Raw genomic sequence first — 57,671 nt, forward strand, 5'->3', positions numbered from 1 at the left:
TCAGGGCGAGGGCGAGGACCGACGCGGCGAGTATCTGCGTTCTTTTCATGTGATAGCTCCACATTTGGGGGGCGGGCCCGGCCGGCCTTTTCGGCCGGCCGGCCCCGGTTGAACTAAGCGGCGTCCCCGGCTTGTACGCCGGTGGCCACCGGTCCGATCAGGCGCAGCTGACCGCGGTGAAGGCGGGGTCGTGCGACGCGGCGACCTGCTGGCCACCGACCGTCGCGGTACCCGTCACGTTCACCGAGCCGGCGGCGAGCTGCCCGGTACGGGTGTTGAAGGACTGGTACGCCTGCTTGCCCGGAGCAACCGCGGCGAAGGTCTTGACACCGTACGGAGTGGTCAGCGTCACGGACGCCGGCACGGTTCCGTTGTTGACGGCCGTGACCGCCAGGTGCGCCGACGTGCCCACGCAGCGGGCCTGGGCGGTCGCGGCCAGCGAGAGGCCGGGCGTCAGCTTCGGCTGGTGCTGCGCGTTGAACCGGTCGAGCTTCACGGCCGTCGCCGCGTTGATCTCGGCCTGGCTGAGCCACTGGCTCGGCGTCAACTTGAAGGCGTCGAAACCGCGCACGATCTCGTTGCCGTAGATGTGGCCGTTGTACCAGTACGCGGACCAGAAACCGCCGGTGACCAGCGAGGTCGCGCTGACCGGGCCACGGTCGAAGAACGCGATCTCCCTCGGGTTGGCGGAGTCGGTGAAGTCGAACACCGACAGGCCACCCTGGTACCAGGCCTGGACCATGACGTCACGACCGGGGATCGGGATGAGCGACCCGTTGTGGGCGACACAGTTCTCCTGGGTCGTCTGCGGCGGCGCGAGCTTGTAGTAGCTCCGGAAGACGAGCTTGCCGCCGACGATGTCGTAGATCGAGTTCGCACCCCAGGACGGCAGGTCGGTGGTCCGGCAGCGCGCACCGGAGCCGCCGCCCCACTCGTCGGTGAAGATGACCTTCGTACCGTCGTTGTTGAAGGTGGCCGAGTGCCAGTACGCGTAGTTCGGGTCCGAGACCGCGTCGATCCGCGTCGGGTTCGTCGGGTCGGAGATGTCGATCAGGATGCCGTTACCCGCGCAGGCGCCCGCGGCCAGACCGATCTCCGGGTACGCCGTGATGTCGTGGCACTGGTTGGTGACCGGCTGCGGCGACCAGTTCGTGCCCGACGGGTGCTGCGGCGTGGGCGGGGTGTTCTGGAGGCCGTTGATCGCGCCGGACACCGGGTCGGTGAACAGCCGGGGGTTGCTCACGACCGCCGCGTTCTGCGGCGCGGCCAGCGGCACCCGGATGACGTCGATCCGCCACAGCGAGGTGGCCGGGTCGGTCGCCGCCGTGTTGGCGCAGCCCGCGAGCTCCTGACCGGAGCGGACGCCGGCGGTTCCGGAGACGTAGACGTAGACGTTCTCCGGCTCGTTCTCGCTGGTCACCAGCGAGTGGGTGTGCGAGCCGCGGCAGGTCTGCACCGCCGCCACCTGCACCGGGTGGTCGATGTCGCTGATGTCGAAGACCCGGACACCGCGGAAGCGTTCGAGGTTGACCGTTCCACTCGCGCCCTGCGTGCCACAGTCGATCCGGCCGCGGGTCTCCTCCACCGACATGAACAGCAGGTTTCCGTACACCGACAGGTCGCCCTGCCCGCCGGGGCAGACCACCGAGGTCTTCAGGACGGGGTTGCCGCCCGTGGAGATGTCGTAGATGTTGAAACCGTTGTAGTTGCCGGAGAACGCGTAGTTCCCGCTGAACGCCAGGTCGGAGTTGAGGAACGAACCGCTGCCTGGGTTGGTGGGGTTGAAGAAGCCCTCCGGCCTGTCGCGGTGGGCGGTCTGTTCCAGTCCGCTGATGGCCGACTGGGCGTCCAGCCAGCCGGCGCCGAGGCCGACCCGGGGGTCGACGTCGGCCGCTGCCGAGGTCGCGGTCGGCAGGAGTCCCGCCAATAACGCGCCTACGGCGATGATCCCGAGCTTTTGTAGTCTGGCACGTCCCCCACGTGCCGTACGGCTACTTCTCACGGGCCGTTTCCCTTCTTTCGGGCATCCCCTCCCTAGTTGATCATCGCGAGGGGCGACCTGGGATCTTGCCGGTGCCACTTCTGACGCCAGCTGGGGGGAGATCCACTTCGGTGTTACACCGCGAACTGTAATGGAGATGACCTTGATGTTCTATACCATGACATCTCTACGTTTCCGGGTACACATAACCGAGTGATGCGAAACAGGTCCAAGCAATGAGTTCGATGGCCACGTTACGATATATAGGCATATTTTCGCTGGTCACGGGTGTGCTCGCCGGATGTACCACGGAGACGCCCAAGGCGCAGACCGCTCCCGTGGTCGTTCAGCCGGGAGCTCCCGGCAATCCCGGAAAGACGCTCCCCGCCGCCTCGGTGTCAGCGGCCGCCAACCCTCAGTTCACGGCCGCCGACGTCCTTTTCATGCAGGGGATGATCCCGCACCACACCCAGGCGTTGCGGATGACCGAACTCGTCCCCTCCCGCACCAAGAACCGGGACATCACTCTGATCGCCCAGCGGATCCAGGCCTCCCAGGAGGACGAGATCGGGCTGATGCGACGCTGGCTCCAGGACCGCGACCAGACCGTGCCGGACCCGAACCACGATCACGCGGGTCCGGGCGGGGAGCTCATGCCCGGCATGCTGACCGAGGAGCAGTTCGCCGAACTGAAGCAGGCCACCGGCACGGACTTCGACCGGGCCTTCGTGCAGAGCATGATCGCCCATCACCTGGGCGCGCTCCAGATGGTCGAGAAGCTGTTCAACAGCGACGGCGGCCAGGAGACGGAGATCTTCACCTACGCCTCCCACGTCGACGCCGACCAGCGCATCGAGATCGACCGCATGCGGAAACTCCTGGTTCACATGGGCGGCCCCACCCCGAGCGCTGAGTCGTAGGGCTTCAGGGTGATGGCGCCGGCCGTCCCTCTCGCGGCGTTGATCATTGCGCGGGCCATGAGGCCCTTCCACGGGAGACAGGACAGCAGGCGGTAGTTGAGATTGATGAACCAGATCATGAACCTGCTGGTCGGGACCATCCACTTGGCGATGCCCTGGCCCGCCCGCTGGCAGCCGGCGACGTAGTCGCGCATCGCCTCCTCGTAGCCCGCGAAGCCGGCTTGGTGGTCCCCGCCCGCCGCGGCCAGCTCTCCCGCCAGGACGTACGCGCCGACCATGGCCAGCCCGGTGCCCATGCCCGACAGCAGCGAGGGGGAGTGGGCGGCGTCGCCGAGCAGTACGACGCGGCCGCGGGACCAGCTGTCCAGGTGGACCTGGCTGACGGAGTCGAAGTAGAAGTCGGGGTCCTTTCCCATCGCGTCGAGCAGCCGGGGCGTCTCCCAGCCGATCCCGTCGAACACCTCGGCGACGATCTTCTTCTGCCGGCCGGTGTCGTGCCGGTCATAGGGGAACGGCGGCGACCCGAAGAAGAACATCGCCTTCGCCTCGGTGTTGTGCCGGGCGCTGTAGACGCACACGACCTTGCCGGGGACGACGTACGTGAGTCCGGCGTGGTCCAGCCCCAGGTGGTTGTCCATGGTGAAGACGGCACAGTAGAGGCCGAGGTGCTCGATCGCGTCCCGATCGGGGCCGAAGGCCAGGGCGCGTACGTTGGAGTGCAGCCCGTCGGCGCCGACGACCAGGTCGTACCGGCGGGGCGCGGCCCGCTCGAAGGTGACCCACACGCCCTCGTCGTCCTCGGTCAGGGCGGTGATGGAGTCGCCGAAGAGGTATTCGGTGTCGTCCTTGGTGGCGTCGTACAGGATGCGGGCGAGGTCGCCGCGGAAGATCTCCAGGTCGCCGCTCGCCACGGAGGGCATGGTGGCCACCTTCTTACCTGCGGCGTTGACGTACGACATGTCGCCCATGTGGGTCTGTTCGCGCTCGACGTCGGCCAGGATGCCCATGCGGCGGAGCAGGGACAGTTGCACATCGCCGCGGAAGTCGACCGCGTAGCCGCCGTCGCGCAGGGCGGTGGCGCGTTCGACCACGGTGACGGTGAACCCGTGCCGGCGCAGCCAGTAGGCCAGCGCCGGTCCGGCGACGCTGGCCCCCGAGATCAGGATGTTCGTGTTCGTTCGTGTGGTGGTCATGCCACGAGCGTGTCCGCTCACGCTCACCGGCCGCTCACCGCCGCCTCACCGGTCCACGGCCATGTGTTCGGCCAACTCGCGGATGACCGGCTCGGAAACGCCGACCAAGCGAAGGACGCCGGCGAGGGGCAGCCGCGTACCGGCCAGATAGGCGGTCTGGTACGGCGAGTCGCCCAAGGCGGCCCGCGCCGAGTCGGCGAGCTTCGCCGGGCCGGGCCGGGCGTCGCCCCGCAGCACCGTGGCGGCGCCGAGCAGCCGGGCCGCGGCCTCCGCGTCGTTCCCGGCCAGGGCTATCCCGGCGAGGGCGTCGATCGCGCGGGCGCCTTCGGGCAGCGGCCCGGCCAGGGCGGCTTCGACGGCGCGCACGTACCAGACCCGGGCCTCGCCGGGCGCGCCCGAGGCTTCCGCGACCTGGCCGAGGCCCATCAGCGTGTTGAAGCGGCTCCTGGTGCTCTTCAGCCAGCCGGCCTGGAAACGCTCCAGAGCCTGCTCGTACAGGCGGCGCGCCCCGGCCAGGTCACCGCCGAGCCTGGCGATGTCGCCGAGCCCGGTCATCGCGGCCGCGAGGTAGGTGGGACTGCCCGCACGGCGGGCGATCTCGGCCGCCCGCTCGTAGTCCGCGCGCGCCTCGGCCAGGATCGCCGCCGACCTGGCCTGGTGGACCGCCTGATGGACGCGGTAGTCGCCCCGGTTGCACAGCAGGTCCGCGACGTCCTCCAGCGCGCCGAGCCGCTCGGTGGCGGCGATCGCCTCACCGGTCAGCACGATCGCTTCGCCGGGGTCGTCCCGCAGGTACGCCAGGCTCGCCAGCGCGTCCAGCGCCAGCGCCGTCCCCCAGCGGTCGCCGAGCGCCCGAAATGCCCGGGCGGCCGTACCGAACGCCTCCCCGGCGGCCGCGGCGTCACGCGTCATGAGCCGCGAGTAGCCCCACACGACCTGGCCGATCGCCGCCTGCCACGGATCCGCCGCCACCCGGCCGCGCTCGATCGACGACCACATGACCACCGGGTCCCCCCGGGCCGCGGTGTTGATCACGGCCCACAGGAACGCGACGGCCGGATGCCCCGGCGGCTCCGCACGGGCGACGAGCGACTCGGCCGCCGGCCGGCATCGTTCCCACAGCTCCGACTCGCCTCCGGCGGCCGCGATCAGCGCGGCCAGCACATAGCCGGTCTCCATCCCCTCGGGGGGACCGGCGTGGGCCGCCGTCAGCAGCGCGACCGCCCACGGCGTCACCGCGGCACGGGTGCCGCGCAGCCAGACGTACCAGGCCATGGACGCCATCAGCTCGAACCCGGGCCCGATCTCGCCGGACTCGGCCGTCCAGCGCAGGGCGGCGTGCAGGTTCCCGTCCTCCGCCGTGAGCGTGGCCAGCCACCGCAGCTGCTCGCGCCCCCGCAGCCACGGATCGGCGGTCCTGGCCAGCTCCCGGTAGTGGTCCGCGTGCGCCCGCCGTACGGCGTCCGCCTCGCCCGCCGCCACGAGGCGCTCCGCGCAGTAGTCGCGGATCGTCTCCAGCATCCGGTAGCGGCCCCCGGCGACCTCGACGAAGGACTTGTCGGCCAGGGAGTCCAGCACGTCCCCGGCATCGGGGACCCCGCAGACCCATCGCGCCGCCTCGGCGGTGGCACCGCCGTCGAAGACGGTCAGGCGTCTGGCCAGCACCCTTTCGGACGCCGAGAGCAGGTCCCAGCTCCAGGCCACGACCGCGCGCAGCGTCCGGTGCCGCGCGTCGGCGGTACGGCTGCCGCGCGACAGCAGCGCGAAGCGGTCGTCCAGCCCGGCCGCCAGCTCCTCGACGCCGAGGGTACGCAGCCGTGCCGCCGCCAGCTCGATCGCCAGCGGCAGCCCGTCCAGGCCCCCACAGACGCGCCGTACCGCATCGTCCACCACGAAACCGGGCCGTACGGCGGCCGCCCGGTCGGCGAACAGCCGTACGGCCGGAGCCGACGCGAGCGGGCGGACCGGCCACAGATTCTCGCCGGTGATGCCCAGCGGCTCCCGGCTGGTCGCCAGCACCCGCAGCAGGGGGCAGCGTCGCAGCAGCCGCTCCGCCAGCACCGCCACCGCGTCCACCAGATGTTCGCAGTTGTCCAGCACCAGCAGCATCGCCCGCTGGTCCAGGGCCGCCACCAGCCGTGACTCGGGAACGGCCGGCCCGGCGTGAAAGCCGCTGTCCCGCAACCCGAGCGCGCCGAGCACGGCAGTGGGCACCTCCGCCCCGTCGCGCACCCGGGCCAGCTCCACCAGGCACACGTCGGGCACCGGGCCCGCCGCCTCGACGGCCAAGCGGGTCTTGCCCACGCCACCGGCGCCCACGAGGGTAACCAGGCGGGTCCTGGCCAGCAGGTCGGCGACCGCCGCGAGGTCGTCCGCGCGGCCCACGAAGGTGGTGAGCCGGGCGGGGAGCCCGGGCGCGGCCGGCTCGCCGCGCAGCAGCGAACGGTGGATCGCGGCGAGTTCCGGCCCGGGGTCCGCGCCGAGCTCGCCGGCGAGCGACCGGCGGATCTCCTCGAAGACCAGGAGCGCCTCGGCCTGCCTGCCGTCGGCGCGCAGCGCGCGCATGAGCAGAGCCCCGAGTCGTTCCCGCAGCGGATGCGACGCGGTCAACTCCCGCAGCTCGGGCACGACCGCCCGGTGCCCGCCCTGTCGGAGGTCCGCCTCGATCCGGTCCTCCAGCGCGCCGAGCCTGCGCTCTTCGAGCCGCGCCGCCTCGGCCCGCGCGGTCCCGGCGTCGGCGGCGTCGGTCAACGCGGGGCCACGCCACAGGGATAACGCCGCACGCAGCGACTCCGCCGCCCGCGCGGGATCACCCTCCGCCAGAAACCGCCGGCCCTCGTCCGCGAGGCGCTCGAACCGGTACGCGTCGACGTGGTCGGGGTCTGCCGCCAGGCGATAGCCCTCCGGCGCGAACGCGATCTCGGCTTCCGGGCCCAGCGCTCGCCGCAGTCGTGACACCTGCGACTGCAGGGCGTGTGCTGAGCCGTCGGAGAACCGCCCGCCGTACAGGTCGTCGATCAGCCGCTCGGCGGGCACCGTCTCACCGGCCCGTATCGCCAGCAACGCCAGCAGTCCCCGCCGGGCCGGGCCGCCGAGCGCCACCTCGCTCCCGTCGTCACGCCACGCCCGCGTGACCCCCAGGATCCCGAACCGCATGACCCATATCATCCGCAACCCGTACCGGTGTGGCCAAGCGGCGTCATGTGCCCCTGAAGGCCGGTGCCCCTGCGACCGGCCTTCAGGGGATCAGCCGGTGGATCGCAGGAGTCGTCGATCGCCCGTCTTCTGCCTCTCCTTTGTTGCTTTCGCCATGCCGCAATAGGTATCGAGCCGGTCTATATTCGGCGTATATGCGCTGCTCAGGTCCATTTCCGTATATTCAGCCCAGCCTCATGGCGTCGTAGCCGCGATCGACCCCCGTCGAACCGCCTCCTTCACTCAACCGCAACCCAACTGATCCGAAGCCCCACGACATTTCGGGCATACTTGGCCTGCTCCCGAAGTGTGTCCATGAACAGGTTGGCCGAGCCAGAGGCCGCGAATTGTACGGGCGAGAGGCACGGAATTCGCTGCACGGTCCAGACGGTCTGGGGCGATTCCGCGTTCGACTTGCGCCGACGGTAACCGGCGGCGGTTGGGGGAGGGCGTGGATTTTCAGGTACTCGGGCCGCTCCAGGTGCTCCGGGACGGGCAGGTCGTCGCCTTGGGTAGCGCACCCAAGGTCAAACTGGTCCTGGCTCTGCTGCTGTCGCAGGCGGACCGGGTGGTGTCGGCCGACTGGCTGGTCGACGCGGTCTGGGGCGACCGCGCGCCGGCCTCGGCCCGGCAGAACCTCTCCCTGTACGTGCACCGCCTGCGCCGGGCGCTGGGCCCGGAGCGGATCCACCGGTCCGGCGCCGGCTACCGGGTCATGCCCGAGGACAACCTCGATCTCGTACGGTTCCGGAGTCTCCTCGCGGACGGCCGGAACGCGCTGGCGGCGGGCGACATCCCCGGTGCCGGACGGACGCTGCGGCAGTCCCTCGATCTGTGGCGCGGCCCGGCGTACGAGGAGTTCGGGGACTGCCTGCCGCTGGCGGAGGAGTCCGAGCACCTGGAGCGGCTGCGCCTCAGCGCGTACGAGCACTGGGCCGACGCGGAGCTGCAGCTGGGGCGGGCGGCCGAACTCGCCAGTGAACTGACCGGACTGGTGCGTACTCACCCGTTCCGGGAGAAACTCGTCGGGCAGTGCATGCTCGCGCTGTACCGCAGCGGCAGGCAGGCCGAGGCGCTGGAGATGTACCGCGAGGTCACCGCCAGCTTCGTCGACCAGCTGGGCATCGAGCCGGGACTGGACCTGCGGCAGTTACACGAGGCCATCCTGCTGGCCGATCCCAGCCTGCTCGCGCGTCCCGGCGCGGCCCTGGCAGGGTCGGTGAGGGTGGCGCGGGCCGGGAACCCGTACCAGGGGCTGGCCGCTTTCCAGCAGGAGGACGCCGCACTGTTCTTCGGGCGGGACACGGTGCTCAACCGGCTGGCCGACCTGACGGCGCGGCGGTCGGTGATCGCGGTGGTGGGCGCGTCCGGGTCGGGGAAATCGTCGCTGCTCCGCGCGGGCCTGCTCGGCTCGGTCGCGCCGGAGGGAGCGCTGATCACGCCGACCGCGCAGCCGCTCCAGGCGTTCGCCCGGATCGCGGGCCAGCCGGGCGTGATCGTCGTCGACCAGTTCGAAGAGGTGTTCACGCTCTGCTCGGACGAGGCCGAGCGGCAGGAATTCGTCACGGCCCTGATCGAGGCGAGCCGCGAACCCAAGGCCGTCCTGGTGCTCGGGATCCGCGCCGACATGCTCGGCCAGGTCAGCCGGTACGGCGAGCTGGTCGAGGCGATCGCCGGCGAGGGCACGCTGCTGCTCGGCCCGCCGACCGTCTTCGAACTCAGGGAAATGGTGACCCGGCCGGCGGCGGCGGTGGGGCTCGTCGTGGAACCCGAACTGCTGGCCGCCGCGCTGACCGACACCGGCACGGAACCGGGCGCCCTGCCGCTGCTGTCGCACGCGCTGCGCGAGACCTGGCGGCGCAGCGCTGACGGGGAGCTGACGCTGGCCGGCTATCGGGCCATCGGCGGGGTACGCGGGGCGATCGCCCAGTCCGCCGAGCAGCTCTACCACGGCCTCACCGAGCCGGAGCAGCGTGCCGTCCGGCGGATCTTCCTGCGGCTGACCGCGCTCGGCGACGGCGGGGAGGACTCGCGGCGACCGGTCACCCGCGCCGAGCTGGACGGCATCGGCGACCCCGACGTGGTCGAGCGGGTGCTGGACCGGCTGGCCGCCGCGCGGCTGGTCGTCCTGGACACGCGGACCGTGGAGGTGGCGCACGAGGTGCTGATCCGGTCCTGGCCCCGGCTGCACGGCTGGCTGACCGCCGACCGCGCCGACCTGATCGTGCACCACCGGCTCACCCAGGCCGCGCAGCACTGGCTGGCCCTGCAGCGCGACTCCGGCGCGCTCTACCGGGACGCGCCGCTGCAGACCACGCTGAGCTGGGCGGACGAGCACCCCAACGAGCTCAACCGGCTGGAGCGGCAGTTCCTGCTGGCCAGCGAGGCCCGGCAGCGCGCCGAGCGGACCGTCGAGCGCCGCCGGATCCGGCAACTGCGCCGGATGCTCGTCGCGCTGACGGTCCTGGTGCTCCTGGCGGCGGGCGGAACCGTCGTCGCCCTGGACCAGAGCCAGGCGGCGGAGCTGGCCAGGTCGGCCGCGCAGGCCCGGCAGCTCGCGCTGACCGCCCAGTCCATGGTCGGCACCGACCCCGACCTGGCCGGGCTGCTGGCGGTCTCCGCCTACCAGGAGAGCCCCGACCCGCGAACCCTCAGCGCGCTGGTCAGCACGGCCGCCTCCGCGCGATGGCACCAGGTGTTCAAACCCGACGGCCGGCAGGTCTTCGCGATGCGGTTCAGCGTGGACGGACGCCACCTCGTCACCGGGGACGACCAGGGCTACGTGTCGGTGTGGGAGGCGAAGACCGGCAAACTGCTCGCCCAGTACGGCGAGCACCGGCGACTGGAGCCCTCGAAGGTGCCGCCGACCGTGCTGCAGGCCGCGTTCGACGCCGACGGCCGGACGCTGGTCACGCTCGCCGAGGGCATGAGCGCCATCGGCATCCTGATCGTCCGGGACATGCCGAGCGGCACCGTACGCTTCCAGCGCGAGGTCGGACAGCGGATGCGGACCATGGCGCTGTCCCCGGACGGCACCAGGATCGCGGTCGGCGACGTCGAAGGCAGGGTCCGGGTGATCGACCTTCGCGGCGGTCCGGACCTGACCTTCCGCTACGCCGACGGACGAGTCGCCGCGCTGGCCTTCAGCCCGGACGGTACGCACCTGTTCGCCGCCATCCGGCACACCGGCGTCGTCGTCTGGGACCTCGCCACCAAGACCTCCCGGCTGGCGATCGAGGACGACCGGGTCGGTGCCGCCGCCTTCGACGACACCGGCCGCCTTCTGGTGATCGCCAGGCAGCACGACGTCGAGTTCTGGTCGGTGTCGGGAGATCGGGTGCGCAAGGCCAGGACGTTGCCGTACCAGGAGCCCTGGGCCTGGTCGATGTCCGCGGTGACCGCCGGCCGGCTCGCGGTCGCCGACGAGAACGGGCTGATCACGGTCTGGGACACCGAGCGGGGCATGCCGCTGGAGACGTACCAGGATCGCCGCCGCGCCGAGGCGCTCGTCGTGGCGCTCAGCCCGGACGGCCGTACCCTGGCCTCGTCGGGGTTGAACGGGCCCATCGTCGTACGGGATCTGGGTGACGCCTTCGCCGGGCACACCGGGCGGGTCAACGACCTGGACGTCTCACCCGACAGGCGTACCGTCGCGACCGCGAGCGGCGATGGATCGGTCCGGCTCTGGGACACCGGCGGCAGGCTGCTCCGCGTGCTCGACGGGCACGCGGACTCCGTTGAGGCGGTCGCCTTCAGCCCCGACGGGCGGTCACTCGCGGCGGTCACCCGCGACCACGAGGTCACCGTGTGGAACCTGGCCGACGGCGGCGAGGACGCGCTGATCCGCTACGACGCGTCCGGTTCATCTACGGACGTCGCCTTCCGGCCAGACGCGCCGAACGAGGTGGTGACCGCGGCCCTCGGCCGATGGCGGATGGATTTGGGGAAACCGGGCAAGCCGACGGCCGCCGCCTTCGGCAACGAGTACCAGCTCGCCAACTCGCTGGAGTTCAGCCCGGACGGCGCCTTCCTGTACTCCGCCAGCGCCGACGACGTGGTCATCCGCCACGACATGCGCACCGGCGAGGACAGACGCCTGCTGCGAACCGGGCAGGGCGGCCTCACCGACATCGCGGTCAGCTCGGACGGCAGGACGATCGCGACCGCGGGCGGCACCACCGTGCGGCTGTGGGACGCGGCCACGGGCGCCCACCGCGCGACCTTGACCGGCCACACCGCGCCGGTCCTCAGCGTGGCCTTCAGCCCTGACGATCGCACCGTCGCGGCCGGTGGCGAAAGCAGGACCATCATCGTGTGGGACGCCCGGACGACCAGGGAGATCGTCACGCTGACCGGCCACGACACGAGGGTCCAGGCGCTGGCCTTCGTCTCTCCGGACACGCTGATCTCGGGCGCGAACGAGAACCGGGTGCTGACCTGGAGACTCGACGCGGCGACCGCCGTCGGCCGCATCTGCGCGAGCACGCCCCGACGGCTCACCGCCGAGGAGATCGCCCTCTATTCGGCCACGGAGGTCTGTTGAGCTGTGGAGATCGTCGCCGGCTCAGGCCGGCGACGATCCGCCGAACGTACGCGTCAGCTCACGTAGACCAGGTGCCAGACGCGGGAGGGGTGGCTGTCGCAGGTGTACTGGAGCGCCTCGACGTTGTTCGCCTTGCTGACGCCACCGGCGATGGTCACGCACTTGCCGGTCTGGACGTTCCTGATCCAGTAGTTGCCGGTCTTGCCGTCCGGGGTGAAGGTCCACGACCGCGACGGGTGGGTGTCGCAGTTGTACTGCAGGGCCCGGACGTTGTTGGCCTTGCTGACGCCACCGGCGATCGTCAGGCACTTTTTCGTCTGGGCGTTCCGAACGCGCAGCCCGCCGCCGACGCCCTTCTCCATCAGCCAGCGCCTGGAGAGGTGGGTGTCACAGGTGTACTGCACGGCCGGGTGGTTGTTGGCGGTGCTGAGCCCGCCCGCGATGGTGAGGCACTTGCCGGTCTGGACGTTGACGAATATCACCTGCTTGGGGGCGGCGGCCGCCTGCGCCGGAGTGGCGACCGAGGCCAAGCCCAAGGTCAGCGCGGTGACGACGAGCTTGAGGGCGGTGGAACGATCCATTACGAGCTCCTGAGGGCTGGTGGGGATTTCCTTCAGGATCAGGCGCGGAGGTTCTCTCTGCGTTGAGTAGAGTCCTACTCAATTTTGGCACCACCATCGATCACGGCCGCACGAATCAACGGCGACATCGACCTGACCATCCAGCCGGGCGCGAGGGGGCCGTCGACGACGCCCCCGACTGCGCGCCGGGCATATTCACCGTCACGGTGATCTGACAGGCTCACCCTCCGTACGGGCGAGTGATGATCTCCAGGTTGTGGCCGTTGGGGTCGGACCAGTACAGGCCGCGACCGCCGTCGTTGGTGTTGATCTCACCTGGCCGCTGGTGGAAAGGGTCGGCCCAGAAGGTGAGTCCGCGGCCCTTGATCCGGCCCCAGATCTGGTCGAACTCCTCCTCGGTGACCAGGAAGGCATAGTGCTGGGGGTGCACGGCGCCGTCGGTCCCGGCGACGTCGAGGGACACCTCGTTGCCGAGTTCGACGACGAGGAACGGCCCGAAGGCCGTCGCGGCCGGCAGACCGAGAATCTCCACCAGAAACGCGGCGGTCTCCTCGCGGTCACGCGCTGCCACGATCGTGTGGTTCAACCGCACTGACATGCCGATCTCCTTCCCACACGGTCCCGACCGCAGGGGGATACGACAGGGGCCGCGATGTCTTGCCTCCTCATCTCCATGGTAGGAGCGGCCGTCAGGCACGTCGCTGCGGAAGGGCAGGCCCGCGGCCCGCAGCCGGGCGATCTCGGCGTCCAGGTCCTCGACTGTCAGGTGGATTCGGTTGCCGCCCGCGACGGCGGATTCGGCGGGTGTGGCGCGGGCGCCGGAGCTGGCGGGCCCGGACAGCAGCAGCCGCAGCGGCCCGCGTACCACGTCGGCGAAAGCCGGTGCGGCGTTGGTGTTCACGGTGAAGCCGAGGTTGGTGGTGTAGAAGTCGACGCCCGCCTGGACGTCGTCGACGAGGTAGCGGACGCTGGCGTAGCGGTCGGGTGCCGTCATGGGTGTGCGGTGCCGTAGCAAGGCTTCGGCGATCGGTGAGCGGGAGCTGTTGCCCGTACAGGCGAACAGCACCGCCAGGCGGGGCCACCGGCGGCCGGCTGGAGTCAACGGCGGCGCGGGGACACAGCGCAGCAGACTCGGCACGTGGGGATGCTCACCCGGCCGTGCTGGAAAATTCAGCGGGGGCCGAACCGGGCCAGACCGCCACTTCGGCTGACTAGCGCTGGTCGAGGCGCTGCGCTTCCTTGCGCACCTCGGCCTGAACCGACCGCTCGCGCTTCAACCACTCGGGGTCCTCCGCCTTGATGGCGTCGATCTCGGCGGTGGTGAGCGGCCCGGTGATGCCGGCCCTGGCCAGGCCCGAGTTGGAGATGCCCAGCTTCACGGCGACGACCTGCCTGGGGTGCGGCCCGTTGCGCCGCAGATCGGCCAGCCACGCCGGCGGATCGGCCTGCAGCGCGTTCAGCTCATCCCTGGAGACGACGCCCTCCCGGAACTCGGCGGGAGTAGCCGAGAGGAGCACACCCAGCTTCTTGGCCGCGGTCGCGGGCTTCATCGTCTGGGTGGTCTTGAGCTTGGCCATGGTGTCAAGGGTAGGGCGCGAAGCCGTCTTCTCTGACACCGGTACCGTGAGGAGGTGATTGACAGGGAGTTCCGGCTGGCTTACGTGCCCGGGGTGACGCCCGCCAAATGGGTCAACCTCTGGGCCGAGCGTGTGCCCGGCGTGCCACTCACCCTGGTCTCCGTCGCCGCCGCCGAGGTGGTGAAGGTCCTGCACGACGGCTGCGCCGACGCCGGGTTCGTACGGCTGCCCGTGGACCGCGAAGGGCTCAGCGTGATCCCTCTCTATGTCGAGACCACCGTGGTCGTGGCGCCGAAGGATCACCTGGTGGCCGCCGCCGACGAGGTGACTGTCGCCGATCTCGCCGACGAGGAGGTGTTCCGTCCGATGGACGACACCCTTGAGTGGACGGCCACGCCCGGGCTGCCGGCTTTCACGCGTCCGGACACGACGGCGAAGGCGATCGAACTGGTGGCGGCGGGGGCCGGGCTGCTGCTGGTCCCGCAGTCGCTGGCGCGCCTGTACCACCGCAAAGATCTGATCTACCGGCCGGTCGCGGAGACGCCGCAGTCGGGCATCGCGCTGGCCTGGCCCACGGAGGCGACGACTGAGCTGGTGGAGGACTTCATCGGCATCGTCCGTGGGCGTACGGTGAACAGCTCACGGGGCCGTACCCCCGAGCCTGCCCCGAGGAAGGCGCGGAACCCCGCTCCGGACGGGTCGGGTCGCCGGGGCGCGCAAACCGGCCGAGGCAGGAAGGGCCGCCGTCCCCGCTGAACCGTGTACCGCTCCAAGAGCCGTAGGGCGCTTGATCTGCGGTCCGACCTGCGGGGCATCCCACAGCACTGACAACGACCTGATCAGGTACCCGAGGCGCAGACGGTCCCGTCCCTGGGAGTCTTCCCCGTCAGCAGGTACGCGCTGACCTGCCCCTTCACGCATCCTGACTGAAAGAAGGCGGTGTGCCCGTCCCCGTCGAAGGTGAGCAGCACTCCGGAGTCGAACTGCCTGGCCAGCGCCTTGGCCTGCGCGTACGGCGTGGCCGAGTCACGTACCATGCCCACCACCAGGATGGGCGCGGAGCCCTTGGCCGGTAGCGACCGGGGCACCGGGGACGGCTTGGCCGGCCAGTCCGCGCACCAGTCGGTCGTGTCCTCCCCGTCGGTGAAGTAGTCGCCGAACAGGTCCGGCTTCCCGCCGTTCTTACCGGCGGAGACCGACCGCGGGCGGGTCGCGGCGGAAGCGCCCCGAGGCTGGTCGGCGCAGTTGATCGCCCGAAACGCGTCGTTCAGGTTGCTGTAGGTCCCATCCGGACGCCGCTCGTTGTAGAAGTCGGCCAGCGCCTGGAGCGCGGTGCCGTCGCCCTTGAATCCCTCGGCCAGCGCGTCCCGCAGATCCGGCCAGCTGTCGGCGCTGTACATGGCGGACTGGATGCCGGTCAGCACCACCTGCTCGGTCACCTTCCTGCTGTCCGTCGAGGAGGGAAGGGCCTTGCGGTCGGCCCGCTTCAGCAGCTTTTTGGTCTCGGCGAACGCCTTGGCCACGGTACGCCCCTCGAACGGGCAGTTCGCGGCCTTGAAGCAGTCCTTGACGAAGGCGGTGTAGGCCACGTCGAAGCCCGCGCCCTGGCTTTCGTCCGCCTCGTTTTCGGTGAGCGCGGGGTCCATCGCGCCGTCCAGGGTCATCGCCCTGACCCGCTTGGGGAACAGGTCGGCGTAGACCGCGCCCAGGTAGGTGCCGTAGGAGAAGCCCAGGTAGGTCATTCGCTGGTCACCGAGCGCGGCGCGCAGCACGTCCATGTCCCGTGCCGCGTCGAGGGTGCCGACGTGCGGCAGCAGGCGGCCGGAGTTGGTTTCGCACGCCTTCAGGTACTTGCGATCCGCCACCTCCAGCGCCTTCTCCTCCGCCCTGGTCTCGGGGCTGTCGTCCATGGCGAAGTACGCGTCCTGCTCCGGGCCGGTCAGACACCGTACCGGCGCTGACTCACCCACCCCGCGCGGGTCGAAGCTGACCAGGTCGAACTGGGCCCGCAGCGCCGAGCCGAAGGCGGCGCTCTCGTCGCGCAGGAACTCCAGCCCCGACCCGCCTGGGCCGCCGGGGTTGGTGACCAGGGAGCCGATGCGCTTGCTCCCGCTGGCCCGCAGCCGGATCACCGCCAGCTGAATGGTCTCCCCGCCGGCGTCGCGGTAGTCCAGCGGCACGGTCAGCTTCGCGCACTGGAAGCCGCCGCCGCAGCCGGTCCAGCTGAGCTGCTGGGTGTAGAACCTGTCCAGACCTGGCTTCCCGGCCTGGGCCTGGTCGCCGCGGGCCGGCGACGCGAACGCGGTGGCGAGCAGCCCCACGCCCAGCATCGTGATAAGTCGGGATGCGCGTCCCATATCCGCGTCCTTCGGGTTGATTTCGGGTAGCAGGCTCCTTCCGAATCGGCGCATCCCGCACTTACGAGGGTCTTTGAGGTCGCGAACCTTGATCGCTTCCACGGCGCCATCGACGAACCGGGAACAGGCCGATGACCGGGAGGACGATGATCAGGGACGCGGCCATGACCTCGTTGTAGCGGGGATCTGGCTGGAGATCAGGACTCCAGGCCGAGCGGCAACGTGTAGCGCGCGGGGTCGTTGACGGACACCCGGGTCAGGACATACTCGTTCCAGGTCGGACGGCGGTCAGGACCGCGATGGTGACGTGCGCTGGGCGAGCCAGCGACAAGCATACCGACCAGAAGACGCGCATCTCCCCTTCGCCGCCCGCACGGCCTCCCTCGGTCCACGCATGACGACCCGTGTCACAAAGGCGGCCCACTCGGCACGGACGTGACTCACTCGGTGATCCGGCGACTACGGAAACGGTTAAAGTGGTAGGACGCCAGGGATTCGAATCCCCAGCCTACGGATTAAGACGGAACGCGGGCTTTCTACGCAGACAGATCTCTGCCCTTGAGCTGCATCGATGAGATTTTCGGGGGACGCAGGATCGCTGCGATCGGTGCGGGGACACCCGGACGATCTACTCGAGATCGACTGCGGCTAAGATCAGCAAAAACCGCTTTCCCTGGAGACCGGCATGGCCAGCGACGCGCACTTCCCCCCGTTGTCTGAGATCCCGGAGTCGACGTCGGTGAAGATCGACACCTCGGTGCCGCATTCCGCTCGCGTGTACGACTACTGGCTCGGCGGCAAGGACAACTTCGAAGCCGACCGCAAGGTCGCTGAAGCCACCAGGCTCGCCTCCCCCGGAGTGGTCCAGGGAGCAAGGGACAACCGCGCCTTCCTGGGACGCGCGGTGCGCTTCCTTGCGGAACAGGGAATCCGCCAGTTCCTGGACATCGGCACCGGCATCCCCACGCAGGGCAACACGCACGAGGTCGCGCAGGGAGCGATCCCGGAGGCCAAGGTCGTCTACGTCGACAACGACCCCATCGTGATGACCCACGCCCGTGCGCTTCTGCGCGGCACACCCGAAGGCAAGACCAGCTACATTGAGGCCGATCTCCGCGACCCGGAGAGCATCCTGACGCATCCGAACGTGCTGGCGACCCTCGACTTCGACGAGCCGATCGCCATCGTGATCGTGGGCACGCTGATGTTCATCAAGGACGAAGAGGACCCCTTCGGCATCGTCAAGCGGTACACCGACGCCGTGACACCCGGGAGCTACCTGGCCATCTCTCACGTCACCGCCGACTTCGAACCCGAAGCCGTGGGCGCCAGCGCGAAGGCGTACAACACCGGCCCCATGGCCTTCACCCCTCGCAGCGGTGCCGAGATCACCCGGTTCTTCGACGGCTTCGAACTCGTGGAACCCGGCATGGTCGCGGTCTTCGACTGGCAGCCGGACGACGATCCCACCCGCGCCACCCGCATAGCAGGCGCGTACGGAGCCGTCGGCAAGAAGCTCTGACTTCCTGCGCTCCCAAGCCGACGCTCCAGGCGCAGTGCTGCAGGGCTATGGCGTGTGCCCAGTCCGTGCCCATGAGCTACCTCGTCCGGCTTTACTGGAAACGCGATTGTGCATTCTCGACTTTGGATTCGACGCGGAAGGGCGATCTCCCTATCCACGGAGGTCCGGGGGCATGGATTGCGCTTGTCCGGCTCGCTTGGCCACTGCTGCCACTTCTTGCCCTTGGGCAGCCCCTCTTCGATGAGGCCGCCCGATTGGTAGGTGTGCGGGCCGACCGCGACGGAACGGGTGCCGGACTCCATCAGGCTGGTCTTCATCGTCACGTCGTAGCCCTCTAAAGCCCCTAACAGAATGATCTCTGTTGTGATTTGCTCTCTCGCTGTGACTGCGGCGGGATGAGCCTCATGGCGCGGCTGAGGCCGTGGGAGATCAGTGACGAGTTATAGCAGGTCATCGAGCCGTTGCTGCCCAAGCGTGAGCGCCGGTTCCGTCAGCCTGGCCGCAAGCGCCTGGCCGACCGGCAGGCGTTGCGGGGCATCTTGTTCGTGCTGCACACCGGGATCGCCTGGGAACACCTGCCGCAGGAACTCGGGTACGGCTCGGGCATGACCTGCTGGCGGCGGCTGGCGGAGTGGCAGGCCGCCGGCGTCTGGCAGCGCCTGCACGAACTGCTCCTGGACCGGCTGCGGGCGGCCGACACGCTGGACCTGCCCGCGCCGTGGTGGACTCCTCCCACATCAGAGCCCTAAAGGGAGCCGCAGACCGGCCCGTCCCCGGTCGATCGAGGCCGGGCCGGAAGCAAGCACCGCCTGATCACCGATGCCACCGGCATCCCGCTGGCAGTTATCCTCACCGGCGGCAACCGCGACGACGTCACCCAGCTCCTGCCGCTGCTGGAGGCCATCCCAAGATCCGCGGCAAACGCGGCCGCCCCCGCCGACGCCCCGATGCCGTCCTGGCCGACCGCGGCTACGACAAGTACCGCCGCCTTGTCCGGAAGCTGCAGATCCGCCCGCTGATCGCCCGGCGCGGCACCGGACACGGCTCCGGCCTGGGCAGACACCGGTGGGTGGTGGAACAGACCTTCGCGCTGCTGCACGCCTTCCGCCGTCTACGGATCCGCTGAAAGATCCGCGCCGACATTCACGAGGCGTTCCTCAGCTTGGCCTGCGCCCTGATCTGCTGGCGCCGGCTCAGCTCATTTTGTTAGGAGTTTCGAGACCGGCGGCCTCCTTGGCCCGTCGCACGTCATAGGCCACCCCTAGCCGTTCCGCCGTCCGGATCGGCTCCCGTGCGGGCATTCCGGCCGTGACCCGCAGGAGAACCTCGCCCCACCCGAGCCGGGCCGCCGCTCCCGGGTAGCGCGCGACATAGCCGCGCATGCCCCGGAGCACGGTCCGCACCGTGGCTCGCTCCCGCCAGCGGAGTTCCCACAGCAGCTCGGCCAGCCCCGACCAGCATTCGAGCATGCCGGGCTGGGCCGACGGCAGCTTCCCGATCAAGGCCAGGATCTCCCGTACGGACACGGCGGCCTCCTCGGGATGTCCGTCGCGCAGGTCGGTCCTGGCGAAGCCGGTGAGCAGCCGCATCCGCTGGATCACCCGGACGATCGGGCCGTTCCGCAGGCCGAACGCCTGCTCGTGGGTCCGTCGTCGTTCCGTGGCGGCGGCTGCGGCCGTCAGCACCTCGCGGATCCGCGCCGACGGCACGCCGTCGATCCGTAGCAGCGCCTCCGCCTGGCCGGTCAGGCACCAGTAGCGGCCGATGTCGTCGCCGCCGACCCGGCGGGCGGACAGTTCGCCGGTCTCCACGTACAACTCCGCGGCCTGGGCGAACTCGCCACGCCACAGCGCGGCCTCCGCGAGCATTCCGGTGCAGACCTCCGCCAGTCTCGGTTCGAGCGTCCGCGCCCGGCCTTCGGTGAAGGACCGCCACGCCGCGTCGAGCGCTCCGCAGGCCAGCTGGTCGACGCCGCGTGCCAGCCGGGCCCGGTTCGCCGCCTCGCCGACGTGGTCGAAGGGGAGCGACGCGAGCGCGTCGTCGGCCCGCCGGGCGTAGCGCCGGGCCAGCCGGGACTGGCCGGAGATCCTGACGGCGGTGGCGACGTTCGCGTACGCCTCCGCGCGCAACTCGGGCACGTTCGCCCGCTCGACGGCGGCCAGCTGCCGCAGTGTCGCCGAGAGCATCACGGCGACGTCCTGCCGGTAGTAGGCGAACACGGCGACCAGTGACAACGCCTGCGCCGCCTCCGCCTGATGGGGTCGGCGGCGGCCTCGTCGGATCAGCTGGACGGCCGCGACCGCGATCGCGAGCGGAGTCCCGGCCGGTCGTGGCTCGCCCAGCGCGTCGAGCGACTCCTCGGCGAGGTGGAGAGCGCGGCGCTCCTTGGCGAGCTGGTAGTGGCTGACCGCGGCCATGCGCAGCCGCCGGGCCCGCGACTCCGGAGGTTCACCGGGGAGGCCGTGTTCGACGATGGCCGCCGACTCCTCGTACAGGCCGAGCCGCAGGCACAGTGTCCAGTAGTGGTCGAGGAAGGCGGGTTCGGGGGCGTGGGCCCAGGCCAGGCGGATGTTGTCGAGGTCGGCGCCGAGCAGGCGGGGCGCCTGCGTGTCGGCCGCGTCGCGGATGCCGTGGGCGTGCGTGTCGAGCAGGCGGGCGAAGTGGCGGGCGTGGCGGAGCCGGACCGGCTCCTCCGCGACGAGGTGTTCGGCGGCGAACCGCTGGATGAGCGGGTGCATGAGGTAGCGGCCCGGCGGCTGGAACGTGATCATGCTGTGGTCCACCAGGTGGACCAGCACCTCGGGGGTGGCCTCGGCGACGTCGAGCGCGGCCTCCAGGGTGAAACCGCCGGCGAACACGGACAGCGCCGCCAGCATGCGGCGCCCCTCCGGGGTGAGCAGCGTCCACGACGTCTCGAACACCCGGCGCATCGTGGCGTGTCGCGGCCGGGGCGCCGGGCCGTCGGCGCCGAGCAGGCCGAGGTCGAGCCGCTTGGCGACGTCGGCGCAGGACAGGGCGCGCAGCAGCCCGGCGGCCAGTTCGATCGCGAGCGGCAGGCCCCGGGTGGCGGCGCAGATCCCGGCCACCAGCGCGGCCTCACCGTGGGCGTCGAAGCCGGGCCTGACCGCCTGGGCCCGGACCGCGAACAGCTCCCCGGCCGCGTCGGCGGCCAGCCCCTCCACCACGACGGCCGGACCCGGCAGGCCCAGCCGACGCCTGCTGGTGGCCAGAACCCGCACGTCAGGGCAGGCGGCGAGCAGCTCGCCGATCACCACGTCGAACCCCGGCAGATGCTCCAGGTTGTCGAGCACCAGCAGCAGCGAACGCTCGGCGAGCGCCTCCAGCAGCAGCTCCCTGGCCGGGCGCGGCGACGACAGGTCCATCCCCAGCCGCCGGGCCACCGTCGTGACCGCCGCCTCCGGGCCCACTCCGGCGAACGTGACGAACGCCGCGGCGGGTGTGCGGGCGGCGGCGGCCAGTGCCAGCCGTGTCTTGCCCACCCCACCGGGCCCGAGCAGCGTGACGATTCGCTCCCGGTCGAGCAGCGCCATCACCTGCTCGACCTCGGCGTCCCGCCCGACGAGCGGGGTGCTCGGCACGGGCGGCGCGCCCCGTCTCCGCTGCGGACCCAGGGCCTCCCGCACGGCCCGCGTCTCGGCTGACGGCTCCACGCCGAGGTCGGTGGCCAGCCGGTCACCCAGCTCGGTGTAACACACCAGGGCGGCGGCCCGGTTGCCCGTCTCGGCCAGCGCCGTGATCAGGAGGCGGTGCACCTCCTCGTCGTACGGGTCGAGGTCGGCCAGCAGCCGGGCCAGCCTGACCACCTCGTGGGCGGGACCCGCCTTCCGTACCAGCAGATCCCGGAACAGGGCGCGGACCCGCAGCCGTTCGGCGGCGAGCCACCCCGCGAAGGCGGGCGCGTCGAAGAAGGTCACCCCGTCGAGGAACTCCCCACGCCACAGCGGCAGCGCCTCCCCGATGGTGGCCGCCCGCCCGAGCCGGGCGTGGTCGACATGGCAGGCGACCTCACCGCGCAGCCCCACATGGTCGCGGCTGACGTCGAGCCAGTCACCGACCCCCTTGCGCAGCTCCGACACGGCCAGCCGCAGACTTCCCCGGGCCTGCACGTCAGGCCGCTCCCCCCAGAGCAGCCCGGCGAGTTCGGCGCGCGGACGCGGACCCGGTACGGCGGCCAGGTAACAGAGCAGCGCCCGGCTCTTGGCCGACCGGACCGCGACGGGCGTCTCCCCGATCGCCATGTACGGAGGGCCGAACAACAGAAACGTAATCGCGTCCCCCATGACAGGGGGAGTGTACGTCCGCCCGATCTATCGGTCCAGCTGGGCTTTAACGGTGTGCTCACGGTGGTCCCCGCAGCCTGGTGCGGCGCCCGCGACCGTCGCGGGCGCCCATTCCGAGAAGGACCGATCATGCGCAAACTCATAGTGGTGCTCGCCATCCTGGCGGTACCTGTCGCGGTGGCTGCCCCCGCGCACGCCGACGTCCCGTGCCGGGCGGAGCTCTACTCCATCTACGCCAACAACCTGAACGAGATGGACGGCAAGGACGAGCTCCGCTTCAGCGTCGGCGGCAACCTCTACCCGACCGTCCACAAGGACTGGGTGAAGATCGCCAGTGGCAAGACGAAGTACAGCGCCGCCTTCGAGAGGCCGAGCGGGCTGATCAGCACGTCGACGGGGTCGGCGATCTTCTCGCTGCGTGAGGTGACGCCCCCGGCCGCAGGTTTGGGCACCCTGCTCGGCACGGCGGTGGTCAACTCCCAGGACTGCAACGGTCTGGCGGTCGGCCAGACGAGGATCCTGCCCACCCAGTTCATCGAGGGCAACGACGAGTCGCCATACGCCTACGAGGTCAAACTCCAGGTCCTCGCGATCTGAGAAAGGGCCGCCCAGCCCCTCCCGGGCGGCCGCTTATAGGCTGACCAGGGTGACGCTCGCCGCCACGAAACTGGCGCCCCCGGCCCGTCACGTCGTCCGTGCCGAACTCATCCGGACTGTGACCGACCCACTTCCGCAGGTGATCCTCGACAGCGCCCCGGCTGGATCGGGCAAAGACGACCCTGCTCGCCTCCTTGGACGTCGAGAAGGCCTGGCTGCAACTGGAACCCGCCGACACGCGGTTCTGTGTGGCCGTCGGCCACGCCGTCGACCGGGTCAGGCCGGGCGTCGCCGCACCGGTGGAGGCCGTGGCCCGAGCCGCTCCGGCGCAGCGCCGACGTGGTGGTCCCCGTCCTGGTGAACCTGCCGGTGACCGGCCCGCGTCTGGTCGTCGTGCTCGACGACCTCCACGTCGTCACCGACGACGTCGGGATCGAGCTCGTCGACCTGCTGCCGCCGACCGATCACCCTCGCCATCGGCACCCGCGTCGACCCGCCACTGCGCCTGGGACGGCTGCGCGTGCAGGGCCGCCTGGCCGAGATCCGCGGTGCCGACTTGCGCTTCGAACGTCACGTCTTCGCGAACTCCGCAGGACTCCTGCTAATCAACCAGCCCCACCCAGAGCGGCGGAAATCGCCTCGAACACGATCGCCGCCCTGATCAGGAACCATCGGCGATCACCGGATCGTCGTTCCTCTTTTGGGGGAGGTGATGGCGATGGGTGAGAAGCCATCCGGTGGTCTACAAGCGGTGCGGTTGCACCGGTCGGAGCGGGCGATGCCAGCGGCTGGTCGTTGATGGACATGGCTCGTGGTATTTCGCGGTGCAGTTGCAAGGTCTGTCGGGGCGGCGGGAACGTGTCCGGCGAGGAGGTTACGCAAGCGCGGGCGAGGTCGAGCAGGCCGGGCAGCAGCTGATCGCGGCTGAACAGGGCGGTCCGACCGGTGTGGGGTGCACAACAGCGCAGTGGTTGCGGTATTGGCTGGCGACCGACCAGGGGAATCCGGCCGAGGACGCGTCAGGGGTATGCGGATCACGTGCGACTGCACCTGGTCCCGGCGCTGGGGCGGATCAGGCTGTCGGAGCTGTCCTTGCGCGATGTCCGGCGCATGTTCACGGCGTTGGCCGGGTGCCGAAACCGGTACGGCAGGCCATTGGCGGCGGCGTCGCTGGAGCGGATCCGTGCCACGCTGCGGGTGGCGCTGAACGAGGCCGTCCGGGAAGGACTGATCGACAGCAATCCCGCCCGCTGTGAGGTTGCCGGCTGCGCCATGTCCGAGGGCGCAGGTGTGGACCGACCGGCGGATAGCGGCGTGGAAGGCCACCGGAGAGGGGCCCACGGCGGCGGTCTGGACGATCTCGCAGCTGGTGGCCTTCGTGGACGACGTCCGCGAGGACTCCCTGTTCCCGCTGTGGTGGCTGGCTGCGCTGCGCGGGCTGTGCCGGGGCGAACTGGCCGGTCTGCGCTGGGTGGACCTCAGCCTGAAGACCGCCGAACTCGCCATGGCCCAGCAGTTGGTGCACGTCGGTGGGAAGCTGATGCCGTTCCCGCCCAAGAGCGCGGTCGGCAGGCGCACGGTGGCGCTGGTTCCGCAGACGGTCCGGCTCCTGCGCCGTCATGAGCATGATCGGCGGGCCGAGATGACTCGTCGCGGCCAGGCGTGAGACGACATGGGAGACATGGGATACGTCTTCACCCGTCAGGACGGCGGCCGCGGTGGCGCCGGACTACCTGACCTACCGGTTCCATAGGCGTGCGGCTGCACGAACTGCGGCACGGCGCCGTGACGATGGCGCTGGCCGCGCATGTGGATCTGCCGGTGGTGCAGGGCCAGATCGGGCGCGCCAGCATCGTGCTGACCGCCGACACCTACACCTCGGTGCTGCCGGAACTGGACCACCAGGCCGCAGAGATGGTCGAGCAGTGGTGGCGTCTCTATACGACAGGCGGGTCCCGCTTGTCGCCGTGGTCGTCATCGGTGACTGGACGCCGGCCATCGACAACCGCTACATCGGGGTCGGCGAGAAGATCGTCGAGCGGTTGTCGGAGGGCGCTCGTGTCGTCTCGCACTTCCTGCCGGAGGGTAAGGCACTCCACGACTTCCGTTGGTTCGAAGGCGGGCAGGAGCAGATCAGCTTCTGTCCCCAGGAAGGCTTCATGATCGGTGACAGGCACGCCGAACCCGACCACATGCCGGCCGCATTCGCTGAGATCGTAGGCCGCTCCGACGCCCGATTTCCGGGCGTGTGGAACATCAACGAGGGGCCGGTGTTCGTCTGGGCCGAGGAACTGACCGGCATCAAGCTGACTCCGGAGTTACGCGGCGACCTCTCGTTCCTCGGCGGCTTGGCTTACATGATCACGAGGTTCGTGCTTGCGAAGACCCGTTCCCGGCGGCTCATCAACGAATACGAGGCTGCATAGATCGCCGATTTGTAAGTTTCATCGGCAGGTCGCGCGCCATTAAGACGTCCATCGCATTCTCCGGGCGTGTTCGGGATCCGGGACTCATGACGGTTCGCATTCCTTCGTATGTCGCTGAACTGCGAAAACATGAACTTCGGTAGTCGGGATCGCCCTTCTGGCGTAGCCTTCGGAAGGCCGCCCGCGAAGGACTCACCTCTTCCGTACCGCGGGAACCCGGCGCGGGACTCGCCTAATTGGCCGGCCCGATATTACGATAGCGCGCGCCGGTTATTCGCGAAATGCAATTGTCGCTCCCCTGAAATTTATCTTCGCGAAAATATCTTTTCGCATGCTCCGCAGCGATGATGCCGCGGGCGTGAATTCCCCCTTGGACATGACTCCGCAGCGTCATCCGAGGTGCCACGTCGTAGGGGCGCACCAGGGTGACGACACCGGAAGAGAGGCGCTGAGCCATGACAGCAGGCAGTGAGATCACGCCTTCGCCGACCCGTCCGACCGGCGGGGGATCGGCCGGGCCCGGTTCCGGGCGCGGCGGGGGTGTCGTCCGCATAACGATGCACGCGAGGGCCCGTCATATCTGGTGGATCGCGCTTGTCACCGGTGGCGCCGGAGCCGCGTTCGTATGGCTGGCCACGCCGCACGCCAGGGAGATCGCGCAGACGTGGCAGCTCGGTGTCAAGCTGCTCGCGTTCGCCTGCCTGTGCGTCGCGATCGCGTTCTTCCCGTGGGCGTCGTCACGCCTTCACTGGCTGGTGTACGTCCCGTTCGTCTTCTTCACCGCGTATCTGCTCCCACGGATCAGCTTCTTCTACTACATGGACGCCGAGCGCGCCCAGCACGACAGCTTCTACACCCACCTGTACCTGCTGCTCTATCCCGGGATCGTGCTCACTGTCGCCGCCGCGTACCGGCTGGGCGGGGGATCCCCCGGGAACTGCCTGAAGATCGCGGTCAACGGCATCCTCATCGTGTTCTCCGGCCTCCTCGACCTCATGTGGTACTTCGTCAACCCGATCGAACTGCCCGAGGTCATCGACGCCCCGCACATCTCGGTGTTCACCGGCGGGCCGATCTCGTACGGCGCGACGATCCTGTTCGCGTTGGCGCACGTCCCGATCGTCGTCGGGGTGGCGCTGCTCCCGTTGGACCGGTGGATCGGCCGTTCGTTCGCCGTCGCGCCGACCGAACCCGCGCCATGACCGGCACCGATGCCAGGTCCGGTCCGTCGACGCCGGCCGCCCATGTCCGCGACATCACCGCGAGAGGTGCATCCATGCCGGTGTCCCGTACCGTCGCCATCTCGATCGCGGCACCCGCTTTCAACGAGGCCGCCAACATCGCGGCGGCGGTGACGGAATGGCGGGAGTACCTGGAGGCGCACCCGGCGATCGGCGCGTGGGAGATCGTGGTCTGCGATGACGGCAGCACCGACGCCACCCGCGCGATCCTGGAGGACTTGCTGGAGGGCTGCCCCGGGCTCGTCGTGGTCGGATTCCACCGCAACCGGGGAGCGGGCGCGGCCATCGCCGCCGCGATCGCCGCGACCCGGCTGGACTGGGTGGTGCTGCTGGACTCCGACGGCCAGTTCCCGATCGCCAACCTGGACTCGTTCCTCGGGCCCCTTCGGGACGGCGCCGGCAGCGCCTTCTCCGGCGCCCGGATCAGGAAGGCCGACGGCCTGGCCTACCGGTGGGGCTCGGCGGCGAGCGGCGCGGTCAGCAACGTCCTGCACGGCACCCGGTACCGCGACTTCAACTCGATCTTCAAGGTGGTGTACGGCCCGCTGTTCCGTGCGCTGCCGCTGGAGTCGGGCGGGATGAACTGCTCGACCGAGATCACGGCTCGGGTCGCCGAACTCGGCCATACCTGGGTGGAGATCCCGATCGAGCACCGGGAACGCGGCGGCGGCCGTCGCGGATGGCGGTTCTGGCGTGGGGCCTGTGACCGAGCGCTGTTCGTGGGCTACCTCGGCTATCGGCGGTGGCTGCTTCGCCGGCGCGTGCTGCGCGCTCCTGCCGTACCTGAAGAGCTCGCCGTGATCGTGCGGCCCGGTGCGCTTGAGGAGACCTGATGAGTTCGCGCCGTCTCGGCCGCGCGGCCGTGGCCCTGTTCAGCGGAGGTCGGGGCGCGGCCAGCATCGCGCGCGGGCTCCTGCGGGCCCCGGAGGTCGACCTGTCCGTAGTGATCAACGGGTACGACAACGGGCTGTCCACGGGCGCGCTGCGCCGCTACCTCCCGGGAATGCTCGGGCCTTCGGACTTCCGCAAGAACCTCCAGCTACACCTCTACGCCGACGATCCGGCGCAGGCCGCGCTGATCCAGGTCCTCGAACATCGCCTGCCGGCCGGGACCACTCGGGACGACTTGGGCGACCTCATCGGTGCTCTCGCCTCCCCGCAGTCCCCGGGGTTCGGGGCGTTCGGGGCACTGCCGCCGTGCACGCGGGCGGTGTTCGTACGGGAACTGTCCGTCCTGCTGGACAGGCTCGGCAGCCACCCCGGCCTGGACCTCGCCGACTGCGCGCTCGGCAACCTCGTGCTCGCGGGCGCGTACCTTCGACTGGGCGAGGACTTCAACGCCGCGATCCGCTGCTGCGTCCAGGCTCTCGAATCGCCGGTACGGCTCGTCAACGTGACCAACGGCGAGAACGCCTTCCTGGTCGCGCGCAAGCGGGACGGTCGGTTGCTGGCCAACGAGGCCGACATCGTCGCCCCGCAGGACGCGGTCGCCATCACCGATCTGTTCCTGGTCCGCGAGCCGATCACCCCGGAACGGCTGGTCCGGCTGGAAACGCTGCAGGTCGACCGGCTACGCCGAACCCTGGCGCGCGACGGCGCCGAGGTCACGCTCAACCCAGAGGCCGGGGATGCGATCCGGCAGGCCGATCTCGTCGTGTACGGGCCGGGGACGCCGCATTCGTCGCTGCTGCCGAGTTATCTCACCCCGGGCGTCGCGGACGCACTCGCGGAGAGCCGCGCCGTGGCCAAGGTGTTCGTCGTCAACATCCGGGACGACCACGACGTGCAGGGGCTGGGTGCCCATGCCCTGGTCGGCCACACCCTGCGCTACCTGGGCGATCCCGGCAACGAGCGGCGCACCATCACCCACGTGCTGTGCCACGGGAACGGGGTCCCCGCGGCGGGCGACACCGACCGCCATGCCTGGGCGGGGGTGCGATGGATCGTCGCCGACCTGGAGGACCCGGAATGTCCCGGCGTCCACTCAGGGTCGCGAACCCTCGCGGCCCTGGCCGGTGTCGCCAGCGATGCGGCCCTGTCGAGGACAGGGTGAGCCGGGCCGCCGCGGCGATCGTCGGGCGGCGGGTCTGGCTGTGCGACCTGGACGGCACGCTCGTCGACTCCAGCCCGGTCCATGAGGCCGCGTTCCGCGCCGCGATCACCGAGATCGCGCCCGGACTGCTCGGTTCGTTCACGTATGACGGCAACGCCGGGGCGAGTACCCGCCAGGTGGTGGCCGGTCTGGGCGCCGACCCCGCAGTCATGGACCGACTGGTCTGGCGCAAGCAGCGGCTGTATCGCGAGTACGTCGACGCGGGCAGGGTGCGTCTCTTCCCGGGGGCACGCCGGTTGCTGGAGTGCCTGACCGACCGAGGGCGTACGGCGTACCTGGTCAGCAGCGGGTCTCGGGGTTCGGTCGAGCGAGTCCTGGCTGCCTGCGGACTGGCCGGATGGTTCCGCGCGGCGCTGACCGCCGACGATGCTCCGTCGGCGAAGCCGGACCCGGGGTTCTACCTGCGGGCCTGCCAGGACTGGGCCGTCGACCCCGCCGACGCCGTCGCCGTGGAGGACTCCACGCACGGGGTGGCCTCCGCCGTCGGCGCCGGACTGCTGACCCTCCAGGTCCACACGGACGAGCCCGCCCTCGGCGCGGTGCCGGTACGGGATCTGGACGAGATCGTGTCCCTTCTCGGTACGGAGGCGAAGATCAATGGGTGACCGGGGAATCTGCGCGGTGATCCCGGCGGCCGGGCAGGGCACCCGGCTCGGCCTCGGCATTCCGAAGATCATGCTGGAGATCGCCGACGGAGTCACGGTCTGGCACCTGCTGTACCAGCGGCTCGCGCCGTGGGTCGCGCACGTCCACGTGGTGCTGTCCCCCGCGGGCGAGGCCCCGTTCCGGCGCCTCGCGGCCGCCGAGATCCGCCTGGGCGAGGTCTCGGTGAGCGTCCAGGACGAGCCGAGGGGCATGGGCGACGCCGTTTTCGCGGCCGCCCCGCGCTGGGAGGCGTACGACTCGATCGTGGTGGTCTGGGGCGACCAGGCGAACCTGTCCGGGCGGACGGTCGGCGAGGTGGTGCGCCTTCACCGGGAGGCCGCGTCCGACGACGTTCCGGGGCTCGTCGTTCCGCTGCTGCCGATGCCGGACCCATACGTCGAATACGAGCACGACCTGCCCTCCAACACTCTGCTGCGGGTGCGGATGTCCCGGGAGGGCGATGAATGCCGTCCCGGTGGGCTCAGCGACGTCGGGGTGTTCTGCTTGAGCACGTACCGGCTCCGGCAGGAGTGGACCCGGTATCTGGCCGGGGCACGCGACGGCACCGCCACCGGCGAGGTCAACTTCCTGCCGTTCCTGCCGTACCTGTCGCGGGACCGAGGGTGGCGCACCACGGTGGTGCCGGTCGCGGACCCGGACGAGGCGCGCGGCATCAACACCCCGGACGACCTGGAGTTCGCCAGGAAGGCGTACCGGCGATGCGCGAGCTGACCGCCGGCCCGGGGCGGTCGAATCGGCCGCGCCGGGTCTACGTCGTGTGTTCCGAGGTGCCGCCCGACATCGTCGGCGGGCTCGGCCGGTACGCGGAGCGGATGATGGACGCGCTCCGCGACGGCGGCGTACCGGTCGAGGTGTACGGCACCGCCCGCCGGGGCCGGCCGCCAGAGGCCGAACGCATCGGTGACGTCACCCTGCACCGGTTGCCGACGGCGGGCCGCGGCCACGCACCGGGTTCCCGGACCGCACGGGCGGTATGGCTGCTAGCCAGGAGCGCGGGGATGGTCGTGTTCAACCTGCGTGTCGCCAGCCGCATCCTGCGTACCGAGGCGGCCCGGTCCGAAGACAAGCGGTCTGACGGGAGGCCGTCCGGGGACTCCCGGTCCGAGGCGGTGGTCGCGGTACACGACTGGATGGGCTGCCTGGCTGGGATCCTGTGCCGGGTGCTGGGCCGGCTGCCGGTGGTGTTCCACGTGCACAACCGCGAACTCAGCGCGGCCCCCGCCTCGCGCCGCTCCGTGCTCGCCGTCGCACTTGACGCGCTGGAGACGGTCCAGGCCCGGCTGGCCCGCCTGATCGTGGTGCCGAGCGCCGCCATGCGCGACGACCTGGCGGCTCGTGGCTGGCCGGCCGACCGGCTGCGGGTGGTGGCGCATGGGTTCGAGGAGCCCGAACTGCTCCGGCTGGCCATCCTGTCCGGCGACGAGCGGGAACGGCTTCGTATGGCGATCCGCCGCCGCTACCTGCCCGGCGGCGACGGACGGCTCGTCGTCTTCGCCGGGCGCCTGGCGCGGCACAAAGGTGTGCACACGCTGATCCGAGCGGTGCCGTGGATTGTCAAGGAGCACGACACCCGGATCGTGCTCCTTGGCGCGCAGCTCCCGCAGACAGATGACGACGCGGACATCGCGCGGACGATCGACGAGACGGGCGTGGCCGGACATGTGGTCGCGGGCTACCGCTTCGTGGACTCGGCCGAGGTGTTCGCGCACTTCCTGGCGGCCGACGTCTGCGTGTTCCCGTCCCAGTACGAGCCGTTCGGGCTGGTCGCGGTCGAGGCGATGGCGCTGGGCCGGCCGGTGGTGGTCGGTCCCGGCTACTCACCGGAGGTCGTTGGCGACGGGGCGCTCCGCCTCACCGTGGACGACCCGGAGGAGCTGGCCGCCGCGCTGTCGTACTGCCTTGGAGACCGCCTGGCCGCCGACCGGCTCGCCGCTCGCGGCGCGGCTTACGTATGGGAGCGGTACAGCTGGGCCCGTACGGCCGAGAGCACCCTGGCGCTCTACGCCGAGGCGCCCCGGTGACGTCCACAGGCCCGGCGGGCCAGGCGAGCCGACGGACGGGGGAGCAGGAAGGCGTTCCTGGCGGAGTGCCGCTCGACCTCCGAAGCCGGGTAAGGGGACGGGTCGCGGGGTTGCGCGCCGCACACGGCTGGGTCGTGGGGCCGACAGTGGTGAACGCCGTCGCCAGCGGCGTGTCGGCGACGACCACGCTAGTGGTGGCCTGGGGGGTCAGCGCCGCCGAGTTCGGCCGGTTCACCCTGGTCCTGTCGATCGCGTTGATCGTCACCGTCGGCATGCTGATGAGCCTGCACTTCGTCATGTACCAGGAGTTGCCGCGGAGCGAGCCGCGGGACCGTCCGGCTCTGGTGACGACGGCGCTGCTGTCCACGCTGGTGCTGGGGGCGGGCGTGGCCGTCGCCGGTCTGCTGGCCGCCCCGGTGCTGACCGCGCTGCTGGGCGTCGATCTGCGCACGCTCTGCTTCGCGCTGGCTCTCGCCCTGTCGATGACGGTGAACCAGCTCACCGATAGCTTCCTGCGCGGTCTGGAGAAGTACGCGCTGACCGCCAGGCTGAAGATCGCGGTCGCCGTCGTGTACCTGGGCGTGTCGGCCTACTGCCTGCTCGTTCTCGGGATTAGGGACATCGAGTTCTACCTGCTGGCCTTGATCGGCACGAACGTGCTCTTCGCTGTCGTGTCCGCGGTCGGCTACCGGGTCGTCCCACGGCTCTGGTCGCCCGCTTTGATCCGCTCGCTGTACCGGCACGGGGGGTACCTGACCGTTCTCGCCGTCCTCGGCTCGTTGCTGTTCGGAGTCGATTTGATCTTCCTCAACCACTGGGCCGTCCAGTCCGACATCGGGGTGTACTCCCTCTACAACAACTTCCCCAAGCGACTGCTCGGCGTGGTGTTCGCCGACGGCATCGGCCTGGTGCTGATGCCCATGCTGGCGATCATGGACAGAGGCACGGCACTGCGGCGGATCGGGCGGCTGTCCCCGGCGGTCTTCCTGGCCACAGCGGGCTTCTCGTTCACGGCGAGCATGCTGTTCTTCCTGCTGCTCCGCGGCGAATACCCGTACTCGTTCGGCCTGATGTCGCTGTCGGCCCTGGGGATCGGTGTGCACACCGTCTTCAACCTCTACTCGGCCGCGCTGTTGATGGGCGGAGTACGGGGCGCCAAGGTGCTCATCGTCGCCGAGTTGGTCGCGACCCCCGTGGTACTCGCCTGCCAGGCGGTGCTGATCGCCTGGCAGGGCCTGATCGGCGGGCTGGTGGCGTTCGCACTGTCCAACCTCGTCCTCGTCGCCGTCGTGGTGGTCGTCTCCACTCGGGCCTATCGGCCGGAGCCGGTGGCGGGCGGCACGCGTACCCGGGAGATCCCATGATGAAGATCGCCCATATCGTCAACCAGTTCCCGCCGAACATCACCGCCGGACTTGGCCGCTACGTCGAGAGGATCATTCCTCTGATGGCCGGTCCGCTCCGGTTGAGCGTGTTCACGCTCAACGACGGTCGTCTGCCCGTGCACGAGGAGACCGGCGGCGTCACCGTGTACCGGCCGCTCGGCCGGGTGCTGGGCGGGATCAGTCGCCGCCGACGGCTCAACCGCACCCGCAGGGTCGACTTCGTCCTGCTCGTGCTGAACGTCGTGACGAGCAATTGGCGATACGTTCTGCGGCTGTGGTCCGCCGGGCGGGACGGGCGGCCCGACCTGGTCGCCGTACACGACTCGACGAACTTCCTGGCCGGGCTGCTCTGCCACTACCTGCTGCGACTGCCGGTCGTCCTCCACCTGCACACCACCGAGTACGGCGTCGACCGGCCGCGCGGTGCGCTCAGTGGGCTGAGCCCGTTCCCCGTCATCGAACGGTGGCTGGCCCGGATCGCCCAGCGCGTCGTGGTTTGCACCCCGGAGGTACGGGACCGGCTCGCCGCCGCAGGCTGGGACCGGCAGACGATCGAGGTGGTGTGCCTGGGCGGCACGTTCGAGCGGCTGCCGGCCGAGGGCGGCCTGGACCGGGACGAACTCCGCGCCGATGCCGCTGACCTGCGGGCCCGGCTCGGCATCGCGGCCGCAGACCCGGTGCTGCTGTTCGTTGGCCGGATAGAACGGCAGAAGGGCGTCTACGAACTGCTGGAAGCGATGCGGACGATCGTCGATGCGGTTCCCGGGACGACGCTGGTGATCGTGGGCGAGGGTGACGAGGCCGGCGTCCGGCGGATCGTGGCCGACACGGGGCTGGCCGGGCGGGTGCGCACCTCCGGCGGGTGGGTCGAGCGCCCTGCGCTGCTGCGGTACTACGAGATGGCCGACATCTGCGTCTTCCCCTCGCTGTTCGAGCCGTTCGGCCTGGTGGCGACCGAGGCGATGGCCATGGCCCGGCCGACGATCCTCGGCCACGGGTTCTCCCGGATCTTCCTCGGCGACCCGGCCAGGCCCGCCGTCCGGTTCATACGCGGGTCCGATTCCGATGACATCGCCCGTACCGTGATCGAGCTCATGGCCGATCCGGCGGCGCGCGGCGCGCTCGCCGAGCGCGGGGAGCGGTTCGTCCGGGACCGGCTGAGCTGGGCCCGCGCCGCCGATGAGACGCTCGCGGTGTACCGGGCCGTCCTTGCGGCGCAGCGCTCCGCTCCTGGGGAGTGTGGACATCGCCGGAACCCGCACTGATCTCCGCGCTGCGCAAGGTGTCCGCCGAGGCGATCACGAGCGGTCCATTCCATAGAAGAGATCAGAACGGAGCCGCTGTGGAGAAGCCTCGACGCCGCCGTGACGGCTTGGGCGACCCTTGACTCTCCGCCCAGCCGCTTCAGGGGCGGCGGGGTACGCCCAGCGCAATCCTGGCTTGATTGGGTGTTACCGGTTCGATGATGAGGCCCATCTCGTCAACGAGTGTGTCGAAGGCGTTGCGCATGGCCTCACCACGGTTGTCCGCCACGATGGCCGCTTCGACGTAGTTGACAGCCGAGATGCGACACACGGCGGCGGCGATGGCGTGGGCGAATGGGCTCGCCTCGGGCTCACCATTGATGACAGCGATGATGGCGCTGGAATCGATGATCACGCGGGAAGGCCGGTTTCCGGGTCGTACAGGTCTTCAACGGAGAGCCGGTCCTGACCCAGATGGGATCGCATGCCGGCGGCGATGCTCAGGATACGCTCGGCTCTGTCGGCGGCTTCGGAGCGGCGTTCCAGCGCCACCTGCGGCACGCCCTGCGCGAGTAGGAACGCTTCTACAACCGGCACTGAGCCCATCAAGCTCACGCCCAGGCCGCCCCGCTGCTTCCCGTCCCGGATCCGATCATTGATCCAGAGCGAATCGCGAGCTCGGCCGTACACCGTCGAGACCGGCTCGGCGGACTCCTCCACGGGTACTTACATGCCGCTTGAACTGCACGGATGGGATTTTCGGCAGGCTCGGGGTTCGCGATCGTCTTCGACAGCTGTTGTCCGCCACCGCGCTGTTCGCGGAGCCCTGTGTTGGGTTTGAAAATCATTACCATTACCATGTTCACAAACAACCCCTTTTGGTACGTTCAGGAACATAGGTGCACCTTGCCGCAAGATGAGGAAATCTCCCCCCAAAAGTCCCGCCGCGTCTGGCTGGCCGCTGTGGCCGCCGTCGCGGTCGTCGCGGTTGTCGCCGGTGTGGCGACCTGGCGGGGGCAGTCCGGTGACGACGCATCGTCCCAGGATCAGCCGCGAAACCGCGGCACCGAACTCGTCGTCGCGGTCGGTGACGTCGCCGGCGGCGAGTTCGACCCGCTGAAGGGCTGGGGCTCCCGGCCCGCGCAGATCCGGCTCATCCACAGCTCCCTGCTCGCGGTCGACAAGAACATCGACTTCGTGGGCGACCTCGCGTCGGACTACTCCGTCAGCGACGACGCCCTGACCTGGAGCTTCACCCTCCGCGACAACGCCCGCTGGTCCAACGGCGAGCCGGTCACCGCGCAGGACGTCATCTTCACCTACGAAACGCTGAAGAAGGACGGCACCCGCTTCGACCTGACCTTTCTGGACCGGATGGAGGCCCGCGACGGCTCCCACGTCGACTTCCATCTGAAGGAGCCGCGCTCCACCTTCGTCAGCCAGCTCTCCGACATCCCGATCCTGCCGGCCAAGCACTACGGCACGGACTACTCCGCCAACCCGATCGGCTCCGGCCCGTACGTCGTCGCCGACTACCAGGTGGGGCAGCAGCTCATCCTGGAGGCCAACCCGAACTGGTACGGCCAGAAGCCGCAGTTCACCAAGCTTACCTTCCTCTTCCTGGGCGAGGACGCGGCGCTCGCCGCCGCCCGCGCCGGGACCGTCGACATCGCGTACGCCCCGCCGGCCTTCGCCGGCCAGCGCATCAACGGTATGACCCTGCAGAGCTTCGAGACCGTCGACTCCCGGGCGCTGACACTGCCCACGCTGCCCGCCGGCGGCAGGGGCAAGATCCGGACGAACGACGTCGCCGTCGGCAACGACGTGACGGCCGACCCGGCGATCAGGAAGGCCCTCAACATCGGTCTCGACCGTGACCAGATCGCCCAGATCGTGCTCCAGGGCCACGGCCGGCCCGCCTACAGCCTCGTCGACGGCCTTCCCTGGTTCAACGAGCAGGTCGCGTTCGAGGACGGCCGGACCGAGGACGCCAAGCGCGTACTCGCCGACGCGGGGTGGCGCGACGCGGACGGCGACGGCACCGTGGAGAAGGACGGGCGCAAGGCCGAGTTCACCCTCCTCTACCCGTCGGACGACCAGCTCCGCAGCGACCTCGCGCTGGCGGTGGCCGAGCAGGCGCGCGGTCTCGGCATCGCCGTCACGACCAAGGGCAGCACCTGGGACGGCATCTACCTCGACGGCAAGGCCAACGCCGTGACCTGGGGCGGCGGCCGCCACCACCCGCACCAGATCTACGAGATGTACTCGTCGAAGGTCATCGACACCGGCTACAACAACATGCCGCAGTACACCAATCCCACGGTCGACGGCTACCTCGACCAGGCGCTGTCGGCGACCACCCAGGACAAGGCGAACGAGTTCTGGAAGAAGGCGCAGTGGGACGGCCAGACCGGATTCGCCGGCGAGAACGGCGACGCCTCCATCATCTGGCTGCTGCGGCTCGACCACCTCTACTTCGTGCGTGACGGGCTGAACCTCGGCGAGCAGCCGATCCAGGGCCACGGGCACGAGTGGGCGCTGTTCAACACCCTCGTCCAGTGGCACTGGACAAGCTGATCACCCGGTGACATGCCGAAACTGATCGTGTTACGCCTGCTCCGGCTGGCGACCCTGCTGGCGGGGGTGTCGGCGCTGGCCTTCACCCTCGTCCACAACTCGCCGATCGACCCGATCCAGGCCTACGTCGGCGCTGACGTCAACCTCACCGACGCACAGTACGCGGCGCTCCGGGAACACTGGGGCCTCGACCGTCCGCCCGTGGAGCAATACCTGGCCTGGGCCGGCTCGATCATCCAGGGGGACCTCGGCGTCTCGACGCTCTACAAGATCCCCGTGGCCGACGTCATCGCCACCCGCTTCGGCGCGTCGCTGGCGCTCATGGGGGTGGCCTGGCTGCTGTCCGGGCTCCTCGGTTACGCGCTGGGGGTGCTGGCGGCCATCCGTCGCGGGCGGTTCGCGGACCGGGCGGTGTCGTGGTACAGCTACACGCTCTCCTCGACCCCCACGTTCTGGCTCGGCATCGTCTTCCTGGTCGTGTTCTCCGTCTGGCTCGGCTGGTTCCCCGTGGGGCTGGCGGGGCCGTACGGAGTCCCGGCGGCGGAGGTCACCTTCGCCGAGCGCGTCCACCACTTCGTGCTGCCGGCGCTGACGCTGTCGGCCGTCGGGGTGGCGAACATCGCCATGCACACGCGCGAGAAGATGACCGACGTCCTGAACAGCGACTACGTCGCCTTCGCGCGGGCCAGGGGCGAGAGTCCCGGTCAGATCCTCCGCAACCACGGCTTCCGCAACTCCGCGGCGCCGGCGGTGACCCTTCAGTTCGCGTACTTCTCAGAGCTTTTCGGAGGTTCGGTGCTGGCCGAGACGGTGTTCTCCTATCCGGGGCTCGGCTCGACCCTGACCGAGGCCGCGCTCGGCGGGGACGTGCCGCTGCTACTCGGCATCGTGCTGCTCAGCGCGGTGTTCGTCTTCACCGGGAACGTGATCGCCGACATCGTCAACGCCGCGCTCGACCCGAGAGTCCGGAGGCGGGCATGACCACGTCCGCCGATCGCAAGCCGCGCGGACGCCGGGACCTGCTGGTCTCGCTCGGCGTCGTGGTCGCCGTGGTGGCCTGTGTGGTCGCCGGGGGTCTTCTCCTGGACCCGGCACAGATGCGGCCCAGCGCCGGTGCGCCGTTGTCGCCGCCCTCCCTCCGGCACCTGTTCGGGACCGACCATCTGGGCCGGGACATGTTCACCAGAACGGTGCACGGGCTCTCGCTCTCGCTGGCCATCGGCGTGCTCACCGCGGCCGTCAGCACGGTGATCTCGGCGGTGCTCGGCATCTGCGCCGCCCTCTTCGGCAGATGGGTGGACGGCCTGGTCTCCTGGGTCATCGACCTGTCCATCGGCATCCCGCACCTCATCTTCATGGTCCTGCTGGCCTTCGTGGTCGGCGGCGGGATCCCCGGCATCGTCCTGGGCATCGCGCTCACCCACTGGATGTCGCTGGCGTTGCTGGTCAGGGCCGACGTGCGGCAGATCAGGAGCGCGGAGTTCATGCTCGTGTCGCGCGGGCTCGGCAGATCTCCCCTGTTCATCGCGTGGCGGCACGTGACGCCGCTGATCCTGCCGCAACTCCTGGTGGGGTTCGTCCTCATGTTCCCGCACGTGATCCTGCACGAGGCCGCGCTCACCTTCCTCGGATTCGGGTTCTCCCCGCAGACACCGGCGATCGGCATCCTCCTGTCGGAGGGCATGCCGCACATCTCCAGCGGGATGTGGTGGCTGGCGGTCTTCCCCGGCCTGACGCTCCTGCTGGTCGTGCTCGCCATCGCCCGCCTGGGCGACCGGATCCGGACCGTGCTCGACCCCGCCACGTCCCATGGATGAGACCCCGATGAGTGAACCGGTCCTGGCCGTCTCCGGCCTCGACGTCAGCTTCGTCCAGTACGCCAAGGGCCTGCGAACCCGGACAGTCCCCGGTATCACCGGCCTGGACCTCGAAGTCGCCGAGGGGGAGATCCTGGCGGTCCTCGGCGCGAGCGGATCGGGGAAGACCCTGCTCGCCCAGGCCATCCTCGGCATCCTGCCGCACAACGCGCGGACCGGCGGCGAGATCCTGTTCCGGGGATCGCGGCTGACCCCGGCCCGGCGCACGCGCGTGCTCGGCCGGGAGATCTCCTACATCCCGCAGTCGGTGACGAGCCTCGATCCCCTGATGCCGGTCGGCGCCCAGGTGCGCATCGGCCTGGACGCGGCGGTCGCGGAGCGTGTGCGGCGCCGGCTGTTCGCCCGCTACGACCTGCAGGACCACGTGGCCGGACGCTATCCGCACCAACTCTCCGGCGGGATGCTCAGACGGGTCCTGTTCGCGACCAGCGTCCGGGACACCGTCCGGTTGGTCATCGCCGACGAGCCGACGCCGGGCCTGCACGCCGAAGCCGTCGAGGAAGTACTCCGCCACCTCCGCGAACTCGCGGTGAGCGGGGTCGCCGTGCTGTTGATCACCCATGACATCCGCGCGGCCGTGTCGGTGGCCCGGCGTGTGGCGGTGATGAGGGAGGGCCGCCTGGTGACCATGGAGACCGCCGACGCCTTCACCGGCGACGGCGCGGAACTGCGCCACCCCTTCGCGCGCGACCTGTGGCGTGCGCTACCACAGAACCAGTTCTCTCCGGGAGGCACGGAGTGGCACTCGTAATCGACGGACTCGGCTTCGCCTACCCGGGTGGGCCGCCGTTGTTCCACGACGCGTCCTTCCGGGTGGAGGCCGGCTCGGTGGTCGGGATCACCGGGCCGAGCGGTACCGGTAAGTCCACGTTGGGCGCGCTGCTGGCCGGTGACATCCGGCCCCGGTTGGGAGGCGTCACCGTCGACGGGGCCCCGCTGCCCCGCCGCGCGTTCCGGCCGGTCCAGCTGATCCACCAGCATCCGGAACGCGCGGTCAACCGCACGTGGCGGATGAGCGCGGTGCTCCGCGAGTCGCACGCGGTGCCGCCGGAGACGCTCGATCGGCTCGGCATCAAACCGGAGTGGGCCGACCGCCGGCCCGGCGAACTGTCGGGCGGCGAGCTCCAGCGCTTCTGCATCGCGCGCGCACTCCACCCCGCCACCCGGTATCTCGTCGCCGACGAGATGACGGCCATGTTCGATGCGATCACGCAGGCGGCGATCTGGCATCGGCTGCTGGAGATCGTCCGCGAGCGTGGCCTCGGCATGGTCGTCATCAGCCACGAGTCGGCTCTGCTCGACCGGATCTGCGACGAGCAGGTCGCGGTGGAGACTCTGAGGTGATCCCGGAGGCCGGCCCCGCCGCCGGTCCAGGCGGGGATCGGCGGTGCGGGATCGGCGGGGCATCGGCTTCACCTGGTGCCCGGCGACCCGGAGTCGGCCAGCGACCAGCCCTCCGCGCCCGGGCGCGCGCGGGTGAACTCCGCGTAGAGGCCGGGCCGGGACACTCGCCCATACAGCTAGTAACCAGGGCGTTTTACCCGATATTGACCATCGATGTAGGTTAGCCTAACCTAAGTCCACGTGACCGAAACTCTCGCGTTGCGCGGCTCCGGCCTGTCCCTCGCGTACCAAGGCAGCACTGTCGTCCACGACGCGGGGATCGTGCTGCGCCCCGGCCGGGTGACCGCTCTGGTCGGCCCCAACGGCAGCGGCAAGTCGACCCTGCTGCGCGCGCTGGCCCGGCTGCACGAGCCCGCTGCCGGTTCCGTACGACTGGGCGACGACACCCCAGCCTTCGATCTCGCCCCGCGCGACTTCGCCAGAAAGGTCACCCTGCTCTCCCAGTCCCGGCCCACGCCTTCGGGAGTGCTGGTGCGGGACGTCGTGGCGTACGGACGCCATCCCCACCGGGGGCGCTGGCGGGCCGGAGATCTCGAAGGCGCGGGGGCGGTGGCTCGGGCGATGGACCTGACCGGGACGACCGCGATGGCCGACCGCCCGGCCGACGAGCTTTCCGGTGGCGAGCTCCAGCGGGTCTGGCTGGCCACCTGCCTGGCCCAGGAGACCGGCGTGCTGCTGCTCGACGAGCCCACGACGTTCCTGGATCTGCGCTACCAGGTCGAACTGCTCGACCTGGTCCGCGACCTGGCCGACCACCACAAGGTCGCCATCGGCGTCGTCCTGCACGACCTCGACCAGGCCGCCGAGATCGCCGACGAGGTCGTGCTGCTGCACGAGGGCCGCATCAAGGCCGTCGGCTCGCCTGCCGAGGTCCTGACCGAAACCCTCCTGACCGAGGCGTACGGGATCCAGGTCGAGGTCACCCACGACGGCGTGACGATCCGGACCCGTCCGGTGGGCCGTCATTCGAAAAGAACCATTGTTTAAGGACTGCTCTATGAAGCCCCTGCGAACCGCGCTCCTCATCGCCGCCGTCCTGGGATTGGGCGCGTGCGGCACGACCGAGCCCGCCGCGGCCCCCTCGGTGCAAACCTCCGCTCCCGCGGCTCAGGCGATCACCATCACCGACTCTCTCGGCCGTGAGGTCAAACTGGCCAGGCCCGCCACCCGGGTGGTCGGCCTGGAGTGGGGCGAGATCGAGATGCTGGTCAGCCTCGGCGTGATGCCGGTCGGCGCGGCCGACGTGAAGGGATACGCCACCTGGGTCACCGCCGCGCCTCTTGAGGCGTCGGTCAGGGACGTCGGCACCCGCAGCGAGCCGAGCGTCGACTCGATCGTGGCCCTCCAGCCCGACCTGGTCGTGATGGAGGCCCCGGCCAACAGCCCGCTGGTGGCACAGCTGGAGAAGTTCGTCCCGGTGCTGGTGCCGAAGGGTTCGTCGGCCACCGACAACCTGGGCCGCATGCGCTCCGACCTGAAGATGATCGCGACCGCCGTCGGCAGGGAAGCCCAGGCCGACGCGCTGCTCGCCGGCATGGACACCAGGTTTGCCACCGCCAAGTCGGCCCTGGCGGCCGCCGGGCACGCCGGCAGCCCGTTCGCGATGGCCGACGGCTGGTCCGAGGGTGGCACGGTGTCGATCCGGATGTTCGGCAAGGGCGCCCTGGTCGCCGAGGCCGCCGAGGCCATCGGCCTGCGCAACGCCTGGGAAGGCGAGGTCGACCCCGACTGGGGCCTGGGCACCACCGACGTCGAGGGCCTGGCCCCGCTCAAGGACGAGAAGATTCGCTTCTTCTACAACGCCAGCGACGGCACCGACGTCTTCGCCGACGACCTCAAGGGTAACGCGATCTGGACCTCCCTGCCCTTCGTCAAGAACGGCCAGGTCGCCAAGCTGCCCAACGGCATCTGGACGTTCGGCGGTCCCCTCTCCCTGGGGCAGTACACCGACGCGCTCGTGAAGGCGTACACAGCTTGACCACGACCGTCGTGACTCGCGCCGCCCCGCGTCTCGGGGTGGCGGGCGTCATTCTGACCGCACTCGCGGCCATCGTCGCGATCGCGGTGGCGCACCTCACCCAGGGCACCTCCTCGATCGGCGCGTTCGACCTGCTCAACCCCGACGAGGAGGCCATGCGGGTGCTGCTGGCCTCCCGGCTGCCCCGCCTGTTCGCCGGAGTCGCGGTCGGGCTGGCGCTGGGGACGTCCGGGGCGCTGCTCCAGGCGATCTCGCGTAATCCGCTGGCCTCACCCGACACCCTGGCAGTCTCGTCGGGGGCGTACCTGACGGTGGTCGGCGCCGCCGCGTTCGGGCTGAGTCTGCCGGCGCTGCCGTCGGGCGGGCTGGCGTTCCTCGGCGGGCTTGCGGCGGCCGGGCTGGTCATGGCCGTGTCGGCGGGCGGGCGCGGCGGCACCACCCGGCTGATCCTGGCCGGGTCGGCGGCGGCGCTGGCGATCACCGCGCTGACGAACCTGCTGATGATTCTTTTCCAGCAGGAGACCACTGGCCTGTTCGCGTGGGGTTCCGGGTCGTTGACCCAGAAGGACCTGTCGGTCGTGACGCAGTTCGCGCCGTTGATCGCCTTCGGGCTGGTCGCCGGGGTCGTCCTCGGGCCGCGGCTGGACGTGCTCGGACTCGGCGACGACGGCGCGACCGTGCTCGGCGTGAACGTGCGGCGCCTGCGGTTCTGGGTGACGTTGCTGGCGGTGCTGACGGCGACGGCGGCTGTGGTGATCGCCGGGCCGGTCGGGTTCGTCGGCCTGTGCGCGCCGGTGATCGTCCGGCTGGCTGGGCGGTGGCTGCCCGGGCTGCTCGCCCACCGGGTGCTGATCCCCATGTCGGGCCTGGCCGGAGTGCTGGTCGTGCTGCTCTCCGACGTCCTCCTGCGGGCCTTCTTCGGCGGCCAGTGGGGCGTCGAAGTGCCGCCCGGCGTGGTGACCGCGCTGGCCGGATCCGGGGTGATGATCTATCTCGCCCGGCGGCACCGCGATGGCGGCCCGGCCCGGCGGCCGCCCGGCATCCGGGCAGCCGCCCACCGGTCCCGTACCGGCTTCTGGGTTCTGGTCGCCTCCGGTACGGGGCTGCTCATCGCCGCCCTCGTGCTCGGCATGCTCGCCGGGGACACCTTCCTGCGGACCGGTGACGTGGGGCTGTGGTTGCAGGGGCGTACCAACATGGGCATCACCTTCGTGCTCGATCAGCGCTATCCCCGGGTCCTGGCGGCCATGCTGGCCGGGGCCGCGCTCGCGGTGGCCGGGACCGTCATTCAGGCGGTCAGCCGCAACCCGCTCGCGGAACCGGGCGTACTCGGCATCACCTCGGGCGCCGGAGTCGGGGCCGTCTCGATTATCTCGTTCGCCCCGGCGGCCGGGCTCTGGGGCGTCACCGGCGCCGCCGGGCTGGGCGCGCTGGTCTCGTTCGCCCTGGTCTACGGCCTGGCCTGGAAAGGCGGCCTGAGCTCCGACCGGCTCGTGCTGATGGGCTTCGCGGTCGCCTCGGCCGGTACGGCGCTCACCGTGCTGATCATCGTGCAGACCGACCCGTACGACACCGCGACCGCGTTGACCTGGCTCTCCGGCTCCACCTACGGTCGCACGCCGCCGCAACTGCTCCCGGTGGCGATCGCGCTGGTCGTGGTCGTGCCCCTGGCGATCGCGCAGCGGCGCGAACTCGATCTGCTCTCGCTCGACGAGCACACCCCGCGCATCCTGGGGGTGCCGATGGAGCCGGCCCGTCTCACCGCCCTGGCGGGCGCGGTTCTGCTGACCGCGACCGCCGTGTCGGCGATCGGCGTCGTCGGATTCGTCGGGCTCGTCGCCCCGCACGCCGCCCGCGCCCTCGTGGGCGGCCGGCACGCCCGGATCCTGCCGGTCGCCGCCCTACTGGGCGCGCTGCTGGTCAGCCTCTCGGACACCCTGGGCCGGACGGTCATCGCCCCCGCCCAGATTCCCGCCGGACTGGTCACCGCCATGCTCGGCACACCGTATTTCGTCTGGCTGCTGTGGCGGTCACGAGCGGGACAGGAGTCCTGACATGCACGACCCGTGGCACGTCTTCCAGGTGCGGGTGCGCCGCGTCGACCGGCTGAGCCCGGCGTTCCTCCGCGTCACCTTCACCGGCGACGACCTGGAACACTTCGCCGACCCCGGCTACGACCAGCGGATCAAGCTCGTCCTCCCGATCCCCGAGTACGGGACACTGCTGTTCCCCGACGGCCCCGACTGGTACGAGCGCTACCGCGCGCTACCCGACGATCAGAAGAACCCGTTCCGGACCTACACGATTCGCGCCGTCCGTCCCGAGAAGGCGGAAGTGGACGTGGACGTGGTCATGCACGCTGACGACGGCCACCTGGGACCCGCCGCGACATGGGCGTCCACGGTCCAGGAGGACGATCGCTGCGCGCTGTGGGGCCCGGACGCCCGCCACGGCGGCCCGTACGGCGGGCTGGAGTTCAAGCTGCCCGCCGAGGGCGGGAACCTGCTGCTGGCCGGCGACGAGACGGCGGTCCCGGCCATCATGCGCATCCTGGAGCAGCTTCCGGCTCACCTTACCGGCGAGGCGCTGATGGAGGTCCCGGAGACAGCCGACGTGCTGAAGGAGACCGCCCCCGCCGGAGTACGGGTCACCTGGCTCCCGCGCGACGGCGCCGAGCACGGTTCGCTGCTGACCGACGGCGTGCGGGCGGCGGCCGGACGCCTCATCCCCCCGGCCGTTCCCACGCAAATCGAGGACGTCGACATCGACGAGGGCATCCTGTGGGAGATCCCCGAGGCGCCGCCCGCGGCCTGTTACGTGTGGTTGGCCGGCGAGGCCGCAGTGGTCAAGACGCTGCGTCGGCACCTGGTCGGGGAGCGCGGGCTGGACCGGAAGGCGGTGGCGTTCATGGGCTACTGGCGGCGCGGCCGGGCCGAGTCGAGCTGAGTGGTCGAGTCCGTAAATCCCTCGCGGGTCATGCGGCGGCTGGAGGTTGGACTCTTCCTGTTGGGATAGCGCCTGGCCAGCCGGTCGGCGGCGGCCGGGCCTCCGTGGGAGGAGCCGTTTGCCGACGATGCGGAACACCCGGCGTGCCGAGGCGTACGGCCCGGCGGTCGTGACCTGGTCGACCAGCTCAGTGAACGGGAGGATCCCGGTCTGAGGCGAGCAGCGGCCCATCACGTGGGCGCGCTGGACGTGGGCGGCGGCCAGGTAGGTCGCCCCGCTTGTAGTCGTGGTTGACCCTGTACCGCGAGGACGCGTTGTATCCGTTGTGGTGACTGGCCGCGCTGCGCGGTCTGTGCGCGGTGATTTTGCCGGGCTGCGGTGGGTGGACATCAGCCTGGAGACACGTGAACTCACCGTTGTCCAGCAACTCATCCACGCCAACGGCAAGATGCGAGTCGGCCCACCCAAGAGCGAGGCGAGCCGGCGCACGATCCTCCGCAGGGCGGGCCATGCCTTGATCGGCACCTTACGCCGCGAGTTGCTCGACCGGCGTTCATCCTCAACGAGCAACATCTACGCCGGACACTCATCCACTACCTGCAGCACTACAACACGGCCCGGCCTCACCACAGCATCGGACAACTGCCCCCATCACAAGCCGAAACCGGACCGCCAAACCCCACCGACTTGGCCGACCACCGAGTCCATCGCAGAGCGATCCTCGGAGGCCTTCTCGACGAGTACCAGGTCGCCTGTGACACCGTCACGAACCGGCAGGTCAAGCATCGAATCCAATTGCTGAGCCCCACAGGAGTCGGCAGAGGCTGGGGCGTGGGGGATACAAGATCGCTGATCGTGGCTACTGACCTCACGGCGGGAGGATTAGGTGTTCAGGGCTTTCCGAGAAGCGCCGTGGGCGGAGGCAGGCGCGGGGATGGTGCCTTGACCGTCGCATGGGCTCGTCTCGTTTGACTGCATCGGACGGTCGGTCATCGGCACACATCCGGAATCGCACAGACCTTTCCTGCCATCTGGCGGGCTTGATCCGTGAGGCGTTGTTCGAGCTCCTCAAAAGGATTGCTGCTGTAGAGGAACAACGCGGCTCCGCGCCGGGCGACCACCCATTGGTCGACGGGCCGCCCGTCGCTTTCTCCGTTGGTGTAGTGGTAGCCCTTCACACGCAGGGACTCGTCTCCGATGTCGGCGGGTTCTCCTACCCAGCCGAGGGTGTTGTTCTTGCGGCGCTGGGGCTGCTCGCAGTCGGTGATGTCGTCTTTGAGTGTTGCGAGGGCATCTTCGGCGGCTTTGGGAGTCGTGTAGAGCACGAGTTGCTCAAGGCTGGAGGAGGGGGCGCTGTCCAGGCGGGTGATAGTCCGCATCGCCACGCGGTCCTCATCGGCGGGAGTTTTCCGGTCGCAGGGATTGAGCTCGAACGGCCGCGCGACGTCGTCGTAGATGTCCCAGAACTCCTCGTTTGCGAACTCGGGATGCGGGGTGGCCCGCGCCTGGGCCTCAGTCAGCAGGAATCCCTGGGGTATCTCTGCGGTGACTACCGGCCCCGAAGATATCGAGCAACCCGCTATGCATATCAGCACCACCAGCGTCACACCCTGTCTGAGCATGCCGGGCAGAATTCCGCATATCCCCCCGTCCCGCAAACGCACCTGATCGGGCCGATACCTCTGCGGCCGCTACGACGAAACCATCCCGGACCGTCCGCGGGGTCAGACCGGCTGGGGTGATGCCCTGGCGAGGAGATGCTCGGCAAGTTCGCGTTGCTGGTTGAGGTCCAGGCGCATGTGCGCGGACCAGGCGACCTCACACCGCCGATGCCGGATCCAAGATTCATTGGCTGTTCCATGGGTTCGGCGTGATCTGAACCTCGTCGCGGGCTTCGTGATCCCAACACCGTACCGACAATCCGCACAATTCACCTGCCACAACCGGCCGGTTGCGCCCACATCGTGCCCATGAGCAACCAGCGAGCAACCACTCGTGATCTCGGCTCCGCGTCGAGGGCCACAAACCGGGAGAATTCGCAGGTCAAATGGGGGTAAAGGTGGTGGAGCGCCAGGGATTCGAACCCTGAACCTACGGATTAAAAGCCGCAGTTCTCAATGCCGCCTGCTATCGATTGCTATCCGATTGTGTCACGGTGTCACGCATCCCATTATTGAGCCCCACAGGGGCCGATAGGACTATGACAAACTTCGCGACCGACTCATAGGCAAACAACGAAGAGATGACTGGAGGTTCAGGGAGGACCTGGACAACCTGCGACTTCGCGATCGCAGGTCATCGGTGGCGAGCGGCGCTCCGGCAATCCACGCGCCGGCGATGTCTTCTTCAGCCGGCGGTGGGCGACGCCTCGTCGGCGCTGAGGGTCCGCAATATGTCGACCAGCGTCGACAGCTGCTCGGGGGTGAGTGGCCTGAACAGCTCTTCCGCCGCCAGTTCGTAGCCGGCCGTCCAGTCCTGGGCCAGTGCGGCCCCTTGCGCCGTCACTCGAAGGAGTACGGACCGGCGGTCGTCCGCGCTGGTCTGGCGTTCGAGTAGTCCGTCACGGACGAGCGCGTCGACCAGGGTGGAGGCGGTCCCCTGGGCGATACCGACCGCGAGAGCGAGCTCGGTGAGCCGAACCGGCTGCGAACGTGCCACCTCCACCACCAGGCGCGACCTCGGTGTCGACACCCCATGCTCGCCCAGACGCTCGTTGAAGTGACGTACGAGCACCTTCGCCGTTCGACTGAACTCGTCGGCGACCTGTGCTGCGGTCACGCTCTTCCTCGCGTGCGGCATCGCCCACCTCCACTTGACGCACCCATCGTACGGGAGGTTACATAGACGTCGATGCATTGATATCAAACTATTTGATGGCTATGCATCTGGGAGGGGCGGCCGGGATCGCGTGCCGAGCGGCATCGACAACCGGGCGCGCACGAGAAGTGCGTACTCAATCACAAGGAGTGCAAGCATGAAGGTCTTTGTTACTGGCGGCAGCGGTTTCGTCGGCGGCGCTCTGGTCCATCGCCTCGTCGCCGAAGGACATGAGGTCATGGCGCTTGCCAGATCGGGCTCGAGCATTCAGCGGGTACGTGCGGCCGGAGCCGATGCCGTTCCTGGCGATCTCGCCGAGCTCGGCCGGGCCGGTTCCCCGGCGCCGATCTGGCTCGCGAAGGTGCGCGAGGCCGACGCGGTCGTGCACGTCGCGGCTCACATGGAGTTCTGGGGGCCCGACTCGCTCTTCGAACAGGCCAATCATGTGCCGACCGTCGCCCTGCACGCCGCGAGCGTCGCGGCCGGGGTGCGACGCTTCGTGCTCATCAGCGCTGCGTCCGTCTCCACGGGCAGTCAACGTCGTCCCGTCGTCGACGAGTCGACGCCGGATGGCCGGCCGAACATCGCCTACAGCCGGGTCAAGCTGGCCACCGAGCGCGCACTGTTGAAAGCCCACAGCGAGAACACCGAGCTGGTCGTGCTCCGCCCGCCGTTCATCTGGGGTCGCGGAATGACGACGATCAACGAAATGGTCAAGGTCGCCGAGGCGGGACGGTTCGCCTGGATCGATCACGGTAAGCACATCGTCGACTTCGTGCACGTTGAAAACCTGGCCGGTGCCGCGATCCTCGCGCTCACACGGGGCCGCCACCGCGGGGTGTATTACGTGACGGACGGCACGCCGATGCCCATTCGAGACTTCCTCACCCCCTTGCTGGCGACCCGCGGCGTGGATCTGTCCAAGAGCCGCAGCGTCCCTCTGGCGATGGCGGCGCCCATGGCCGCGATGATGGACCGCACGGCACGCCTGCTTCGCCGCAAGACGGCGCCCCCGCTGACGAACTGGCTGGTGAGCTTCACCGGCCGTGACCGTTCCTACGACATCACCGCCGCGCGGAGGGGACTGGGCTACTCGCCTGACGTGACGGTGGAGAAAGGTCTGGCGGAGATGAGCTTCTCGTGAGGTGACGACCTCGCGCGCCGCGGTCTCACCGCCCTAGCCATGGATACCCCTCGCTATGGATACAGTGCCTCACGTTTCCCGTAGGCGTCCCTTGACGTCGGCGTCTCGCTTGGCCACTGCTGCCACTTCTTGCCCTTGGGCAGCACCTCTTCGATAAGGTCGCCCGATTGGTAGGTGTGCGGGCCGCCCGCGACGGAACGGGTGCCGGACTCCATCAGGCTGGTCTTCATCGTCACGTCGTAGCTCTCTAAGTGGTTGCGCCCGTAAGTCCTTCAGGGGTCAGTAGCTGAGGTAGAGATCGCAGGCGCAATCAAGGGCTTCTTGGGGTGTGCCGGCGGACATGCCAGTGGGAAGGATCTGGTTCTCGTACTTGCCACTGCTGGCGAGGTAGAGGCCGAATCCCCAGATGGAGGCCGATCCGCCGTAGCGGAGGCGGATGAGGGGCAGACGCCGGCCGTCGGCCAGTTCGCCTTCGACGTAGGCGAACTGGCCGTGGTAGCGGACATGCACGCCTGCCAGCTGGGGCCAGCGGTCGCGGGCGTGCTGGCGGAGTCGCTGGGCCAGGGAGGTCTTGGTCGACTCCGGGATGGCGGGCACGAGCCCTATCTTGCCGTCCGGCGTGTCGATCACAACCCGGAAGGTGGTCAGAGGAGCACACTTGTGGACCCCTGAAGAAGATCATGGAAAGCGTTCCGCGTGCCCGTCCCCCGCGCTCGTCAGATCGCCGTGACCGCCGCCGAGCGGCGACGGCTCAAGAAACTGGCTCACTCGCACACCGCCCCTTACCAGCAGGTCATCCGTATCCGGATCGTGCTGGACGCCGCGCACGGTTACTCCAACGCCCGTATCGCCCTGCGACAGCGCGTCCACCTCGATACCGTCCGCCGGTGGCGTGGTCGCTATGCCGACCAGGGCGTCGACGGGCTCAAGGACCGGCCCCGCAGCGGTCGGCCGCCCCGCTTCACCCCCGTGCAACGGGCCGAGGTCAAGGCGCTGGCCTGCCGGCTGCCGGCCGAGACCGGAGTGTCGCTGTCCCGCTGGAGCAGCACCGACCTGCCCGCCGAAGTGGTCGGCCGGGGCATCACCGAGGCGATGTCCGCCCCAACCGTCCGCCGGATCCTGGCCGCCGACTTGCTCAAGCCCTGGAAACACTGCGCCTGCCGATAATTCCATTAATTCCATCCGTCCAGGTCACGGCCTTGCAGGACTTCTCTGGTACGCAGGCTTCGACTCCTGAAGAGGAGGCAGTGCGGCAGGATGACCGGTCGTGCTCCTTCGCCTGGCCTGTCTCGCCGTCACGAACACCTTCGCGGCGCTGCGGTTGCTGCCGATGGGTGATCGGGACAAGGACGTCGAGATTCTCGCCCTGCGTCACCAGATCACCATCCTTGAACGGCAACTCGGCGTCGGTGCCAGTGCGAGGTTCGCGCCCGAGGACCGAGCCTTCCTCGCCGCCCTCCTGGCACCGTTGCCCCGCGACGTCCTGCGCCGGCTGAGGCTTCTCATCCGGCCGGATACCGTCGTGCGCTGGCACCGTGATCTGATGACGCGGCGTCATGCTCGTGCCTGCGTGCCGAAACGGCGCGGGCGCCCGCCAACCGTCCGTTCCATCCGCGCCCTCGTCCTGCGCTTAATCCGGGCGAATCCCTCCTGGGGGTACCGGAGGGTACACGGAGAGCTCACCACGCTCGGCATCAAGGTCGCAGTGTCAACGGTCTGAGAGATCCTCAAACAGGAGGGCATCGTTCCGGCACCCGAGCGGGCGTCCACCACCTGGGCCGACTTCCTGCGCTCCCAAGCCGAGGCCCTGCTGGCCTGCGACTTTATCGAGACCGTCACCCTTGATGGGCAGCGTCAGTACATCCTGGCCGTCATCGAACACGTCACCAGACGCGTGCGCGTACTCGGCACCACCGCACACCCGACCGGGAACTGGGTTGCCCAGGCCGTCAGGAATCTGGTGATGGATCTGGAAAACGCCGGTTGCCGGGCCTGCTTTTTGATCCGTGACCGGGATGGGAAGTTCCCGGCGCTCATGGATGAGATCCTGGCCGAGGCCGGCATCCGGACTGTGCTTACCGGTATCCGGATGCCGCGGATGAACGCGATCATGGAACGGTGGGTGCAGTCCTGCCGCCGCGAGCTTCTCGACCGCTGTTTGCTCTGGAACGAACGCCATCTCCGGCACGCCCTGCGCGAGTACGAACAGTTCTACAACCGGCACCGAGCCCACCAAGCTCTTCTCCAGGCGGCTCCGCTGCGTCCGGTCCCGGATCCGATCATCGATTCAGGGCGAATCGCCGACCTGACCATACGCCGACGAGATCGGCTTGGTGGAGTCCTTCACGAGTACTCACATGCCGCTTGAACTGCGCGGACGGAATTTTCGGCAGGCGCAGTGCTGGACTATGACGCGAAGAACCTATCGCCATTAAAGAAGAATCAAATCATAAGCTCGCTTATGGATCCCGTGCAGAACATATTTATGGCCGCGAAGTACCTGCGGATGCTATCGCCGGCGGCCGGGCCATGGACAAAGGAGACGGCGTTCAAGGCCGCAGCAAAGTACAACGGAGGCCCCGGGGGCTGGAAGAACTCCCGATCTCAAGGTTACGCACGCAGGGTCATTAGCAACCAGAAAATGCTAGAGGAGTTATTGAGATGAGCTCGGAACTGGCCGAAAGTATGGATCGGCAGGCGGCCCGACTCCGCGAACGGCTGACCTACTGGGCCTACGTTTTCGGGGGCATGCTGGCGATCTCCACGAGCTTTTTCATCGGAGTCCATGAGTACGACTGGACGGATTCCCCCCAGGTCGATCGGGATGCGGTCGGCGTGGGAATTCTCCTCACAGGCATCGGCCTGGTCCTGCTGCTCGGTGGTGTGGTGACCCGGAGGAGGTCCCAAAAGTCCTGGATTATTCCTGGGCTGTTCTTCGTGATCGGACTTCTCCGGCTCGTTTGGCTGTACGGCTTGCCGCCGCGGTAGCTCGCTCGGGTCCAGGCAACGCCAGGTAGCGTCAATCCACGCTCGCCCACATACCGGGTCTTAGGCGCAGATGGCTCGGTTCCGGTTCGCGTGAATGGTTGCGCAGCGTGATCGGAGTCGTTGTTAACGGTGTTGCGGAAGCCTGTCATGGTGCAGAAACCGGTGCCGAGCGCTTGACCTGGTCTTCTAGGTGACTGGTGTTTTTCTGACGATCTCGCGGTGGCCTCTTCCCGTATGCCAGGGTGATCGTTGTTGGTCGCCGAGAGCGGGGAGAGGTCGAGCGATGGCAGTGGGCCAGACTCCGATGCAGCCGGGGTTGCTCTCCTCCACGGTGGGTTTCTGCGAGGACCGGCTGGCGCCGAACTCGATCTACGCGGTGCTGCACCGTGAGTGCCGGGCGTTGTTCCCCGATGAGATGTTCGCCGATCTGTTCGCCGCTGACGGCCGCAGGTCGGTGCCGCCGATGATCGTGGCGGTGGTGATGGTGCTGCAACGCCTGGAAGGGCTGTCGGATCGGGAAGCGGTGGATCGGTTCGCGTTCGATGTGCGGTGGAAGTACGCCGCCGGCGGCCTGGACTTCGACCATCCGGGGTTCGTGCACACGGTGCTGGTGGACATGCGGGCGCGGCTGGCCGCCTCGGATCGGCCGGACCGGATCTTCGAGCGGACGGTGGAGGTGGCCCGCCGGGCCGGGCTGGTGGGACGGCGGCGGGTCCTGGACAGCGCGCCGATCTACGACGCGGTGGCCACCCAGGACACCATCACGCTGATCCGCTCGGCGATCCGCGCTCTGCTGCGGGCGGCCGATCACGTGCTGCGGGCCGGGCTGCGGGCGGTGATCTCCAGCGGGGACGACTACACGGGTACGGGCAAACCCGTCATCGACTGGAGCGACGCCGCCGAGCGGGAGGCCTTGGTCGATTCACGCGCCAAGGACGGGTATGCGATGCTGGGCGTCCTGGACGGGCGGACGCTGGAGCCGGAGGTGTCTCGGGCCGCGTGGTTGCTGGCCACCGTGCTCGGCCAGGACCTGGACCGAGACCAGGAGGACGGGGTCTTCCGGATCGCCCGCAAGGTCGCCGGGGACCGGGTCATCTCCACCGTCGATCCCCAGGCCCGGCACGGTCATAAGACGGTGCGCCGTTCCTTCGACGGATACAAGGGGCATCTGGCCGAGGATCCCGACAGTGAGATCATCACCGCGACCGTGGTGAGCGCGGGCAACGTCGGTGACGCCGAGCCCGCCGCCGGGCTGCTGGCCGACCTCCTCCGCTCCCGGGCCGAGGTCGGGCAGGCCGAGGTTTACGGTGACGCCTGTAGGGTGCGGAAACTCAGCCGCCAAGGTTGACCTGGGGGTTCGTGGCTCGAGCATGATGAGGTCTCGGGCATCCTGCTGACGGTGTCGTGGTGATCGGGCCAAGACGGCCGAGATCGTGGTGCTTCGTCATCAGGTCGCCAGGGCCAAAGCGTTCTCGGACGGTGAGAAGGGCCACGTGAGGGGATGGATGGCGGACATCCTCGCTTGCGAACGGCGAACGCGGCCCTGATGATCTTGGGTGTCTAGTCCAGGTCGATCAAGAAGGGCCGCGTCCGCGTGCCATGCAACACCATCGCCATGCTCACCCGCCACATTGAACGTCCGCACCACCACGCCCGTCACCGCCGAACCGCCCGACCTCACCGAGCTACCCGGACTCGCCCAGATCCTCAGCTCCGTTCCCGATCCCCGTGACCGGCGCGGACGCCGGCACCGTATCGGCTCCCTGCTCGCGTTATGCCTGATCGCGGTCATGAGCGGCGCCCGGTCCCTGGCCTCGATCGGCCGGTTCGCCCGCGACAGCGGCCCCGCCGTCCTGACGGCGCTCGGCCTGAGATGCGCGCACAGCCGCCCGGCTGCCAGCACCATCGGACGGCTCCTGGCCAGCCTGGACGGCGACGCCCTGGACACCGCGACCGGCCGTTTCCTGGCCGCGCTGACCGCCCCCACCCTGACCGGCGCACCGGACGACAGCCTCCCCGGTGGCCGTGACCTGCGCGGACTCGCCGTCGACGGCAAAGCCCTGCGCGGCACACGCACCAGCGGCGGCGGCATGGTCCATCTGCTGTCCGCCACCCTGCACGACGGACGCCACGTCATCACCCAGCGCCAAGTCCAGGACAAAAGCAACGAGATCAATTCATTCGGGCCGCTTCTGACGGGGCTGGACCTGGCCGGCGTCGTCGTCACCGCGGACGCGATGCACACCCAGACCGGCCACGCCCAGCAGGTCATCGCCCAGGGCGGCGACTACATCCTCATCGTCAAGGCCAACCGGCCCGCCCTGCTGCGGCAGGTCAAAGACCTGCCCTGGAACCAGATCCCGCTCGGAGACCGCACCACCGGGACCGGCCACGGCCGCGCCGAGATCCGCCGGATCAAGATGTGCGGCGTCCGCCCCGGCCTGCCCTTCCCCGGCGCTGTCCAGGCGATCCAGATCAAACGCCGCCGCATCCGCCGCGCTCCCGGCCGCAGGACAAAGATCACGATCAAGACCGTTTACGCCGTCACCAGCCTCACGCCCGGCCGCGCCACCCCCGCCCGCACCGGCCAACTCGTACGCGGGCACTGGTAGGTGGAGCCACTGCACCACGTCAGAGACGTGACGATCGGCGAGGACGCCTCACGCGTGCGCACCGGAAACGCGCCACGTGCCATGGCCACCTTCCACAACCTGGCGATCGGCCTCGCCGACGCTCTCGGCTGGACGAACATGACCGAGGCCGTGGAGCACTACCACACCAATCCCGCTCACGCTCTTCAGTGGTTCGGACTCACGATGTGAGAACGTTTCGGCCCTGATCAGGTCGCCGTGCTACGCCGCCAGGTGAACCGGCCTGATCTCCAGCCGGTGGATCGGGTCGTGCTCGCGGCCTTGTCTCGGATGCTTCCCCGCTCGTCGTGGGATGTCTTCTTCGTCACCCCCGCGACGTTGCTGCGCTGCACCGTGCCCTGGTGACGCGCCGCTGGACCTACCCTGCCCAACGCCCAGGTCGCCCCTCTACACGCGCGGACATCCGGGAGGCGGTGTTGCGCCTGGCCCGGGAGAATCCCACGTGGGGCTATCAGCGCATCAGCGGCGAACTGACCGGCATCGGCCTTCGGGTACCGCCCAGCACCGTACGCGACATCCTCAAAAGAGCCAGGCTTGGCCGGTGAACAAGCCGGTCGGGAAAGAGCGAGACCCGCGAGCCCGCTTTCGGAGGTGCTCTTATGGTCCTCAGGTGGATCTGACTTGACGTGAGGTGCCCTTAGCGATCTTCAGGCGGCACGGCGCGTGCCCAGTCCGTGCCCATGAGCAGCCAACGAGCAACACCTTGCGATCTCGCCTCGATATCGAGGCCCCAAATCGGGAGGAATCGGCAGGTCAAATGGGGACAAAGGTGGTGGGGCGCCAGGGATTCGAACCCTGAACCTACGGATTAAAAGTTCGAGGGTTGGATGCCGTCCACTGTCGCGGTGTGTCGAGTCCTGCCGTTTTGCCCGCTGACATCCCGGATTTAGTGCCGGTCGGTAGCGGCCCGTGCCGCGTCGTATCACGTACCAGCGAGCAACCGCCGAGCAACCGAGAACTACCCGTCTGGGCTTTACCGAACCACAGGGGACGCGAACTAGGCCCAGGTCTTTACACTGGCTTGCCCTGTTAAGGGGGCCGAGCGGCTCCAGGCACGGTGGCAGTGGTGGCGCTGAGGGGGACAGCTTCGGCGGCCAGTAGGAATCTAACCACGCAACGCGTGGTGCCTCGCTGTCCATCTGATCAGTTCCTGATGGTGAACCGGAAGTCGATCGATCAAATCAACCGATCGGCAGTCCCGGCCGCCTCGATCGCTACCTCCTCGTTGCCGAGCAGTCGCACATGTCCTCGGCGGGTCGAAGAGCGACTCCATCGTGATCGCACCGCGCGGCATCCCGTCGCTGGCTTCGCCCCGGCCTGAGCAAGCACATCTTGCAGCAGAGCTGCGAAAACGGGACACGCTGTTCAAAGCTCGTTGGGATGCATAGCCCGAAGTTCAGGCGGCCTGTGTAGCAATTGAGCGTAGTTCGGTGGCACGTACTCGCTTCCAGAAACGGTTCGCGGTGTTGGACGACGAAAAGATCAAGACAAAAAGGTGAGATCGGGGCAATTTGTCACCAAGTTGGACTCCATTGGATAGTTTCTCGGCCATTCATGGAATTAAGTCGGTAAGGTCTAGCATCTACTGATGCAGGTGATGCCTCGTTTGCGGTCCGAACAAGATCACCAATGGCATGGCGAGCCATAGATCAAGGTGGGAGTGTGCACCTCTTATTCGGCGAACGTGAGGGGCGGGAGCGGGCCTCTATTGGCGGCCTGCCGCCTGGAGTCGTCGCAGTAACGGTTCCCGTACGGCGCAACGGCCAGGGCCATTTGCCTCGGAACAAGCGCGGTCAGCCCAACATCGAGATAGTCGATCTTGTCGCGGAAGGCCCTACGAGTGCGTATCGGCCACCGGAAACCCTGGATTCGCGCGAGCTGATCTTCGCTTTGGAGGCTGGGCGCAGAGATTGGGCTACGGTCGTCGGCTATTTCGGTGCCGACCGGGTATCGCAGAAGGCGATCGATTTGGTGGTGGCCGGTGGAGTGATCCTTCGGTGCGCTGTCGACGACGATCTTGACCTAGCGCAGCCGCTCAGTTGGCGTCGGTCGCACTCGTGGTCTCTCATGCATGTCGATGTCCTCCATGATCTTCGTGGTCGGCCAGATCCGGACGCGCTCCGTGGTGAGCTGATCAGGAAGATGATGGACGTCTCCGAGTTGGATGGCGAGCGCACGCTCCTCGAGGCTGTTGCCTCCAGGTCGCCGCTACGTGTGCCGAACGGATCCGCGACTCGGGCCGGCGCATGGAGCGTCTATGAGCACGCGTTGCGTGCAGCCATCGTGTGGTTTCCGCACAACGCAGACGGTGGCGACAAATTGACGGCCAACGACCTCGCAGGCAGAGCCTTCTTGGACTCCAAGGCTTGGACGCCGGAGCGTGAGGCCGCCTTTTCCAACCTGATCGGCCAGGGGTTTGACCAAGCCGTCGATAAAGCGGACACCGACTTGCGGCTGCGTGGTCCGTTGACGTGGACTCTTGGCAGCGTGGCCGCTGATGCGAACGTGGCTAGGCCGTGGATCGCGCTCCCTGCGCGCGGAATACGTGCTGCGGGCAATGTCTCATGCAGCGCTGTCGGTGTGCTGATTGTAGAGAATGCCGACACCTTCGAAAAGGTGTGCAAGATTCCCGGTGTACCCGAGCGCTGGCTGTGTGTCTGGGGTGAAGGCTACTCAAGCGACGGAATGGTGCACCTCCTGCGCGATCTTGATTTGCCGGTAGCGGCGTGGTGCGACTTGGACGCCCATGGTATTCAAATTATTCATGTGCTGGAAGGAAAACTTGGCCGACTGGTTCACTCGCTTGGCATGGACCTCGAATTATGGGAAAAGACCCCACACCGCAAGAATCAGAAGGCAAAAACTGTTGACGGAGACAAAAAGCTGGCTGCAAAGCTTGCTCTGAAAGGGCCGGTATCCTTGCGGCCACTCGCCAAAGAGATCGCTAAGTATGGAGGGTCGTGCGAGCAGCAACCGATCCAAGAAGGCGTGCTGCCATTGTTGCCCCGGCTCCTTGAAAACGTGATCGCTGGAGCTGGCCGTGCCTGAGGTCGATATCGGCGAAGTTCTGAATGAGGACGACCGCGCGGACATCTTCCAGCCGACGGAACAGATGAATATATTCGATTCTAATCGCCAGCAGCTGAGCCACACAGAACAGAAAGCAACCTGGAAGTCATTTGCCGCTCCACTAACCAGTCGGGCTGGAGCTGTAGTCGAGGAACCCGATCTCGTCGAGATGGTTGTTGCGATCATCGGCGTATACTCGGAACATCACGGCGAGAACGGAATGACGTTTGCACAGATACGGGAAACGCTTCTCCGTCACGGGGTAACCATTTCGCCTACAGCTATAAATGCTAGATTAGAGCATTTGCATGCTGAAGGGTTCCTGGAGAGCTATCTCCCAAAGGTATATCAAGGAAA

General features: G+C 68.9%; 52 protein-coding genes and 1 pseudogene (1 of these 53 running past the window's edge). 37 read left to right on the plus strand and 16 right to left on the minus strand.

What is annotated here, in order from left to right:
- Positions 1-157: 157 nt before the first annotated feature.
- Positions 158-1,927 carry an LVIVD repeat-containing protein gene (locus tag Aph01nite_RS14130; protein WP_204041322.1) on the minus strand — a complete coding sequence of 590 codons (1,770 nt, stop codon included), beginning with the start codon at positions 1,925-1,927 and terminating at the stop codon, positions 158-160.
- A gap of 299 nt (positions 1,928-2,226) precedes the next feature.
- Here Aph01nite_RS14130 and Aph01nite_RS14135 point away from each other — a divergent pair, with 299 nt between their 5' ends.
- A complete protein-coding gene (locus tag Aph01nite_RS14135) occupies positions 2,227-2,901 on the plus strand; it encodes a DUF305 domain-containing protein (RefSeq protein WP_204041323.1) in 675 nt (224 codons plus the stop codon).
- On the opposite strand, the gene Aph01nite_RS14140 is transcribed toward Aph01nite_RS14135, so the two are convergent.
- Both Aph01nite_RS14140 and Aph01nite_RS14145 read right to left on the minus strand, forming a co-directional pair.
- Positions 2,865-4,094 (minus strand): FAD-dependent monooxygenase, encoded by a 1,230-nt coding sequence (locus tag Aph01nite_RS14140; protein ID WP_204041324.1) that lies wholly within the window; start codon positions 4,092-4,094, stop codon positions 2,865-2,867. The two genes, Aph01nite_RS14135 and Aph01nite_RS14140, sit on opposite strands and share 37 nt — an antisense overlap.
- A 45-nt stretch (positions 4,095-4,139) precedes the next feature.
- Positions 4,140-7,250 (minus strand): ATP-binding protein, encoded by a 3,111-nt coding sequence (locus Aph01nite_RS14145; protein WP_204041325.1) that lies wholly within the window; start codon positions 7,248-7,250, stop codon positions 4,140-4,142.
- 490 nt (positions 7,251-7,740) lie between these two features.
- On the opposite strand from Aph01nite_RS14145, the gene Aph01nite_RS14150 reads away from it, so the two are divergent.
- Entirely contained in the window at positions 7,741-11,832 is a 4,092-nt protein-coding gene (locus Aph01nite_RS14150; protein ID WP_204041326.1) for an nSTAND1 domain-containing NTPase, read from the plus strand.
- Between the two features lie 53 nt (positions 11,833-11,885).
- Here Aph01nite_RS14150 and Aph01nite_RS14155 read toward each other — a convergent pair whose 3' ends face one another.
- From Aph01nite_RS14155 to Aph01nite_RS14175, 3 genes are all read right to left on the minus strand, one after another.
- Positions 11,886-12,413, minus strand: a complete 528-nt coding sequence (locus tag Aph01nite_RS14155) for an RICIN domain-containing protein (RefSeq protein WP_204041327.1) — start codon at positions 12,411-12,413, stop codon at positions 11,886-11,888.
- 220 nt (positions 12,414-12,633) lie between these two features.
- Positions 12,634-13,551: a VOC family protein gene (locus Aph01nite_RS42450; protein ID WP_307836777.1), complete on the minus strand. Its 918-nt coding sequence runs from the start codon at positions 13,549-13,551 to the stop codon at positions 12,634-12,636.
- Between the two features lie 73 nt (positions 13,552-13,624).
- Positions 13,625-13,990, minus strand: a complete 366-nt coding sequence (locus Aph01nite_RS14175) for a DUF5997 family protein (protein WP_204041328.1) — start codon at positions 13,988-13,990, stop codon at positions 13,625-13,627.
- 54 nt (positions 13,991-14,044) lie between these two features.
- Here Aph01nite_RS14175 and Aph01nite_RS14180 point away from each other — a divergent pair, with 54 nt between their 5' ends.
- A complete protein-coding gene (locus tag Aph01nite_RS14180) occupies positions 14,045-14,746 on the plus strand; it encodes a LysR family substrate-binding domain-containing protein (protein WP_239161674.1) in 702 nt (233 codons plus the stop codon).
- Between the two features lie 83 nt (positions 14,747-14,829).
- Here the strand turns inward: Aph01nite_RS14180 and Aph01nite_RS14185 are convergent, their stop codons facing one another.
- Positions 14,830-16,347 carry an alpha/beta hydrolase gene (locus Aph01nite_RS14185; protein ID WP_204041329.1) on the minus strand — a complete coding sequence of 506 codons (1,518 nt, stop codon included), beginning with the start codon at positions 16,345-16,347 and terminating at the stop codon, positions 14,830-14,832.
- Positions 16,348-16,544: 197 nt separating this feature from the next.
- The gene (locus Aph01nite_RS14190) at positions 16,545-16,682 is read right to left on the minus strand and encodes a hypothetical protein (RefSeq protein WP_204041330.1); all 138 of its coding nucleotides are present in this window, start codon (positions 16,680-16,682) and stop codon (positions 16,545-16,547) included.
- A gap of 350 nt (positions 16,683-17,032) precedes the next feature.
- On the opposite strand from Aph01nite_RS14190, the gene Aph01nite_RS14195 reads away from it, so the two are divergent.
- Entirely contained in the window at positions 17,033-17,869 is an 837-nt protein-coding gene (locus Aph01nite_RS14195) for an SAM-dependent methyltransferase (protein ID WP_204041331.1), read from the plus strand.
- Between the two features lie 452 nt (positions 17,870-18,321).
- A pseudogene (locus Aph01nite_RS14200) lies at positions 18,322-19,079 on the plus strand (IS5 family transposase).
- Here the strand turns inward: Aph01nite_RS14200 and Aph01nite_RS14205 are convergent.
- Positions 19,063-22,170 (minus strand): ATP-binding protein, encoded by a 3,108-nt coding sequence (locus Aph01nite_RS14205; protein ID WP_204041332.1) that lies wholly within the window; start codon positions 22,168-22,170, stop codon positions 19,063-19,065. The pseudogene Aph01nite_RS14200 and the gene Aph01nite_RS14205 sit on opposite strands and share 17 nt — an antisense overlap.
- Before the next feature lie 129 nt (positions 22,171-22,299).
- On the opposite strand from Aph01nite_RS14205, the gene Aph01nite_RS14210 reads away from it, so the two are divergent.
- Positions 22,300-22,767 (plus strand): hypothetical protein, encoded by a 468-nt coding sequence (locus Aph01nite_RS14210; RefSeq protein WP_204041333.1) that lies wholly within the window; start codon positions 22,300-22,302, stop codon positions 22,765-22,767.
- 276 nt (positions 22,768-23,043) lie between these two features.
- Here the strand turns inward: Aph01nite_RS14210 and Aph01nite_RS14215 are convergent, their stop codons facing one another.
- The gene (locus Aph01nite_RS14215) at positions 23,044-23,244 is read right to left on the minus strand and encodes a hypothetical protein (RefSeq protein ID WP_204041334.1); all 201 of its coding nucleotides are present in this window, start codon (positions 23,242-23,244) and stop codon (positions 23,044-23,046) included.
- An 811-nt stretch (positions 23,245-24,055) separates the two neighbouring features.
- Here Aph01nite_RS14215 and Aph01nite_RS14220 point away from each other — a divergent pair.
- The 10 genes from Aph01nite_RS14220 (at position 24,056) to Aph01nite_RS14265 (ending at position 33,884) form a co-directional block, all read left to right on the plus strand.
- Positions 24,056-24,433 carry a site-specific integrase gene (locus tag Aph01nite_RS14220; protein WP_204041335.1) on the plus strand — a complete coding sequence of 126 codons (378 nt, stop codon included), beginning with the start codon at positions 24,056-24,058 and terminating at the stop codon, positions 24,431-24,433.
- A gap of 262 nt (positions 24,434-24,695) precedes the next feature.
- A complete protein-coding gene (locus Aph01nite_RS14225; protein ID WP_275419230.1) occupies positions 24,696-25,193 on the plus strand; it encodes a DUF6461 domain-containing protein in 498 nt (165 codons plus the stop codon).
- A 455-nt stretch (positions 25,194-25,648) separates the two neighbouring features.
- On the plus strand, positions 25,649-26,395 hold the full coding sequence (locus tag Aph01nite_RS14230) for a hypothetical protein (protein WP_239161675.1): 747 nt from the start codon (positions 25,649-25,651) through the stop codon (positions 26,393-26,395).
- Between the two features lie 74 nt (positions 26,396-26,469).
- Positions 26,470-27,267: a glycosyltransferase family 2 protein gene (locus tag Aph01nite_RS14235; RefSeq protein ID WP_204041337.1), complete on the plus strand. Its 798-nt coding sequence runs from the start codon at positions 26,470-26,472 to the stop codon at positions 27,265-27,267.
- Positions 27,267-28,487: a 2-phospho-L-lactate transferase CofD family protein gene (locus tag Aph01nite_RS14240; RefSeq protein WP_204041338.1), complete on the plus strand. Its 1,221-nt coding sequence runs from the start codon at positions 27,267-27,269 to the stop codon at positions 28,485-28,487. The genes Aph01nite_RS14235 and Aph01nite_RS14240 overlap by 1 nt, the downstream gene beginning before the upstream one ends.
- On the plus strand, positions 28,484-29,152 hold the full coding sequence (locus Aph01nite_RS14245) for an HAD family hydrolase (RefSeq protein ID WP_239161676.1): 669 nt from the start codon (positions 28,484-28,486) through the stop codon (positions 29,150-29,152). The genes Aph01nite_RS14240 and Aph01nite_RS14245 overlap by 4 nt, the downstream gene beginning before the upstream one ends.
- On the plus strand, positions 29,145-29,924 hold the full coding sequence (locus Aph01nite_RS14250) for an NTP transferase domain-containing protein (RefSeq protein WP_239161677.1): 780 nt from the start codon (positions 29,145-29,147) through the stop codon (positions 29,922-29,924). The genes Aph01nite_RS14245 and Aph01nite_RS14250 overlap by 8 nt, the downstream gene beginning before the upstream one ends.
- Positions 29,912-31,234 (plus strand): glycosyltransferase family 4 protein, encoded by a 1,323-nt coding sequence (locus Aph01nite_RS14255; RefSeq protein ID WP_204041340.1) that lies wholly within the window; start codon positions 29,912-29,914, stop codon positions 31,232-31,234. The genes Aph01nite_RS14250 and Aph01nite_RS14255 overlap by 13 nt, the downstream gene beginning before the upstream one ends.
- A gap of 149 nt (positions 31,235-31,383) precedes the next feature.
- The gene (locus Aph01nite_RS14260) at positions 31,384-32,598 is read left to right on the plus strand and encodes a lipopolysaccharide biosynthesis protein (RefSeq protein ID WP_239161678.1); all 1,215 of its coding nucleotides are present in this window, start codon (positions 31,384-31,386) and stop codon (positions 32,596-32,598) included.
- On the plus strand, positions 32,598-33,884 hold the full coding sequence (locus tag Aph01nite_RS14265; RefSeq protein WP_204041342.1) for a glycosyltransferase family 4 protein: 1,287 nt from the start codon (positions 32,598-32,600) through the stop codon (positions 33,882-33,884). Before Aph01nite_RS14260 ends, Aph01nite_RS14265 begins: the two co-directional genes overlap by 1 nt.
- Before the next feature lie 139 nt (positions 33,885-34,023).
- On the opposite strand, the gene Aph01nite_RS14270 is transcribed toward Aph01nite_RS14265, so the two are convergent.
- Complete coding sequence (locus Aph01nite_RS14270) at positions 34,024-34,278, minus strand: type II toxin-antitoxin system VapC family toxin (RefSeq protein WP_239161679.1); 255 nt, start codon at positions 34,276-34,278, stop codon at positions 34,024-34,026.
- On the minus strand, positions 34,275-34,583 hold the full coding sequence (locus tag Aph01nite_RS14275; RefSeq protein ID WP_204041343.1) for a hypothetical protein: 309 nt from the start codon (positions 34,581-34,583) through the stop codon (positions 34,275-34,277). Before Aph01nite_RS14275 ends, Aph01nite_RS14270 begins: the two co-directional genes overlap by 4 nt.
- Positions 34,584-34,769: 186 nt before the next feature.
- On the opposite strand from Aph01nite_RS14275, the gene Aph01nite_RS14280 reads away from it, so the two are divergent.
- The 9 genes from Aph01nite_RS14280 to Aph01nite_RS14320 all read left to right on the plus strand — a co-directional run bounded on the left by Aph01nite_RS14280 (position 34,770) and on the right by Aph01nite_RS14320 (position 44,645).
- Positions 34,770-36,440 carry an ABC transporter substrate-binding protein gene (locus Aph01nite_RS14280; RefSeq protein ID WP_204041344.1) on the plus strand — a complete coding sequence of 557 codons (1,671 nt, stop codon included), beginning with the start codon at positions 34,770-34,772 and terminating at the stop codon, positions 36,438-36,440.
- Positions 36,441-36,452: 12 nt separating this feature from the next.
- Complete coding sequence (locus Aph01nite_RS14285) at positions 36,453-37,421, plus strand: ABC transporter permease (RefSeq protein ID WP_204041345.1); 969 nt, start codon at positions 36,453-36,455, stop codon at positions 37,419-37,421.
- Complete coding sequence (locus Aph01nite_RS14290) at positions 37,418-38,257, plus strand: ABC transporter permease (protein ID WP_204041346.1); 840 nt, start codon at positions 37,418-37,420, stop codon at positions 38,255-38,257. Before Aph01nite_RS14285 ends, Aph01nite_RS14290 begins: the two co-directional genes overlap by 4 nt.
- A 7-nt stretch (positions 38,258-38,264) precedes the next feature.
- Positions 38,265-39,068 (plus strand): ATP-binding cassette domain-containing protein, encoded by an 804-nt coding sequence (locus Aph01nite_RS14295; protein WP_204041347.1) that lies wholly within the window; start codon positions 38,265-38,267, stop codon positions 39,066-39,068.
- The gene (locus tag Aph01nite_RS14300; RefSeq protein ID WP_204041348.1) at positions 39,056-39,661 is read left to right on the plus strand and encodes an ABC transporter ATP-binding protein; all 606 of its coding nucleotides are present in this window, start codon (positions 39,056-39,058) and stop codon (positions 39,659-39,661) included. The genes Aph01nite_RS14295 and Aph01nite_RS14300 overlap by 13 nt, the downstream gene beginning before the upstream one ends.
- Before the next feature lie 240 nt (positions 39,662-39,901).
- A complete protein-coding gene (locus Aph01nite_RS14305; protein WP_204041349.1) occupies positions 39,902-40,708 on the plus strand; it encodes an ABC transporter ATP-binding protein in 807 nt (268 codons plus the stop codon).
- Between the two features lie 10 nt (positions 40,709-40,718).
- On the plus strand, positions 40,719-41,699 hold the full coding sequence (locus tag Aph01nite_RS14310) for an ABC transporter substrate-binding protein (protein WP_204041350.1): 981 nt from the start codon (positions 40,719-40,721) through the stop codon (positions 41,697-41,699).
- Positions 41,696-43,753: an iron ABC transporter permease gene (locus Aph01nite_RS14315; protein ID WP_204041351.1), complete on the plus strand. Its 2,058-nt coding sequence runs from the start codon at positions 41,696-41,698 to the stop codon at positions 43,751-43,753. The genes Aph01nite_RS14310 and Aph01nite_RS14315 overlap by 4 nt, the downstream gene beginning before the upstream one ends.
- 1 nt (position 43,754) lies before the next feature.
- Entirely contained in the window at positions 43,755-44,645 is an 891-nt protein-coding gene (locus Aph01nite_RS14320) for a siderophore-interacting protein (RefSeq protein ID WP_204041352.1), read from the plus strand.
- Between the two features lie 989 nt (positions 44,646-45,634).
- Here the strand turns inward: Aph01nite_RS14320 and Aph01nite_RS14325 are convergent.
- Positions 45,635-46,267, minus strand: coding sequence for a hypothetical protein (locus tag Aph01nite_RS14325; protein ID WP_204041353.1), 633 nt, complete (start codon positions 46,265-46,267; stop codon positions 45,635-45,637).
- Positions 46,268-46,991: 724 nt separating this feature from the next.
- Positions 46,992-47,423 carry a MarR family winged helix-turn-helix transcriptional regulator gene (locus tag Aph01nite_RS14330; protein WP_239161680.1) on the minus strand — a complete coding sequence of 144 codons (432 nt, stop codon included), beginning with the start codon at positions 47,421-47,423 and terminating at the stop codon, positions 46,992-46,994.
- Positions 47,424-47,619: 196 nt separating this feature from the next.
- Between Aph01nite_RS14330 and Aph01nite_RS14335 the strand changes: the two genes are divergently transcribed.
- A complete protein-coding gene (locus tag Aph01nite_RS14335) occupies positions 47,620-48,606 on the plus strand; it encodes an NAD-dependent epimerase/dehydratase family protein (protein WP_204041355.1) in 987 nt (328 codons plus the stop codon).
- Positions 48,607-48,659: 53 nt separating this feature from the next.
- On the opposite strand, the gene Aph01nite_RS14340 is transcribed toward Aph01nite_RS14335, so the two are convergent.
- Entirely contained in the window at positions 48,660-48,836 is a 177-nt protein-coding gene (locus tag Aph01nite_RS14340) for a hypothetical protein (protein ID WP_204041356.1), read from the minus strand.
- Between the two features lie 49 nt (positions 48,837-48,885).
- Positions 48,886-49,236, minus strand: a complete 351-nt coding sequence (locus Aph01nite_RS14345) for a hypothetical protein (protein ID WP_239161681.1) — start codon at positions 49,234-49,236, stop codon at positions 48,886-48,888.
- Between the two features lie 96 nt (positions 49,237-49,332).
- Here Aph01nite_RS14345 and Aph01nite_RS14350 point away from each other — a divergent pair, with 96 nt between their 5' ends.
- The 11 genes from Aph01nite_RS14350 to Aph01nite_RS14395 form a co-directional block, all read left to right on the plus strand.
- Entirely contained in the window at positions 49,333-49,773 is a 441-nt protein-coding gene (locus Aph01nite_RS14350; RefSeq protein ID WP_204041357.1) for a helix-turn-helix domain-containing protein, read from the plus strand.
- Positions 49,774-49,873: 100 nt separating this feature from the next.
- Positions 49,874-50,326, plus strand: a complete 453-nt coding sequence (locus Aph01nite_RS14355; RefSeq protein ID WP_204041358.1) for a helix-turn-helix domain-containing protein — start codon at positions 49,874-49,876, stop codon at positions 50,324-50,326.
- Positions 50,327-50,716: 390 nt separating this feature from the next.
- Entirely contained in the window at positions 50,717-50,974 is a 258-nt protein-coding gene (locus Aph01nite_RS42605) for an ATP-binding protein (protein WP_373872296.1), read from the plus strand.
- A gap of 30 nt (positions 50,975-51,004) precedes the next feature.
- The gene (locus tag Aph01nite_RS42610) at positions 51,005-51,271 is read left to right on the plus strand and encodes a transglycosylase SLT domain-containing protein (RefSeq protein ID WP_204041360.1); all 267 of its coding nucleotides are present in this window, start codon (positions 51,005-51,007) and stop codon (positions 51,269-51,271) included.
- Positions 51,268-51,594, plus strand: coding sequence for a hypothetical protein (locus tag Aph01nite_RS14370; protein ID WP_204041361.1), 327 nt, complete (start codon positions 51,268-51,270; stop codon positions 51,592-51,594). The genes Aph01nite_RS42610 and Aph01nite_RS14370 overlap by 4 nt, the downstream gene beginning before the upstream one ends.
- A 283-nt stretch (positions 51,595-51,877) precedes the next feature.
- The gene (locus Aph01nite_RS14375; protein ID WP_204041362.1) at positions 51,878-52,942 is read left to right on the plus strand and encodes a transposase; all 1,065 of its coding nucleotides are present in this window, start codon (positions 51,878-51,880) and stop codon (positions 52,940-52,942) included.
- 283 nt (positions 52,943-53,225) lie between these two features.
- A complete protein-coding gene (locus tag Aph01nite_RS14380) occupies positions 53,226-54,206 on the plus strand; it encodes an ISAs1 family transposase (protein ID WP_204041363.1) in 981 nt (326 codons plus the stop codon).
- Positions 54,207-54,233: 27 nt separating this feature from the next.
- A complete protein-coding gene (locus Aph01nite_RS14385; protein ID WP_204041364.1) occupies positions 54,234-54,416 on the plus strand; it encodes a hypothetical protein in 183 nt (60 codons plus the stop codon).
- 170 nt (positions 54,417-54,586) lie between these two features.
- Complete coding sequence (locus tag Aph01nite_RS42615) at positions 54,587-54,790, plus strand: helix-turn-helix domain-containing protein (RefSeq protein ID WP_373872295.1); 204 nt, start codon at positions 54,587-54,589, stop codon at positions 54,788-54,790.
- Between the two features lie 1,117 nt (positions 54,791-55,907).
- Complete coding sequence (locus tag Aph01nite_RS14390) at positions 55,908-57,293, plus strand: Wadjet anti-phage system protein JetD domain-containing protein (protein WP_204041365.1); 1,386 nt, start codon at positions 55,908-55,910, stop codon at positions 57,291-57,293.
- Positions 57,286-57,671, plus strand: the start of a protein-coding gene (locus Aph01nite_RS14395) for a hypothetical protein (RefSeq protein ID WP_204041366.1). It continues 979 nt past the right edge of the window; only the first 386 of its 1,365 coding nucleotides appear in the window; it begins with the start codon at positions 57,286-57,288; the stop codon falls past the right edge of the window. The genes Aph01nite_RS14390 and Aph01nite_RS14395 overlap by 8 nt, the downstream gene beginning before the upstream one ends.

The organism is Acrocarpospora phusangensis, from assembly GCF_016862995.1.
Lineage (GTDB): Bacteria > Actinomycetota > Actinomycetes > Streptosporangiales > Streptosporangiaceae > Acrocarpospora > Acrocarpospora phusangensis.

Excerpts from the sequence above, each read along its gene's own strand:
- Aph01nite_RS14135 (WP_204041323.1), top strand. The coding sequence starts at position 2,227 with ATGGCCACGTTACGATATATAGGCATATTTTCGCTGGTCACGGGTGTG.
- Aph01nite_RS14140 (WP_204041324.1), bottom strand. The coding sequence starts at position 4,094 with ATGACCACCACACGAACGAACACGAACATCCTGATCTCGGGGGCCAGC.
- Aph01nite_RS14145 (WP_204041325.1), bottom strand. The coding sequence starts at position 7,250 with ATGCGGTTCGGGATCCTGGGGGTCACGCGGGCGTGGCGTGACGACGGG.
- Aph01nite_RS14155 (WP_204041327.1), bottom strand. The coding sequence starts at position 12,413 with ATGGATCGTTCCACCGCCCTCAAGCTCGTCGTCACCGCGCTGACCTTG.
- Aph01nite_RS14175 (WP_204041328.1), bottom strand. The coding sequence starts at position 13,990 with ATGGCCAAGCTCAAGACCACCCAGACGATGAAGCCCGCGACCGCGGCC.
- Aph01nite_RS14185 (WP_204041329.1), bottom strand. The coding sequence starts at position 16,347 with ATGGGACGCGCATCCCGACTTATCACGATGCTGGGCGTGGGGCTGCTC.
- Aph01nite_RS14190 (WP_204041330.1), bottom strand. The coding sequence starts at position 16,682 with ATGCTTGTCGCTGGCTCGCCCAGCGCACGTCACCATCGCGGTCCTGAC.
- Aph01nite_RS14195 (WP_204041331.1), top strand. The coding sequence starts at position 17,033 with ATGGCCAGCGACGCGCACTTCCCCCCGTTGTCTGAGATCCCGGAGTCG.
- Aph01nite_RS14205 (WP_204041332.1), bottom strand. The coding sequence starts at position 22,170 with ATGGGGGACGCGATTACGTTTCTGTTGTTCGGCCCTCCGTACATGGCG.
- Aph01nite_RS14210 (WP_204041333.1), top strand. The coding sequence starts at position 22,300 with ATGCGCAAACTCATAGTGGTGCTCGCCATCCTGGCGGTACCTGTCGCG.
- Aph01nite_RS14215 (WP_204041334.1), bottom strand. The coding sequence starts at position 23,244 with ATGGCGAGGGTGATCGGTCGGCGGCAGCAGGTCGACGAGCTCGATCCC.
- Aph01nite_RS14230 (WP_239161675.1), top strand. The coding sequence starts at position 25,649 with ATGACAGCAGGCAGTGAGATCACGCCTTCGCCGACCCGTCCGACCGGC.
- Aph01nite_RS14235 (WP_204041337.1), top strand. The coding sequence starts at position 26,470 with ATGCCGGTGTCCCGTACCGTCGCCATCTCGATCGCGGCACCCGCTTTC.
- Aph01nite_RS14240 (WP_204041338.1), top strand. The coding sequence starts at position 27,267 with ATGAGTTCGCGCCGTCTCGGCCGCGCGGCCGTGGCCCTGTTCAGCGGA.
- Aph01nite_RS14250 (WP_239161677.1), top strand. The coding sequence starts at position 29,145 with ATGGGTGACCGGGGAATCTGCGCGGTGATCCCGGCGGCCGGGCAGGGC.
- Aph01nite_RS14255 (WP_204041340.1), top strand. The coding sequence starts at position 29,912 with ATGCGCGAGCTGACCGCCGGCCCGGGGCGGTCGAATCGGCCGCGCCGG.
- Aph01nite_RS14265 (WP_204041342.1), top strand. The coding sequence starts at position 32,598 with ATGAAGATCGCCCATATCGTCAACCAGTTCCCGCCGAACATCACCGCC.
- Aph01nite_RS14285 (WP_204041345.1), top strand. The coding sequence starts at position 36,453 with ATGCCGAAACTGATCGTGTTACGCCTGCTCCGGCTGGCGACCCTGCTG.
- Aph01nite_RS14290 (WP_204041346.1), top strand. The coding sequence starts at position 37,418 with ATGACCACGTCCGCCGATCGCAAGCCGCGCGGACGCCGGGACCTGCTG.
- Aph01nite_RS14295 (WP_204041347.1), top strand. The coding sequence starts at position 38,265 with ATGAGTGAACCGGTCCTGGCCGTCTCCGGCCTCGACGTCAGCTTCGTC.
- Aph01nite_RS14310 (WP_204041350.1), top strand. The coding sequence starts at position 40,719 with ATGAAGCCCCTGCGAACCGCGCTCCTCATCGCCGCCGTCCTGGGATTG.
- Aph01nite_RS14320 (WP_204041352.1), top strand. The coding sequence starts at position 43,755 with ATGCACGACCCGTGGCACGTCTTCCAGGTGCGGGTGCGCCGCGTCGAC.
- Aph01nite_RS14325 (WP_204041353.1), bottom strand. The coding sequence starts at position 46,267 with ATGCTCAGACAGGGTGTGACGCTGGTGGTGCTGATATGCATAGCGGGT.
- Aph01nite_RS14335 (WP_204041355.1), top strand. The coding sequence starts at position 47,620 with ATGAAGGTCTTTGTTACTGGCGGCAGCGGTTTCGTCGGCGGCGCTCTG.
- Aph01nite_RS14340 (WP_204041356.1), bottom strand. The coding sequence starts at position 48,836 with ATGAAGACCAGCCTGATGGAGTCCGGCACCCGTTCCGTCGCGGGCGGC.
- Aph01nite_RS42605 (WP_373872296.1), top strand. The coding sequence starts at position 50,717 with ATGGAACGGTGGGTGCAGTCCTGCCGCCGCGAGCTTCTCGACCGCTGT.
- Aph01nite_RS14370 (WP_204041361.1), top strand. The coding sequence starts at position 51,268 with ATGAGCTCGGAACTGGCCGAAAGTATGGATCGGCAGGCGGCCCGACTC.
- Aph01nite_RS14375 (WP_204041362.1), top strand. The coding sequence starts at position 51,878 with ATGGCAGTGGGCCAGACTCCGATGCAGCCGGGGTTGCTCTCCTCCACG.